The 44054-nt window shown below is 60.3% G+C and carries 41 protein-coding genes and 4 pseudogenes (1 of these 45 running past the window's edge); 20 read left to right on the forward strand and 25 right to left on the reverse strand.

Annotated features, from left to right (window positions below):
- Positions 1 to 1177 carry the 5' portion of an RNA-guided endonuclease TnpB family protein gene (locus tag GRS80_RS04570; protein WP_160046540.1) on the reverse strand. It extends 80 nt beyond the left edge of the window, so only the first 1177 of its 1257 coding nucleotides appear in the window; the start codon lies at positions 1175 to 1177; its stop codon lies beyond the left edge, outside the window.
- Positions 1178 to 1402: 225 nt separating this feature from the next.
- Here GRS80_RS04570 and GRS80_RS04575 point away from each other — a divergent pair, with 225 nt between their 5' ends.
- The 5 genes from GRS80_RS04575 (at position 1403) to GRS80_RS04595 (ending at position 4085) form a co-directional block, all read left to right on the forward strand.
- Complete coding sequence (locus GRS80_RS04575) at positions 1403 to 1762, forward strand: helix-turn-helix domain-containing protein (protein WP_141465452.1); 360 nt, start codon at positions 1403 to 1405, stop codon at positions 1760 to 1762.
- Entirely contained in the window at positions 1762 to 2025 is a 264-nt protein-coding gene (locus GRS80_RS04580) for a hypothetical protein (protein WP_141465453.1), read from the forward strand. Before GRS80_RS04575 ends, GRS80_RS04580 begins: the two co-directional genes overlap by 1 nt.
- 104 nt (positions 2026 to 2129) lie before the next feature.
- Positions 2130 to 2834: an SCO family protein gene (locus GRS80_RS04585; protein WP_160046542.1), complete on the forward strand. Its 705-nt coding sequence runs from the start codon at positions 2130 to 2132 to the stop codon at positions 2832 to 2834.
- Entirely contained in the window at positions 2835 to 3416 is a 582-nt protein-coding gene (locus tag GRS80_RS04590) for a TlpA disulfide reductase family protein (protein WP_160046543.1), read from the forward strand.
- A 3-nt stretch (positions 3417 to 3419) separates the two neighbouring features.
- On the forward strand, positions 3420 to 4085 hold the full coding sequence (locus GRS80_RS04595) for a cytochrome c biogenesis protein CcdA (protein WP_160046544.1): 666 nt from the start codon (positions 3420 to 3422) through the stop codon (positions 4083 to 4085).
- 142 nt (positions 4086 to 4227) lie between these two features.
- Here the strand turns inward: GRS80_RS04595 and GRS80_RS04600 are convergent, their stop codons facing one another.
- The 4 genes from GRS80_RS04600 to GRS80_RS04615 form a co-directional block, all read right to left on the reverse strand.
- Positions 4228 to 4572 (reverse strand): ZIP family metal transporter, encoded by a 345-nt coding sequence (locus GRS80_RS04600; protein ID WP_343161447.1) that lies wholly within the window; start codon positions 4570 to 4572, stop codon positions 4228 to 4230.
- An 80-nt stretch (positions 4573 to 4652) separates the two neighbouring features.
- Positions 4653 to 5945, reverse strand: a complete 1293-nt coding sequence (locus tag GRS80_RS04605) for an RNA-guided endonuclease TnpB family protein (protein ID WP_160046545.1) — start codon at positions 5943 to 5945, stop codon at positions 4653 to 4655.
- Entirely contained in the window at positions 5942 to 6514 is a 573-nt protein-coding gene (locus GRS80_RS04610; protein ID WP_160046546.1) for a hypothetical protein, read from the reverse strand. Before GRS80_RS04610 ends, GRS80_RS04605 begins: the two co-directional genes overlap by 4 nt.
- Complete coding sequence (locus GRS80_RS04615) at positions 6507 to 6662, reverse strand: DUF2080 family transposase-associated protein (RefSeq protein WP_141551690.1); 156 nt, start codon at positions 6660 to 6662, stop codon at positions 6507 to 6509. The genes GRS80_RS04610 and GRS80_RS04615 overlap by 8 nt, the downstream gene beginning before the upstream one ends.
- A 53-nt stretch (positions 6663 to 6715) precedes the next feature.
- Between GRS80_RS04615 and tnpA the strand changes: the two genes are divergently transcribed.
- Positions 6716 to 7114, forward strand: a complete 399-nt coding sequence (gene tnpA / locus GRS80_RS04620; protein ID WP_160046547.1) for an IS200/IS605 family transposase — start codon at positions 6716 to 6718, stop codon at positions 7112 to 7114.
- Between the two features lie 158 nt (positions 7115 to 7272).
- Here the strand turns inward: tnpA and GRS80_RS04625 are convergent, their stop codons facing one another.
- The 3 genes from GRS80_RS04625 to GRS80_RS04635 form a co-directional block, all read right to left on the reverse strand.
- On the reverse strand, positions 7273 to 8757 hold the full coding sequence (locus GRS80_RS04625; RefSeq protein WP_160046548.1) for a dihydrolipoyl dehydrogenase: 1485 nt from the start codon (positions 8755 to 8757) through the stop codon (positions 7273 to 7275).
- A 233-nt stretch (positions 8758 to 8990) separates the two neighbouring features.
- Entirely contained in the window at positions 8991 to 9482 is a 492-nt protein-coding gene (locus GRS80_RS04630; RefSeq protein WP_160046549.1) for a hypothetical protein, read from the reverse strand.
- 413 nt (positions 9483 to 9895) lie between these two features.
- Positions 9896 to 10270 carry an ABC transporter permease gene (locus GRS80_RS04635; protein WP_160046550.1) on the reverse strand — a complete coding sequence of 125 codons (375 nt, stop codon included), beginning with the start codon at positions 10268 to 10270 and terminating at the stop codon, positions 9896 to 9898.
- 434 nt (positions 10271 to 10704) lie between these two features.
- Here GRS80_RS04635 and GRS80_RS04640 point away from each other — a divergent pair, with 434 nt between their 5' ends.
- From GRS80_RS04640 to GRS80_RS20615, 3 genes are all read left to right on the forward strand, one after another.
- On the forward strand, positions 10705 to 12207 hold the full coding sequence (locus GRS80_RS04640; protein ID WP_235019645.1) for a serine hydrolase domain-containing protein: 1503 nt from the start codon (positions 10705 to 10707) through the stop codon (positions 12205 to 12207).
- On the forward strand, positions 12204 to 13121 hold the full coding sequence (locus GRS80_RS21070) for a type II CAAX endopeptidase family protein (protein ID WP_343161448.1): 918 nt from the start codon (positions 12204 to 12206) through the stop codon (positions 13119 to 13121). Before GRS80_RS04640 ends, GRS80_RS21070 begins: the two co-directional genes overlap by 4 nt.
- Before the next feature lie 298 nt (positions 13122 to 13419).
- Positions 13420 to 14772 (forward strand): hypothetical protein, encoded by a 1353-nt coding sequence (locus tag GRS80_RS20615; protein ID WP_235019646.1) that lies wholly within the window; start codon positions 13420 to 13422, stop codon positions 14770 to 14772.
- Between the two features lie 258 nt (positions 14773 to 15030).
- On the opposite strand, the gene GRS80_RS04660 is transcribed toward GRS80_RS20615, so the two are convergent.
- The 3 genes from GRS80_RS04660 to GRS80_RS04670 form a co-directional block, all read right to left on the reverse strand.
- The gene (locus GRS80_RS04660; protein ID WP_160046551.1) at positions 15031 to 15900 is read right to left on the reverse strand and encodes a CPBP family intramembrane glutamic endopeptidase; all 870 of its coding nucleotides are present in this window, start codon (positions 15898 to 15900) and stop codon (positions 15031 to 15033) included.
- A gap of 352 nt (positions 15901 to 16252) precedes the next feature.
- Positions 16253 to 16807, reverse strand: a complete 555-nt coding sequence (locus GRS80_RS04665; RefSeq protein ID WP_160046552.1) for a class I SAM-dependent methyltransferase — start codon at positions 16805 to 16807, stop codon at positions 16253 to 16255.
- Between the two features lie 174 nt (positions 16808 to 16981).
- A complete protein-coding gene (locus GRS80_RS04670; RefSeq protein ID WP_160046553.1) occupies positions 16982 to 19027 on the reverse strand; it encodes a heavy metal translocating P-type ATPase in 2046 nt (681 codons plus the stop codon).
- A gap of 240 nt (positions 19028 to 19267) precedes the next feature.
- Between GRS80_RS04670 and GRS80_RS04675 the strand changes: the two genes are divergently transcribed.
- Positions 19268 to 19705, forward strand: a complete 438-nt coding sequence (locus GRS80_RS04675; RefSeq protein ID WP_160046554.1) for a thioredoxin family protein — start codon at positions 19268 to 19270, stop codon at positions 19703 to 19705.
- Between the two features lie 109 nt (positions 19706 to 19814).
- Here the strand turns inward: GRS80_RS04675 and GRS80_RS04680 are convergent, their stop codons facing one another.
- On the reverse strand, positions 19815 to 20456 hold the full coding sequence (locus GRS80_RS04680; RefSeq protein WP_160046580.1) for a dienelactone hydrolase family protein: 642 nt from the start codon (positions 20454 to 20456) through the stop codon (positions 19815 to 19817).
- 137 nt (positions 20457 to 20593) lie between these two features.
- Positions 20594 to 22072 carry an AMP phosphorylase gene (locus GRS80_RS04685; protein WP_160046555.1) on the reverse strand — a complete coding sequence of 493 codons (1479 nt, stop codon included), beginning with the start codon at positions 22070 to 22072 and terminating at the stop codon, positions 20594 to 20596.
- A 147-nt stretch (positions 22073 to 22219) separates the two neighbouring features.
- Between GRS80_RS04685 and GRS80_RS04690 the strand changes: the two genes are divergently transcribed.
- Both GRS80_RS04690 and GRS80_RS04695 read left to right on the forward strand, forming a co-directional pair.
- Positions 22220 to 22858, forward strand: a complete 639-nt coding sequence (locus GRS80_RS04690; protein WP_160046556.1) for a phosphoribosyltransferase family protein — start codon at positions 22220 to 22222, stop codon at positions 22856 to 22858.
- Between the two features lie 157 nt (positions 22859 to 23015).
- Entirely contained in the window at positions 23016 to 24233 is a 1218-nt protein-coding gene (locus GRS80_RS04695) for a CBS domain-containing protein (RefSeq protein WP_160046557.1), read from the forward strand.
- A gap of 78 nt (positions 24234 to 24311) precedes the next feature.
- Here GRS80_RS04695 and GRS80_RS04700 read toward each other — a convergent pair whose 3' ends face one another.
- Positions 24312 to 24677 (reverse strand): universal stress protein, encoded by a 366-nt coding sequence (locus tag GRS80_RS04700; RefSeq protein WP_343161451.1) that lies wholly within the window; start codon positions 24675 to 24677, stop codon positions 24312 to 24314.
- Between the two features lie 320 nt (positions 24678 to 24997).
- Here GRS80_RS04700 and GRS80_RS04705 point away from each other — a divergent pair.
- Positions 24998 to 25783, forward strand: a pseudogene (locus tag GRS80_RS04705) (IS630 family transposase); the annotation flags it as partial.
- Between the two features lie 458 nt (positions 25784 to 26241).
- On the opposite strand, the gene GRS80_RS04710 reads toward GRS80_RS04705, so the two are convergent.
- The 5 genes and pseudogenes from GRS80_RS04710 to GRS80_RS04730 form a co-directional block, all read right to left on the reverse strand.
- Complete coding sequence (locus tag GRS80_RS04710) at positions 26242 to 27525, reverse strand: tyrosine-type recombinase/integrase (RefSeq protein WP_343161449.1); 1284 nt, start codon at positions 27523 to 27525, stop codon at positions 26242 to 26244.
- A gap of 951 nt (positions 27526 to 28476) precedes the next feature.
- On the reverse strand, positions 28477 to 28890 hold the full coding sequence (locus GRS80_RS04715; RefSeq protein WP_160046559.1) for a hypothetical protein: 414 nt from the start codon (positions 28888 to 28890) through the stop codon (positions 28477 to 28479).
- Positions 28887 to 29774: a ParA family protein gene (locus tag GRS80_RS04720; protein ID WP_160046560.1), complete on the reverse strand. Its 888-nt coding sequence runs from the start codon at positions 29772 to 29774 to the stop codon at positions 28887 to 28889. The genes GRS80_RS04715 and GRS80_RS04720 overlap by 4 nt, the downstream gene beginning before the upstream one ends.
- Before the next feature lie 1109 nt (positions 29775 to 30883).
- A pseudogene (locus tag GRS80_RS04725) lies at positions 30884 to 31345 on the reverse strand (P-loop NTPase); the annotation flags it as partial.
- A gap of 721 nt (positions 31346 to 32066) precedes the next feature.
- On the reverse strand, positions 32067 to 32948 hold the full coding sequence (locus tag GRS80_RS04730; protein ID WP_200840323.1) for a DUF6159 family protein: 882 nt from the start codon (positions 32946 to 32948) through the stop codon (positions 32067 to 32069).
- Between the two features lie 515 nt (positions 32949 to 33463).
- On the opposite strand from GRS80_RS04730, the gene GRS80_RS04735 reads away from it, so the two are divergent.
- Together GRS80_RS04735 and GRS80_RS04740 are read left to right on the forward strand one after the other, a co-directional pair.
- On the forward strand, positions 33464 to 34423 hold the full coding sequence (locus GRS80_RS04735) for a TIGR03885 family FMN-dependent LLM class oxidoreductase (protein ID WP_160046563.1): 960 nt from the start codon (positions 33464 to 33466) through the stop codon (positions 34421 to 34423).
- A 364-nt stretch (positions 34424 to 34787) separates the two neighbouring features.
- On the forward strand, positions 34788 to 35264 hold the full coding sequence (locus GRS80_RS04740) for a DUF6789 family protein (RefSeq protein ID WP_160046564.1): 477 nt from the start codon (positions 34788 to 34790) through the stop codon (positions 35262 to 35264).
- Positions 35265 to 35325: 61 nt separating this feature from the next.
- Here GRS80_RS04740 and GRS80_RS04745 read toward each other — a convergent pair.
- A pseudogene (locus GRS80_RS04745) lies at positions 35326 to 36041 on the reverse strand (Gfo/Idh/MocA family oxidoreductase).
- 150 nt (positions 36042 to 36191) lie between these two features.
- On the opposite strand from GRS80_RS04745, the gene GRS80_RS04750 reads away from it, so the two are divergent.
- Positions 36192 to 36608, forward strand: a complete 417-nt coding sequence (locus GRS80_RS04750) for a DUF4440 domain-containing protein (RefSeq protein ID WP_160046565.1) — start codon at positions 36192 to 36194, stop codon at positions 36606 to 36608.
- Between the two features lie 30 nt (positions 36609 to 36638).
- On the opposite strand, the pseudogene GRS80_RS21075 reads toward GRS80_RS04750, so the two are convergent.
- Positions 36639 to 36764 (reverse strand): annotated as a pseudogene (locus GRS80_RS21075) (RNA-guided endonuclease TnpB family protein); the annotation flags it as partial.
- A 609-nt stretch (positions 36765 to 37373) separates the two neighbouring features.
- Between GRS80_RS21075 and GRS80_RS04765 the strand changes: the two are divergent.
- The gene (locus GRS80_RS04765; protein ID WP_343161450.1) at positions 37374 to 38786 is read left to right on the forward strand and encodes an FAD-dependent oxidoreductase; all 1413 of its coding nucleotides are present in this window, start codon (positions 37374 to 37376) and stop codon (positions 38784 to 38786) included.
- Positions 38787 to 38837: 51 nt separating this feature from the next.
- On the opposite strand, the gene GRS80_RS04770 is transcribed toward GRS80_RS04765, so the two are convergent.
- Together GRS80_RS04770 and GRS80_RS04775 are read right to left on the reverse strand one after the other, a co-directional pair.
- A complete protein-coding gene (locus GRS80_RS04770) occupies positions 38838 to 39368 on the reverse strand; it encodes a MarR family transcriptional regulator (protein WP_160046566.1) in 531 nt (176 codons plus the stop codon).
- A 1-nt stretch (position 39369) separates the two neighbouring features.
- On the reverse strand, positions 39370 to 40008 hold the full coding sequence (locus tag GRS80_RS04775; RefSeq protein ID WP_160046567.1) for a hypothetical protein: 639 nt from the start codon (positions 40006 to 40008) through the stop codon (positions 39370 to 39372).
- A gap of 211 nt (positions 40009 to 40219) precedes the next feature.
- Here GRS80_RS04775 and GRS80_RS04780 point away from each other — a divergent pair, with 211 nt between their 5' ends.
- The 3 genes from GRS80_RS04780 (at position 40220) to GRS80_RS04785 (ending at position 42448) form a co-directional block, all read left to right on the forward strand.
- Positions 40220 to 41134, forward strand: a complete 915-nt coding sequence (locus GRS80_RS04780) for a hypothetical protein (protein ID WP_160046568.1) — start codon at positions 40220 to 40222, stop codon at positions 41132 to 41134.
- 247 nt (positions 41135 to 41381) lie between these two features.
- A complete protein-coding gene (locus GRS80_RS20910; protein ID WP_255455247.1) occupies positions 41382 to 41516 on the forward strand; it encodes a hypothetical protein in 135 nt (44 codons plus the stop codon).
- A gap of 239 nt (positions 41517 to 41755) precedes the next feature.
- Positions 41756 to 42448: a hypothetical protein gene (locus GRS80_RS04785; protein WP_235019648.1), complete on the forward strand. Its 693-nt coding sequence runs from the start codon at positions 41756 to 41758 to the stop codon at positions 42446 to 42448.
- A 728-nt stretch (positions 42449 to 43176) separates the two neighbouring features.
- On the opposite strand, the gene GRS80_RS04790 is transcribed toward GRS80_RS04785, so the two are convergent.
- Both GRS80_RS04790 and GRS80_RS04795 read right to left on the reverse strand, forming a co-directional pair.
- Entirely contained in the window at positions 43177 to 43614 is a 438-nt protein-coding gene (locus tag GRS80_RS04790; RefSeq protein ID WP_160046569.1) for a PIN domain-containing protein, read from the reverse strand.
- The gene (locus GRS80_RS04795) at positions 43611 to 43916 is read right to left on the reverse strand and encodes an AbrB/MazE/SpoVT family DNA-binding domain-containing protein (protein WP_160046570.1); all 306 of its coding nucleotides are present in this window, start codon (positions 43914 to 43916) and stop codon (positions 43611 to 43613) included. Before GRS80_RS04795 ends, GRS80_RS04790 begins: the two co-directional genes overlap by 4 nt.
- Between the last annotated feature and the right edge of the window lie 138 nt (positions 43917 to 44054).

Consider the following 44054-nt stretch of genomic DNA (forward strand, 5'->3'; position numbering starts at 1 on the left):
ACCGGCCGTTACTCATATCCCCCGTCGGGGGACTCTGAGTTATCTTTCGGCGGATGTTCACCGCACCGTTCACGTCTGCGTTCATCGTCGTTCCGCACGACTCACAGACGTACAGACCACGCTCCACGCGGTTGCTATCCCGAATTTGTCCGCAACACGAACACGTCTTGCTCGTGTTCTCCTCGTCCACACGGTCAACGAGGATGCCGTGTTCCTCGGCCTTGTATTCGAGCAGGTTCGTGAACCGGTCGAACTCCCATCCGTGAAGTTTCTTGTTCCCAGACTGACCCCAATTCCGCGAGTCGCCGTTCTCGTCCTCGCGGATGTCGCTGAGGTTGCCAACCGCTATCTTCTCCACGCCTTCTTCGATACACCGTTGCACGATGTGTTTCGAGAGGGTGTGGAGGAAGTGGTCTTTGCGCCGGGAGAGTTTCCGACGGACTTTCCGTGCACGTTTTGACGGCCCGTTCTCACCCTCGGTCTGGTACTCTTCGCGGGTGAAGTAATGCTTGTCTTCTTTCAGCACGTTCCCCGGATACAGCTCACTCGGGCCGTCCTCGTAGGCGATAGCGAGGTAATTACTGATTCCAAGGTCGATACCAGCCGTCTTCTCGCCGGGGGCGTCCTCAACTGGTATTTCCTTCTTGCAGACGAGGTGTAGTTCCCACTCGTCCCCGTCCCAGACGGCACGCACTTGCTGGATGTTCTCAACTTGTACGTCGGGCCGGGTTTCGTATTCGGCAAGGATGAAGTCAGACCGTCCGTCTTTCAAATTCCAGCCTTTTGAGAGGCGAAGCTGGCCGTGCTTATCGTCGTGTTTGATGCCTTTCTGCTTCCACGTGACGGTGGAGCGCGGGTGTCGGTCGCCACGTTTCCGATAGCCGGGTGGGTTGTTGCCGTCGTCGGAGCTGTACCAGCCAGTGAACGCCTCAGCAAGCTCTTCGAGAACTCGCTGACTCGACTGAGAATGTAAGTCACTGTAGCGTTCGTGGTCTTTCAACTCCGATTTCAACTCGGCCTCGTCGGGTATCTCACCGAAATCATCCCACCGGCCTTGGATGTAGTAGCGTCCGACGTTCCACAGTTTCGATGCTGCGATCCCGCACTGGTCAAGATCGTCACAAACCTGACTGTGGTTCGTGATGCGTGCGACATAGGTGCGGGTCGTCTCCAGCATCGTACTGTATCCATAACCAGTTATGGAATAGAACCTATTAAAGATTATGCTTGATGTGGAATATCCAGCCCTGTCAGAGTCCGTGGAACGTGATACCGAGTGACGGCGCGTATCCACGGCCTGAAGGCCGTGGTATTGCGCCTGTTCAGCGTATAAGGCGGTCTCGGTGATTTGCTGAAACAGCAAACCGTGGCCTATTTGACGGTAACTGACGGAATGTATTGCGTGCAACACGGAGGCTCCGGGGATTCGGTAGACATTTTCCAACTTCTCGCCGACGAGTACGCACGGAAGATCCTCCTCGCCGCGGATAGTGGACCGAAGACCGCAAAAACACTGAGCGAGGAGTGTGACGCCTCACTAACGACCATCTACCGCCGCGTCTCGGTGCTACAAGAACACGAACTCGTCGAGGAACACCACACCGTCGATTCCGACGGCTCTCACCGAAGCGAGTTCGAAACGTCACTCGAGGAGCTTCACGTCACGATTAGCGACGGCAAACTCTCGCTGACAGTCGAAACGCGCGACGATCTCGCGGACAACTTCACGTCACTGTGGAGCGATCTTCGGGGAGGTGACTGATGGAAGTCTCGTTCCTCCTCTCGAAGGGAATTACGCTCGTGTTGAGCCTCATCGTCGCATATCTTGCGTACCACGGTTACCGGCGAAGCGGGCAGACGCCGATGCTGTACGTCTCCGGTGGATTCGTCTTCATCGGCGTCGGTGCGATCTGTGAGGGCCTCATCTACCAGCTATTCGGTACGACGATCGCGTCCGCAGCGCTCGTACAGGGGGTCATTGTCTCGAGCGGCATGGTACTCGTCATTCTCTCACTTCGACGATAGTAATACGAATTGCGGCGGCGATAGTTTCTCCCTGAAATGCTGCAATTTTTCCGAACCAGGGAATCGCCGGACGGCGTTTATGAATCGGCTCGAAATACCGAGCTATGAACCGGCGTACGTGCCTCCAAACGATCGTCGCCTCGAGTTTCATCGCCACTGCAGGCTGTCTCGAGTCGCTGTCACCGGGTGACGAGGAGTCAACTCGTTCACGCGCGGATGGCGTCACGCTCGGACCGCCAGAACAGGATTTGAGCGAGGCGTCGCATCCGAGCTATGGTGAGGAGTTTCCAGCGGTCGCGTTTCCGGATCCGCTGACGGGTGAGACTGTCTCGACTGAGCAGTTCGTCGGCGAGCGCACTACACTGATGACGTTCTTTTATACGTCGTGTCCGGACGGCGCGTGTCCCGCGCTTCTCCTGCGGTTGCGACGAGCGCAGGAGGTCGCGGCTGAAGAAGGCTACGGGGACGACGCTGCCTTCCTCGCGATGACGTTCGACCCCGAACGCGACACCGAAGCTGAGTTGCGAGCGTATGCCGACCAGCAGGGCGTCGATCTCGATGCTGGTAACTGGCACTTCTTGCGTCCGAACCGATACGAGGATGCAAAAGCGAGCCTCACTGAACAGTTCGGGCTGCCACTCGAGAAGCGAGATGCTGACGAGTACGAGAATCTCGAGTATATGTTCCCCCACTACAACTATATCTTCCTCGTCAACGAGCAGGGACGCATCGAGCGAGTATACCCGGACGGGGCAACTGTCGACCCGTCACAGATAGTCGACGACTTCGAAACGGTGGTGACGGCGTAGATGCGACGGCGAGACGTCCTCGCTGGGCTCGCCAGTGTCGGGGTCGTCGGTGGTGGTGGCGTACTGGCGGTCCGTGGCGTCCCTTCGTTCGAAACCGAGCGCGACGACCCGGAAGCGACGGATGGAGCGGAGACGACGGCTCCCGATCCGATCGCGATAGAAACGGTCGAGGCGCCTGGCAGCGAAGCTGGCGAGGTTCGGATTCCGGCGCCCGAGCGGGTGACGTTCGTCGATTTCTTCGGAACGTGGTGTCCGCCGTGTATCGAGCAGATGCCCGCACTGGCCGAGGCGAACGATCGCATTGGATCGGACGTGCTGTTTCTCTCGGTTACGAACGAGGCGGTCGGCTCGTCCGTCACCGAAGACGAACTGGTCGACTGGTGGGACGAACACGACGGCGACTGGCTGCTCGGCCTCGATCCGACCGCCGAACTGACCTCGCGGTATCTCGCGGGCGGCTATCCCTCCGCCGTCGCGATCGATACGGATGGACGCGTTCAGTGGTCCGATTCCGGTGTCAAAACCGCAGACGAACTCGTCGCAGGGATCGAACGAGCGCTCGAGGGGGAGGCAGGGACGTAACCGATGCTCGACGCCGCGTTCCTCTCGGCGATCGGATTCGGACTTACCGCTGGTCTTGCAACCTTCTTCAGTCCGTGTGCGTATCCGTTACTGCCGGGGTACGTCGGGTTCTACGTCAGTCAGACGGACGGCGACGACGCCTCGCTCGGTGGTGCACTACTGCGCGGTGGGGTCGCCGGCATCGGTGTGCTGGGGACGCTTACTGTCCTTCTGGGAGTGACGTTCTGGCTCGGCCAGTCGACGGTCTCACAACTCACGTTCTTCGAATCGCTCGTCGGCGGGCTGCTGGTGGGTTTCGGAGTGTTCGTCCTACTGGGCTGGGTCCCATCGCTGTCGATCCCCCTTCCAGCACGCCGCTCGAGCGTGCTCGGATTCGGAGTATTCGGGGCGGGCTACGCGCTCGCCGCGGCTGGATGTGTCGCTCCCGTGTTTCTCGCCGTGGTCGCCCGCGCGCTGTCGCTGCCGGCCGACGTAGCGGCAGTCGTGGTAGCGACGTACGTGGGCAGCGTCGTAGTGTTGATGCTCGGGATGACCGTCGCGACCGGGATGGGACTGGTGGCGAGTGCGGGACGACTCGCAGCGTACACTGGCCATCTGAAGCGACTCGCCGGTGCAGTGATGATCGTCGCCGGAGCCGGCCAGCTCTATCTGGCGCTCGTCGTCTACTGACGACGACCGTCAATGCAGGTGGTATCCGTCGCATCGCATCCGCGAATCGATGTCGGCTCGACGCGTGCAGTCATTCTGTCGGACAGTGTGAGGTTGCCTGAACGACGAGATGTACCGTATGAATCGGACTACGATGGATAGCTCACATCGCCCGTGCGAACACGATGACTAACGCCAGCGCCACGCCGGCCAGGAGGGCGAGCATCGAGTGGTCCGTCTCGTAGGTCCGTGCCTCCGGGAGCAGGTGGGCTGCGGAGACGTAGATCAGTACCCCGGAGACAAACCCGAGCAGGAGACCAAGTTGGCTTTCGCCCAACCGACTCACTAGGGGATAGGCGACGAAGGCACCGATCGGTGTCGTCAACGCCGCAATGAAAAACGCATACACCGCCGCCGTTCGTTCCGCGACGTCTCCTTTCAACAGGACGAGATACGTGATCGCCCCTTCGGCGAATTCGTGGACGACCAGCCCGGTTCCGGCTAACACCCCGGTCAACAGCGAGATGTTGAACGTGACGGTGTGAACCGCCTCGGGGTCAAGCCCCGAGGCTTCTGTCTTCCCGCAGTTTAATCGGACACTCCCACCGTCCTCGACACCACACCCCGAGATGGGTCACGGTCGTCTTGAACGGACGAGTGGGTTGCAGTCGGGGCGTCCACGGCCCCCGATGCCCGCCGTCGCACCTTCCGAACTTGGGGAAGGCTGTTGAGAGCAGGCACATTCCAATCCTGATACTTCTCGATGCCTTTCACGGCGATATTGACGCTTGCACCACGGTCGCTGTGGTCTTGATGCTCACAGTCTTTGCACTTGAACCGCTTCTTGTTGCGGTTCGCACGCTCCGTATGCCCACACATCGGACACCGCTGGCTTGTGTACTCGGGATTAATCCAACCAGTCGGGATTCCCTCGAACGACGCCTTGTACGACGTATAGAACTGTAGGGCGCGGAAGGGAAGGTGATGCAAGCGTCGGTTCATCCGCGTGCCGTAGTCGATACTATCGCGCATCTCTTTGAGGTCTTCAAAGACGATGCACGGTTTCTCGAACTGCTGGCTCCACTCCACGATGTGCCGAGACACCTTGTGGAGCCGGTCGCGGACGAACCGTTCCTCACGCCCTTCGAGCGCGTCGTGGATGCTGTCCTTCCCAGCGTTCTGGACGCGCTTACGCATCGTGAAGTAGCGGTGGCGCTCGAACTTGATCTCGGGAAAGTCGATGACCAGCGTGTCCTCGACGCCATCCTTTGAGAGTGCGGTGAGCGCCACGTTGTCCTCGTTCACATCCACGCCGACGACCGTCCGCGAGTCTTGCTTGTCTCGGACGGTCTGCTCGGTGTTGCGGATGTTGACGTGGAGTTCTGGCTTCCCGTCATTCCACAGCGCCTCCGATATTGAGACCTTCCACTCGTCGTCTTGGAGTGCGGTCTTGAGGAGGTCAAGGTGGGCGTCACTTCCTTCGAGGATGCCCTTGACGTGGTTGTAGGGTTTCGCGCTGATGCGGAACCCCACGTCGCCGTCGTCGGTGAGCGACAGATTGTACCCCTCCGTGAAGTTCGCTCGGAGAGGGTAGGTGCTGTCCTTGGTGTGGCTGGGTTTGCCGTAGTCGTCGTACTCGTAGTAGTTCTCTATCGCCCCGAGTGCTTTGGCGACGATTCGTTGAGTCGTGTTCTTCACGAGGTCGGCGTCGTCTTCGAGGCGTGGGGAAATCGAGTTCCAGTCAACACCTTCCTTGGCGAGTCGGATGGTCTCGTTGTACACTCGGCGGGCTTCGAGCGTGGCGTCGTATAGCAGGCCCTCGTTGCCACTGTGGATGTCGAGTCGAAAGTCCAGCGTCTTGACGAGGGGATTCGTAGTCATTTGATTCGAACGTCAATAAGCGTCCCAATCTCGTGGGTCGGTGGGTCATATTGGATATGGAATCCAGAATCATACGACTTTTTATGGCACTCTAGGGTGCGGTCAACGTTGACCGTAACGGTAGGGAAGCCATCCCACGGCGGGAGAACTTCTTCTTCACGCCCGTTGTTGATTGCTTGTTCTGCTTCCTTTCGCGTCAAATCCTCGTACTCATCAAGCCACCACTGACGGGATGCATTAATGTCCACAACACAGTATTCTGATTGTTCATCAACAGGCTCTGTGTACACGATGGAGGGGTCAATCCCCACTCGGTCTAATTCGTCCAGCCAGATTTTTGCAAAACACATGAGCGTCTCCCCTTCGTCTTCGATGCTGGCACGCGATATAGTTGCGTTTAGGGTTGCCTTGGGGAGTGTGTCGTGGTGGTAAGATAACCCGTCATATTTCGACGTGGGGGCACTCATCGCCTCATCGAACCGAAGAACAACGTCTTTTCCCTCGGCCTCACAGAGTATCTGAACGATGGAAGCGGTTCGAGCAGACTCGATTTTCGTACTACTACTCATCATCTCCACCGTCGGGTTCTGAGGTTCGGACGACTTTCACGTCCGCTCCACGCCAGCGTTTGGGGACGGTGATGTGGGCGCTGTTCCCGAACGGTTTGACTTCACCGTCGAGAACTTCCTCGCCGTCGATTTCAAAGCGATTCACCATTGAAACATATATCCCTCGGATATACTTAGCTGTGTCGGTGGAATGGGTTTGATATGGGCGAAAAGCGGTCAAATCACACGGTATACAACGTCAACTACCACTTCGTGTGGTGTTCAAAATACCGTCACGAGATTCTCGAACCAATCGAGGACTCGCTGGAAACGAGCTTCCGTGACGTGTGCGACGAATACGGCTACCATATACTATCGTTGCACATCTCACCTGACCACGTACATCTATTTCTTTCTGCCCACCCGAAGCACGCTCCGAGCGAGATTGTACGGACAGTCAAGAGCATCACGGCCCGGGAGATGTGGGAACAGCACGAGTCGTTCTTGGAGGAGTATTTGTGGGGCGGTGGATTCTGGGCGCGGTCGTACTACATCGGGACTGCGGGAACGGTCTCAACAGAAACGATTGAACGGTATATCGAACGAACAGAACACGTCTAAGTGTCGGCTTCACCCTCGGGGTCAAGCCCCGAGGCACTCGCCTTGCTTATCTGTAGAACTCCGCTGAAAACGCGATCATCGTCGGTCCCTAAATTCTTCTGATTCATCAAATAATTGTAAGCACTCACGTCGTGTGGAGACGGGGACGCGAACGGTGCTCAGTCGTGATGGTCGTGGTCGTGGTCGTGGTCGTTCTCGTGGTGGTGATGATCGTGCGTGTCGGCCCCGCGACGGACGAACTGTCCCGCAAAGGCCCGATCGACAACCTCTGAGAGCGCGGGATGGACGTGAACCGACTCGCGAATATCCCAGACGGTCCCCGTCCCGGCCTTCATCGCGACGACGACCTCCTCGAGGAGGTTCGACGCCTCGGGACCGAGGATGTGACAGCCGAGAATTTCCCCGCTCGGCTCGATGAGCACTTTCACGAATCCCTCGACCTTCATCGCGCTCCCGCGGGCGGTATCCTCGTACCGGTACGTCCGTGTGGCATACTCGCGGTCGTCCGCTTGCAATTCTTGCTCCGTGACGCCGACGCCAGCCACCTCCGGCGAGCCGAAGACCGCGAAGGGCATCGCCATGTAGTCGACCGCCTCGAGGTCGTCTCCGAACAGATTCCGGACGATGGTTTTGGCCTCGTGGTTCGCATTGTGTTTCAACAGGTACTCGCCGACGATATCGCCGAGCGCCCACACGCCCTCAGCCGTAGTTCGAAGGTACTCGTCAGTCTCGACGAAGCCATTCTCGTCGGTTTCGACGCCCGTGGCCTCGAGGTTCAGCAGATCGGTGTTTGGTCGACGACCAGCCGCGATCAACAGCGTGTCGCCAGTGACGGTCACGTCCTCGTGCCCGGACGGGTCGGGCCAAGCGGACGGATACGGACGCGCTTCGACCGCGACCTCGCCGTTGGACTCGGACGCACTGACGGCTTCGTAGCCCGTGTAGACGTCGAACCGGTCGGCATAGCGCTCGGTGAACGCTGTGGCGACCTCCTCGTCGGCTTGCGGCAGGAGGTGTGGGCGACGACCCACGATCGAGACGTCGCTCCCGAACGTTCCGAAAAAGTGCGCGAGTTCGGCCGCGATGTAGCCGCCGCCGACGATCACGAGGCCGTCGGGTGGCTCCTCGAGTTGTAAGGCGTCCGTGCTGGTGAGATAATCGACCCTCTCGAGGCCGTCGATCGGCGGAATCGTCGGTCGCGTCCCGGCCGCGATGAGGACGGTCTCGGCGGAGGCACGCGCACCGGCGTCGCGGCCGTCGACGATTTCGACCGTCCGATCGTCGACGAACCGGCCTTCGCCCTCGAGGAGCGTGTGCTGGCTCGACGTTCGGAGCCCGTGGTGGATCGACTCGGCGCTCTCGGAGACGTCCTCGGTCACCTCGCGGACGATGTCGGCGAAGTCGACGTCGGTCACGTCGACGTGGATTCCGAACTCGTCGGCGCGCTCGACGGTTTCCATCACCTCGGCGTGATAGAGCAACTTTTTCGAGGGGATACAGCCGCGGTTGAGACAGGTGCCGCCGAGCGGTCCCTTTTCGACGACTGCGACGGACTGATCTCGACGGGCCGCGGCGCTCGCGACGTCGAGCCCCGATCCCGAGCCGATTACGAGAAGGTCGAACTCCGCAGGTCCGGTATCCATACGGCTATCGACGGTCGCGATTCCCATTACCTTTACAGGGTATTCAGGGACGTACGCTAAGCCGGAAACGCCTACTTCCAGCGGGCCGAGTGGGTGCTCCGTCGGTTCCGCTGTCGAACCGACTGGAGATATCAGTGCCTGCTCCCGTCTCACAGCCGACAGCGACGGACAATCTCTCCGACTGTCCGTCGATTCGAGGGACGGATCTCACACGCGACTTTCCTTCTCGAGATTCATTCGTCACGTTCACACGAGTTACAGCATTCTTTCACCGTTCCCACTACGACACTCAGGGTGGCGAGCGGACCGCTGAGGAGCAGTCCTCCCAGGACAGCTACCAGCACGGACGTCACTGGTTCCGTGAGCGGTGGCGCGACCGCGGCACCGATCGGAACGAGAAGCACACTTACGACCGGAGCGGCCGCGCCATACGCCAGCCGCGTTCGTTGCCCTCGAGAGAACCGGATTCCACCGGTACCGTGTTGTGGGATCAACAGTCCGACCGACAGGATGACGAACCCCGCTACCACGTACAGTCCACCCACCACGATCGCCAGTCCCTCCGCAAAGCCGCTGTCGCTCTGGGGCATCGTGACGAAAATCGCGGCAAACCAGACGAGACTCCCGAGTATCACGATCGCTCCGAGTGCGGCAATTCCGACCTGGAGCGACGCTCGTATCGATCGAGGGGCCAGCGTCTCGAGAGCGTCTGGGACGGTCTTCATACGACACATTGGATCGGAATACGGATAATACAGTTATCTGATTCCTCGCTCTCGAGAATGTGAGTTATCGTAGCGACTGCAAGCCACTAGACATCCGCCGGACAGGAGCGCGGTTCCGAACGGGCGCGGTTCCGAACGACCAACGGGAGTGAGAACCGCGACGGGAGCGGGGAGGAACGACCCGTGAGCAGGATCGGCGATCAGTGTGTCACTCGTTGCAGTTGTTACTATAGTTGCTCCGTGGCCGCTGGCACGACCACCGACGGGATGCCGTACTCTCGAGTGGGATCGATCATGGGTCAGCTTCCGCCGGCGGTAGTCATCAGTCTGGCCACGTTGAGAAACAGCGACATCCAGCCGGTGACGAAGACTCCTCGAGAAGGGCAAGAATCGCAAACGTCCACGTTCACCGTTCACAACCGTGGCAACACGAGAAGGCCAGCCAGAATTGCCAGGTTCGCCAGCACGCCCGCGGAGGCGACGGTCCAATCGAGTGCCGTGAGAAGCAGCGACAACACGGTCACTGCGAGCAGCGCAGCTCGCCAATAGCGCCAGCCAGCCACCAACGCGGCGGCTGACACGACGAACCCGGCGCCGGCTACGGCGGTCAATACCGCAAAGACCCGGATTCCGACGTGCCCCACGTCGACGGCACCGCCGAGCAGCGTGGTTTTGTACGGGAGATCAGCCACCTCGAGTAATTCGAAGTAGACGCCGATTCCGAGAAAGTGAATGACTCCGTGGATCGCCAGTGCAATTGCGACGATGTATGTGGGGTAGCCAGCCATTGGAATTCACCACCTGGAGACTGTTGTGCTCGATTTTGCGGCTCCACCAACTGCTACGTAGCCGGATCACGTCGGCAGCGGTAAACCTTCGGGTGATACTATCAGCTGTAAGTCTTTCAAGATTCTCGCCGCACCGGGGTGGCGAGAATCTTGATATAGTTACAGCCGACAGTATGAGACGTTGCATTCGACGCTGTACAGGCACGAATCTCCGGTAATCGGGGCAGTCTCCCTGGAAGTTCACCCTCGAGCAAGAAATTTCATATTTGCAGACTGAATATTTCAATTAGCCCATTAGTGGTTGTGTCTATTCACCGGACTCGACAAACGGCTCATGACTGTCGGTAACTCACTCTTCGGACACGTACTTCCACAGTGTACTTTCTCTCGAGCGAAGCGACGATGTTTATCAATTAGTCCACACAAGTACTATTATGACTATGGAGTCGGATCGCTCGGGGTCGATCACGACCCGCCGCCAATTGCTCGCGGCTCCTCTCGTCGGCGCAGGTGGGGGACTCTCGAGCCGATTCGACACCGTCAGGCTTGCCGCCGACGGATCACTCCCCGCGTCTCTCGACGAGCGCGTTCCGAACCTGCTCGATCGATACGACGTGCCGGGGGCGTCGATCGCCGTGATCGAGAATGGCGAGGTGACGTGGAGCGGTGCCTACGGCAGCGCTGACCCCGCGGACGGACGCCAGATGGCCGAAGACACCCCGTTTCAGGTGCAATCACTTACGAAGTCGATCACTGCGTGGGCAGTGCTGAAGCTCGTCGAGCAAGGCGAACTCGAACTCGACGATCCGGTTGGCCGACACCTCACGAGCTGGGAGCGTCCGGACGCCGCGTATTCGTGGGCGGACGTGACCGTTCGTCGATTGCTCGCCCACAGTGCCGGACTGCCAACGGGTGGATACGAGGGCGTCCCACTGGACGAAGCGCCGCCGCCGCTCCGGAAGGCGCTGTCCGGACACGCGGACGGACCGGCGGCGCGACCGACGAGCGAACCCGGCGAGTTTCGGTACTCGAATATCGGGTACGCGTTACTGGAACTCCTCCTCGAGGACGTTACAGGTCGTGACTTCACAGCGTACGTGGCCGACGAAATCCTCGAGCCGCTCGAGATGGACGGCGCCACCTTCGTCGCCACCGAGGGGCTCCGATCGGAACTGGCCACGGAGCACTTCGTGGATGGGTCCCCGGTCCCCGCGAGACACGGGCCCGCCAGCGCCCACAGCGGGCTGTACGCAACTGCGGCAGACATCGCTCGCTTCGTCGCCGCTGGCATGGAGACCAGCGGGGAACCGGTGGGGCGGGGCGTCCTCGAGCCGGAGCACGTCGCGGCCCTATACGCTCCGACTGTCGAAACGACGGGCTTCTACGGCCTCGCCAGCGACGGCGCGGGGCTCGGACACTTCGTCGAAACGCTCTCCGAGGGGGAGCGGGCGGTGATGAACGGTGGCCAAGGTTCCGGTTCGTGGCACTGGTTTCACGCTGTCCCCGGGACCGGTGACGGAATCGTCATCCTCACGAACAGCGAACGGAGTGTCCAGCTTATCGCCGACGTCATTGAGGCGTGGACGGATCGAAGCGGCCTCCCCAGTCAGTCACTGACGCGCGCGAGGAGCTGGATTCGCCTGCCGGTCTGGATTCTCGTCGGCGTTGCGGCCGGGCTCGCCCTCCGACTCGGATATGGTGCTATCGCGGGAACGCGAACGTTCGCCCCGCTATCCGACCGTGACCGCACCACTCGAGCAGTCCTGGGCACCCTCGCAATCGTAACGTTCGGACTCTGGTGGACCATCGGTCGGGAAACTGTGGCGTTCTTCCTGCCGGTGATCGCCGAGTGGGTCGGACTGGCACTGTCCGCAGTCGTCGCTCTCCTGCTGGTGACGGTCCTGTTTCCCAAAACGAACAGGGGTGAACCGACGTGACTACCGACAGCGCCGGCGACGAAACGGCGAGTGAGCCGTCGACCATCTCGCTCGTCGCGTCTCCGGACGTGGAACCGGAGTTCTTCGAGTACTCGAACCCGTGGCAGTTCTTCGCCATCGCGTTTGGCGTGTCGTACCTCTTCTGGATCCCACTGGTCGTTCTCGAGTACGACCCGTTTGCATTGCCTGGGGTAATTCTGTTCGCCGGCGGTGGACTCGGCGTCCCAGGGGCGGCGATCTTCTTGCTCTTTTGGGATGCCGAAGAGAAACATCGGCGTGACTACTGGCGACGGCTCGTCGACGTCCGGCGGATTGGGCTGCGTTGGTACGCCGTGATCCTCCTGCTCGTACCGGTCCTGAACGGGTTGGCACTACTCTTGGGCATCCTGGCCGGCGACGCGGTTCCGGGGTTCGAGCGAGCTGCCGAGTTCGCTGCCGATCCAGTATCGCTCCTCCCGTACGCGGTTTTCATGCTGATTTTCGGCCCACTGCCCGAAGAACTGGGCTGGCGCGGTTACGCGCTCGACGGACTGCAGGCGCGCTGGAACGCGTTGTGGGCGAGCCTGATCCTCGGATTCGTCTGGGCCGTCTGGCACGTCCCCATGTTCTTCATGATCGGGACCTACCAGGCCGAGCTGGGGGTCCTGACGCTTCCGTTCTGGGAGTTCATGGTCGGGGCAACGCTCGTCTCAGTTCTGTACACCTGGATCTACAATAACACGGGACGCAGTATTCTCGGAGCCGTGCTGTTTCACTTCTCGGGAAACTTCAGCGGCGAACTCATCCCCCACGGTCCCGTTGGACGCCTCTTTCCGGCAGTGTTGGCGCTGCTGGTCGTCGTCGTGGTGGTCTCCGTCTACGGGCCAAAGACACTGACCCGACGTGCTCGCGTACAGTCGTCCGATACGGAGTAATCCCTCGCCATCGGCTCTTCGGAGATCGACAGGCTTTGCCATCACCGACAGCGAGCGACGCAGCCGCTCGAGTCCGCGTGATCTCACCTATCGACGGAGTGACCGACCATTCGCTGATCGATCCGAATCGTGCCGTCTGGCGGGCCAGTATCTGGTTCGAGTCCTCGTCGATCCTGCCGAAACGGAGCGATCATCGCCACTATACGTCAGTTCATACCCGATTACACAGCTATCGTTCGATCGGTGGGCAAACAGTTGCAGTTGGTACTATATTGTGCTCCCTGCTGAAGACGCTGGCATGGGGCTGCAGCTACGAAACCCGTTCCGGTGGCCACTGACCGTCCTCGGCGGGATTTTCGTCCTGCTGGGGGAGACCGTCTTTACCGGCCAGGCGTATCGCCAATGGCCCGCCGAGTTCTCACCACTCACACACTACCACAGCGATCTGGGGATGACCGTTGGCGGTCCGCCAGGGGCGAACACGGCGCTGGGGGCGCAGTACTACAACGCGGGCCAGGTGTTCATCGGCCTCGCGGTGATCCTGTTCATCGGCGGCCTGTACGTCTACTACACGGGGGATCGCCGACGGGACGCGTTGCTCACCATCGGCCAGCTCGCCGGGATATTCATCGGGATCGCACTGATCATGAACGGCGTCTACTCGCTCGATTTCGAAACTGGCCACGCGATATGGGTCATCCCGATGTTTCTGGGAATTACCGTCGGACTCGTTCCGATCAACGCAGCCCTCTATGCCTACCCGGGATTCCCCCGGTGGATCGCCGGCTACGGCGTCCTCGTCGCGATACTCCCGCTGGGCCGGTACCTTCTGATGTACGTCACTGCGGATCCGCTCTTTATTGCCGAATGGATCCTCATCTACGCCGCGTTCGTCTGGATCTTTCTCGTCACCATCGACGCGTTCAGAAGGGGAGTACTGTCGAACAGATTCAAACGAACGTCAGAAGCACACCAGCGGGACTCGACACCTAATCCATTTCGGCGGCCACTAACCGTCCTCGGCGGACTATTCCTCCTCCTCGGTGAAGCGTTCTTCACCGGGATGGCGTACTCCCACTGGCCAGGCGCGTTCTCGCCGTTATCGAACTTTCACAGCGACCTCGGGGGCACAGTGGCCAGCGGTCGCGGTGCGAACACCGCTCTCGGCGCGCAGTTTTACGACGCTGGCCAGGTCTTTCAGGGACTTGCCCTGATACTATTCGTCGGTGGGTTGTACGTCTACTACACCCGGAGTCGTCGACGGAATGCGGTACTCGTGGCCGGGCAACTAGTCGGACTCTTCGTCGGGGTCGCGCTGATCATGAACGGGATCTACTCCGTCGATTTCGACGGACACGCGGCGTGGGTCATCCCATTGTTCTTCGCCCTGAGCGCGACACTCATTCTGCTCAATATCGTGCTGTACGGCCACCCACAATTCCCTCGAGTCGCAGCCGTCTACGGCGGACTCGTCGGACTGATTCCGCCCGTAATGTTGTACGTTACCACTCCGCTGCTCGAGTCTCCGTTCGTCGTGGAGTGGATCCTCATCTACGGCGCGATGCTCTGGATGCTCCTCGTGGTCGTCGACGTGCTTTCGGGCGAGATGCAGCAGTCCAATTACGGGGCCAGCGAGACGGCGGAGGGATAACGGGGAACCGACGTGGCAAGTCACACGTCGACGGCCACGTTGGGATTCGACGCACCCGATCGACAACTAGCGACGCGTCTGCGGATGTGCAACGTTCATACTGTCGGACAGCAGTCACTGACGCGAATTCACAAGACAGGCGCGGCAAATTCACACACTATAGTAACAACTGCAACTATTTACACACTGATCGCACAGCAGTCGTGCGATCAGGTGTGCATTGACGTGCAGTGGCTACTATAGTTCTGTCCGACGGTATCAGTCCGTACCAGCCGTTTCGGTCCGATTTGCCGGAACGCCGCCCGTGTGCTCCGTGCCGGGAATCGTCTCGCGGTTCGTCAGTTTCCCGCCACCGTAGACGACCACGAGCAGTGCCCCAACGGCGAGATAGACGATCGTCATCGATACGTCTACCGCGAGGGGCGTTTCGATCACCTCGATATCGATTTCCCACGGGTACAGCAACATACTCACGTTGTTGGCAGCGTGGAACGCCATCGCCAGCAAGACGCTGCCGCCGGTGCTGTTGTACACCCACGTGATCATCACGGACGTTCCGATCGTCTGCAAGAGATACAACACCGGAGGGATTTGCGAGTAGAAGGTACCCGGGACGAAAAACAGCGGCGCGTGCCAGAGCGCCCACACGACACCGATCACGATGCTTGCAACGAGCGCGGTGTATCGTTCCTGGAGTCGCGGCAGCGCGAACCCGCGCCAGCCGAACTCTTCGAGGCCGCCCTGAAGGAACAGTTGAAAGAAAAAGTAGCCGACGATCAAGCCCGTCCGCTCGGGCAGCAGTTCCGGCCGTGGCGGGTCACCGGTGAGGACCACGATCAGCACCGTCGAGCTGACGACGAGAACGACTGGCAACCCGACGATAGCGATCAGGTACCAGCGCAGTCCGGTCCGCCAGATGAGGACCTGTCCCGCCCACTGCCGGAGGCTTCCGCCGGTCACCCACGTGAGAAGTGCCGCAGCGAGTATCGGTCCTAACACGCCAATCGGAATCAACGGACGGCCGGTGACGATTTCGATACCGTGAGCTGTCCACGTGAACGCGATGGCGAGAACGAAAAAGAGTGTGACTTGGTGAGAACGGGCAACCGCTTGCAGATCAGTATTCATGGACGGTTCCCCCAGCGGCTATTCCGTCTCCCGTGGCCAGCGGCGAGCTCCCTTGTGTCACTCGAGCGGATATCGTGGCACAACGTTCCTCGAGGCCGAGGGCAGTCACAGTGACTGGGCTGACCACGCTCGTGTAGCTCGTGGAAGGAGATGCACGCACTCGCCCGAAGTGCCCGATATCGACGTGTGTCCTCGCCATCACCGGTGGTACAATAGTAGCCACACTGACACGATCAGTGGGTGGAGTAATAAACCCCCAGTCACAGGGAGTGGTATTGGACCCAGACAGCCTCGACACCGCTGTCTCCCGAAGGGCCGAGACAGATCCACGAAGCGGGGTGGCCGCTCGAAATTACCGTCGAGCAACGACTGCCAGCGTCTCCGGCCGGTCGTGAACGCGCTTGAGGGTAAAGCCCGCCTCCTCGAGTTGACTGGCGACTTCGTCGGGACCGAATCGTTCGTCCATCGGCGGTCCCTCGTCGCCAGCCCCCGAAGCGGACCAGTCGACGGTGACGAGACGACCCCCTGGTCGAATGACGCGGGCGAGTTCCGCCATCGTCTCGTCGGTGGCGTACTCGTGATGTGTCATCGTCGAGAACGCGCCATCGAGTTCGTCGTCGTCGAACGGCATCGAGTCGACGCCGGCCGTGACCAGTTCGACGTTTTCGAGGAGCCCCACCTCACGGTGGTACTCGTGCATTTCCTCCTGTACATCGACCGCGTACAGCGTCTCGGCGAACGGTGCGACCTCCCGCGAGTAAAATCCCGTCCCCGAGCCCAGGTCCGCGACGACGAAATCGGAATCGAGATCGAGCATCTCGAGCAGTTCCTCGCGCGAACAGAATCGGTAGCGAGATGGATCCTCGAGTTTGTCGGCGCGGTCGGTCGGGAACGTGTGAAATCCCATGTGTATACGATTGGGCGTCAGTCACAAGAGTGTACGCTTTTGCGTTCGTCCGGTCCGGCCGCGCCGTGACCCTCGAAAGCGCAGTGGCACGTCATACGGACTGCTGTCAGTCAGTGACAGTGCGACCGCGAGCAGTCCTGGGATTCCATCGGAAAATCGTCACATCAGACCGTATCAGCCGTCGAAACGGAGCAAACGTAGCCCGATCAGGCTAACGAGGACGGTCGATCCCTCGTGACCGATCACCGCGACCGGGAGTGGGATCCCGGCAGTGAGAATCGCGATCACCATGATCGCGATCGCCCCGAACGCGATGGCGAAGTTGATATACAGGGTTCGTCGAGTCTCCTTGCTGAGTGCGAACGCGTAGGGGAGCCGATCGAGTTTGTCCGACATGAGCACGATATCGGCCGTCTCGAGGGCCACGTCGGTTCCGGCGCCACCCATGCCGATGCTGATATCGGCCGTCGCGAGTGCGGGGGCGTCGTTGACGCCATCGCCGACCATCGCGACGGCGTCGTAACGCTCCTGAAGCGTCTCGACGTGATCGACTTTCTCCTCGGGGAGTAGTTCCGCGTACACCTCGTCGATTCCGAGTTCGTCGGCGATGTACTGGGCAACTCGTTCGTTGTCGCCCGTCAGCATGACGATCTGTTCGACGCCGCGCTCGCGGAGTTTCGCGATCATCTCGGCCGCGTCGGGTCGGATCGTGTCGGTGAACGCGAGCCAGCCGAGAACGGTCGGACGACCGTCGACCGAAGCGCCATCAGCGGGTTCGCTGACGACGAGGACGCTCGTCCTCCCGTGGGCCTCGAGCTCACGAACGGCCTCGAGTCCAGCCGTTTTGCCGTCTATCGGTCGCCCGTCCAGGACGCTCTCGACGTACCGCGGGTTGCCGATGTGGATCGTCTGCTCACCGACGGTCGCGTGGACGCCTTTGCCGACGACTGCCTCGAACTCGGTCGCGTCGGGCACGTCGAGCGAGCGGTCCTCGGCGGCCTCGACGGTCGCCTCGGCCAGGTGGTGTTCCGACCGGGACTGGACGGCCGCCGCGAGCGTCAGCAGTTGGTCGTCCGTCAGCGTTCCGTCTTCGACCGAACCGTCGAGTACGTCGCTCTCGACGATGCCGCCGTCGGTGGTGGCGCACGCGTTCTCGCGCGCGTTCACGTCTGTGAGTCGAGTGTTCCCTTCGGTCAGCGTCCCCGTCTTGTCGAACGCGATCGCGTCGACGTTCCCTGCCGTCTCGATGTGTTCTCCACCTTTGAACAGGACGCCCTGTCGACCGCCGGCGGAGATCGCCGAGAGAACGGCTGCCGGCGTCGAGATGATGACCGCACACGGCGACGCGGCGACCATCAGCGTCATCGCGCGGTAGAACGTCGGCTCGAACGCGTGATTCAGGACCGCAAGCGGAAACCCGATCGCGATCACGGTCATCGCGAAGACGCCGAGAACGTAGGGTTGCTCGAACCGATCGATGAGTTGCTGGGTCGGCGCTCGCTTCTCCTGGGCTCGCTCGACCATGGCGATGAGCCGGGAGATCGCCGACTCCGTGGCCGCTCGCGTGACCCGGACCTCGAGACTCCCCGTTTCGTTGATCGTCCCGCTGTACACCTCGTCTCCCGGTTCTTTCGTGACGGGGACCGACTCGCCGGTGAGCGAGGACTGATCGACCGTGCTCTCACCAGCCTCCACGATCCCGTCGAGGGGCAGCCGCTCACCGGGGCGAACGACGAACACGTCGCCGACCTCGACCTCCTCGACTTCGATCGTCACTTCCGTTCCATCCCGGAGAACCTGAGCCGACTCCGGTCGCATCTCGACCAGCGACTTGATCGCGGTCCGCGACCGGCCGATGGCGTACTCCTCTAAGACTCCCGACAGCGAGAACAGGAACAGCAACATCGCTCCTTCGAACGGCGCGCCGATGTAGAGCGCACCGAGTGCGGCGACGATCATCAGGAGGTCGATCTCCACTTCGGGTACTCGCAACGCTTCGATGCTCGCTTTGAGACCGTACCAGCCGCCGAAGACGTACGCGGTGCCGTAACAGCCCCAGACGAACCATGGCGGGGCCCCGAGCCAACTGCCGAGAAGCCCACCAACCATTCCGAAAAACGTGAGAACGACGAAGATCCCCTGACGCCTGATCTCCAGACGCTCCGTCAGCGCCGTTGGCTCGTCGACGGCGGCTGGCGCGGGGCCCGATTGCGTCTCCATACGACTCGTTTGAACCCGTCGTGGATAAGCGTTCACGTGATTCGTCTCGGATGGGAATCCAGATCGTACCGGAGTAAACTACCCTACCCTACTTCGCTCGGGGGCAATCGCCCCGCTCGCTCGTTGAGGGTGGGGCCTCCGCCTCGAATTAGGTGAAACAGCAGCGGTCGGTGCACGTCTGCCCGAACAGTATTGTGTAAACCCCACAATTTATTGGTGGCGAGTACGTACAATAGCCTAATGAGTGACTCACTCGAGGAAGAGCGAGAACAGATTCGCGAACAGAAAAAACGAGAGCTCCAGCACCGGCTCGAAAACGGCGGCGAGATGGGTGAAGACGCGGCAGTGACCCCATCCGAACCGATCGCGATCGAGGGACAGGACCACCTCGAGGCGGTCGTCGACGAACACGATGTCGTGCTCGTCGACTGTTACGCCGACTGGTGTGGCCCGTGTCAGATGCTCGAGCCGGCGATCGAGGCGCTGGCCGAGGAGAGCGACGCGGCGGTCGCGAAAGTCGACGTCGACCGTCACCAGCGACTGGCCCAGCAGCTGGGTGCACAGGGCGTGCCGACGCTGATCCTCTATGCCGGTGGCGAGCCAGTCGAGCGGACGGTCGGTGCACAGAGCAAGGGCCAGCTCGAGAAGCTGATCGACCGACATAGCACCTCTGCCTGACGGATTCTTCTCACGGGTTCGCTCGCTGGCGCTCAGGGCGAATCGAGGGCCAGTTCGTTTCAATGTAGAAAACAGCGGCGTCAAGGGACCGTCTCCGCGAACAACGGTGTCAGGGAAGCGTCTCCGCGAACCAGTCGGCGGCGACGTCGGCGACCTCCTCGAGTTCGCCCTCGCCCTCGAAGAGGTGGCCCGCGCCCTCGACGACGTACAGATCGTTCTCGCAGCTCAGCTGCTCGCGGGCCTTGCGGTTGCGTTCGAGAATCTGTGTGTCGGCCCCACCGACGATAAACAGCGTCGGTGCCCGAACGTCGGCGAGCACCGCCGAAGCCATGTCCACGCGCCCGCCGCGGGAGACCACGGCGTCGATGTCGTCCTCGAGACGCGCGGCCCCGCGCAGGGCGGCCGCAGCGCCCGTACTCGAGCCGAAGTAGCCGACGTTCGCGTCCCGCGTCTCCTCACGGTTCCACAGCCACTCGGTGACCGCGACGAGCCGATCGGTCAGCAGCGGGATGTCGAACCGATTCTCGCGATACTGGTCTTCGGCCTCGGTCAGCAGGTCGAACAGTACGGTGGCGAGTCCACGATCGCAGATGACGTCCGCAACGAAGTTGTTGCGCGGGCTCTTCCGACTCGAGCCGCTGCCGTGGGCGAAGACGACGATACCCGACGCGTCCGGCGGCATCTCGAGTACGCCCTCGAGTTCGACGTCGTCGACCGGAATCGAGACGAGGCTGTCAGGGTCCTGGACCATACCGGATCCGACGACGCGAAACGCCTTGATGCCAGGGGGACAGCTGGCGGAACTCACGACGCGACTCACCGCCCTGTGACATCCTCGCCCGGCGTAAACGGCGGGATTCTCTCGCTGCTTAAAGGTAGTTCCGATCGCTACCGGCGTTCGACCAGTGCGTCGGCCTTGCTGCGGACCCGTATCGGCTCGAGCTGGTCGGCGAACGACATCGCTTCCTCGAGTTTGGCGCGGGTCTCGGCGTGGATCGTGTACAGCCGATCGCCGGCTTCGACCTCGTCGCCGACCGTCCGGTGGACGACGAGCCCGGCTCCGCTGTCACGCGGTGCACCGGCGCGCCGGGCGAGATCGGAGAGCTGCCTGTTGTCGACGCGACTCGCGATCCCGGCCCGATCTGCCCGTATCGTCGTCGACTCCTCGCCGGGCTCGAGATCCGCCGACTCGACGTTGGGATCGCCACCCTGTGCGGCGACGATCGACCGGAACCGCTCGAGTGCCCGGCCCGACTCGAGGATCTCGGTCGCGGAGGCATCGACGCCACAGTGCTCGAGGAGCATCTCGGCGAGTCGGAGCGACTTCAGCCGGAGTGACTCGGGGCCGTCGCCTTCGAGTACGGCGAGGACGTCACGAGCCTCGAGGACGGGACCGACACCGCGACCGATCGGATCGGTTCCGTGGGTGATCGCACAGTGGATATCCATCTCGAGGTAGTCGCCGACGCGTTTGAAGTCGTCCGCGAGTTCCCGGGCGGCGACCAGACTCTCGACTTTCGCCCCTTCGCCGTAGGGGATATCGATCACGACGTGACTCGAGCCGGCGCTCCGTTTCTTCGAGAGCACCGACGCCATCAGCAACCCCTCGGGATCGATCGACAGCGGGTTCTCAGCGCGGATAATCTCGTCGTCGACGGGTGAGAGGTCGACGCCGCCACCCCAGACGAGACAGCCGTTGGTCTCGTCGACGATCCGTTCGATCTCCTCGATCGAGAACTCGACGTCGCTGACGACCTCCATCACGTCCGCGGTGCCGGCCGGCGAGGTCACCGCCCGCGAGGAGGACTTCGGCATCGTCACGCCAGCCTCGGCGACGATCGCGACCATGATCGGTGTCACGCAGTTGCCCGCGACGCCGCCGATCGAGTGTTTGTCCGCGACGATGGAGGCGTCCCACTGTAGTCGCTGGCCGACGCCGCTCATCGCCTCCGTCAAGTTTTTCGTCTCCGCCAGCGAGAGCCCGTTCGCGTAGACCGCGGAGACGAACGCACTCAGCTCCACATCCGAGAGGCGGTTCTCGTGGATGTCCCGGACGATCCGCTCGAGTTCGTTCCGCTCGAGTTCGACGTCGTCCAGTTTCTTCCGCACACACCGGACCGAGGGTGGCGTCCCCGCGAGCGTGACCTCGACGTCGCCGTGAACGTGATCGAGCGGTTCGGTTACGCCGACGGTACCCGCCTCGACCAGTTCGTCGGTCCGCTTGACGATCCCGGTCGTCGTCGCCCCGTCCCAGGCGATCCGAACGCGGTCGAGCGGGTGTGCGCCCAGTTCGTCGGCATCGACCGTGTTCAACAGGACCAGCGGCCGACTCGTTCCGATGTCGATCGTAGTGGCCTCGAGTCGCATTCGTTCGTCGAGATTCACCGCGAGGACAAAAGTGGAGCGACCGGTCGCCCTCGAGGTGGCGGGCACGGGCAACCCATCGGACGATTCCGGGTAGTGGTCCGGCCCATCTGTTATATGATCTCTCGTCACGTTGACTCCCTCGAACCGATGGACGGCACTGCTAGATTCGACGACCGAACGGACGCGGGCGAACAGCTCGGCGAGGAACTCCGCGACAGGGGCGTCGACGCGGATCTCGTCCTCGCGATTCCGCGGGGCGGACTGCCCCTCGGACGCGCAGTTGCGGACGCACTCGACGCGTCGCTCGACGTCGTCGTCGCGAAGAAAATCGGCGCTCCCGGAAATCCCGAGTACGCGATCGGGGCCGTCGCAAGCGACGGGAGCGTCTGGCGAAACGAGCAAGCGTTTCGCGTCACCGACGCCGACGAAGCGTACTTCCAGGAGCAACGCGAGGTCGAGGCCGACGCCGCCAGAAAGAAGGCCGAGCGCTACCGAAGCGGGCGGTCTCCGCCGGTCTTCGACGACAAGACGGTCGTCGTCGTCGACGACGGCGTCGCGACAGGATCGACCGCCAGGGCCTGTCTCTCGCGTCTCGAGGCGTCCGACGCCGGTCGGATCGTCCTCGCAGTTCCGGTCGGCCCGCCGGACACGATCGCGGATTTCCAGGCGCAGGTCGACGAAGTCGTCTGTCTCGAGACGCCGGCTGGCTTTCGTGGTGTCGGCCAGTTCTACAGGGACTTCACGCAGGTGTCGGACGAAGAGGCAATGGAGTACCTCGAGCGATGACGATCGCCACCACGTCGGCCCGACACGGAGACGTCGGCCGGGACGTTCCGCAGGTGGAAAACCCCACTGACTACGTGATGGCCGGTCTCGAACGATCGAGTATCGACGCGCGGCCGCGGCCGTACAGTCTGGACGACCAAACCGACCGATCAAACCCATGAACATCGAAGATATCGTTTCGACTGAGTTCGTCGAATTTACACCAGACACAACTGTATCGAAGCTCGTTGGCACGTTCGCCGACGCCGACGTCGAAGGCGTCGTCGTTCGCGGAGATACCGTCGAGGGCGTCGTCACCCGGCGACAACTCGCGAGCTCGCACCGCCAGCCAACGGAGAAACTCGGCTCGTTGGTGTGGCACGTCCCCCGACTGGCACCCGACGAGGACATCCGAGAGGTGGCACGGTTGATGATCGACAGCGACTCGCAGTTGCTTCCCGTCTTCGAGGGGCGTGACCTGATCGGCGTCGTCACCGCCGACGCCATCCTCGAGAAGGTGACGCCGTACCTCGACGCGGCGACGGTTGCCGAGGCCCAGTCGGCGGATCTGGTCACGCTCGACCCGGACTCGACGATCGGGTCGGCGCTGAATCGGTTCCGCGAGCATCGCATCACGCACCTGCCTGTCGTCGAGAACGATTCGGCGATCGGGATCCTCAGTCTGTACGACGTGACCACGATGACGGTCCGCGCGGAGGTCCAGAGTCAGGGCGGCGACGCTGGCGGAACCGACCCCTTCGGCGGCGAGATTTCCTCGAGCATGGCCCGGTCCCGTCGCGGCGGGTACGGCTCCCGCGAGGGCGAGTCCGCCCGGATGCTCGACCTCCCGATCCGGGACGTGATGTCGACGCCCGTCAGGACGATCCAGCCCGAGGAGAGCCTCGACGTCGCCGTCGAGGAGATGCAGGCGGTCGGCGGGTCGTCGCTGGTCGTGACCCAAAACGGTTCACCACACGGAATCGTCACTAAGACGGACGTCCTCGACTCGCTGACGTGGGAAGCCGGTGGCAACCGCGGCGTGCAAGTGTACGGAACCAACCTGATCGAGGACGTTACCTACGAGGAGATCGTCTCGATGGTCGAGACGTTCGACGACCGGAACGGCAAGATGAACGTCCTCGACGCGAAAGTTCACCTCCACGAACACGACGAGAAGCGCCGCGGCACGCCGCTGTTGCTCGCCCGCATTCGTCTTCACACCGACCAGGGGCTGTTCGTCGCTTCCGGTGAGGGCTACGGCGCGAGCCACGCGATAAACGAGGCCCGCGACGTCCTCGAACGACAGATCCGCGACGAGAAGACCTATGGCCGAACGAAAAAACCGCCCAGCGAGGAGTTCTGGGAGAAGCGGTTCGGCTGGCTGCTCGAGGAGTGACGCTCGGGCAACCGCGAGCGTTCGCTGTGGTCGTGGGTGAACGATCGAGCCGTGTCGGTTTCACATCCGACAGTCGGATCACCTGACGACCGTCACCGGAACGGTCGCCCGTTCGACCAGTGACTTCGCGACGCTGCCGATCATCGCGTCGATCCGTTCCGAGCGGCCGCGGTGGCTGACGAAGATCGCGTCGAACCCCTTCTCGTCGGCGTAGTCGGCGATTTCGGTCACCGGATCGCCATAGAGGAGTTCGGTCTCGACGTCACGTCCGTGTTCGGCGGCGACGTCGGCTGTGTCCTCAAGCAAGTCGAGACCTCGCCGTTCGACGTCGTCGATGCTCTCGAGGGTCAGCCGCTGGTCTGCATCCCACAGCGAGACGCTTGCAGACTCCGCTCGCGTATCGCCATCTCGAGTTCGGTCGTCTCGAGCACTCTTCGACCGGATCAAGTTCTGGTGAACGCGCTGGCAACCTCACGACGGCGAGTTTGTCACGGACCGCGAGATTCGTGACGACCGACACCCAAAAATACGGTCCTGCTTAGTACAACAACCAATATATGTTTTCTCGCTTAGCATAGTATGAAAACTATATATTTGCGTATTCAGCGGTTAGATACTGTTCGGACCGCACCTGACAGACACGTCCAGTCGCGTCGTCTAGACAATCCAACGAACAGCCACATTCCGCGCGGAAACCACGCGACTCGACGTGCACAAGGTTCGAGGTTCGATCGATAGAGAGTACTGTGGGGTCCATCTGCCGCCGCATATTTGACCCCCTCGAAGAACGTTTCTGGACACAGGGCTCGATTCAGCACCTCCTGAACGAAGAATTTGGCCTCGAATTCCATCCAAACTACCTCCCGCGACTGCTGGATGATCTTGGCCTCTCGTACGCGATTCCGCGTACGGAGGGGCCAGACCGCCCAGAGAATGCTGACAAAATCCTCGACGAACGCGTTTCCGACGCGTTCGCCGAGGATGAGACAGATGAGCCTCATAACAAGCAGCCTGAGGACGACGGTGATGAGGAAGGGACGGTCGACGACGATATTCGAACGGACGGTGGAACAACCATCGGGTTCTTCGATATCTCGCATCCACAACCATGGGATAATTCACAGCGACTCTACACGGTGAGCGAGCCGACAATCACCCGGCCGCTGGTGAAAATCGATACACCAGCGGCTGGGTTCTATGCGCTCAACGGTGAGAGCGTCCTCCAGTTTCCTCCGAATCAAGAGAAAGAACGGATCTGCGCGTGTTTCGAGGGGATCCGCGAGCAGAATCCGAGCCAGCGGATTCTGCTCGTCTTGGGCAACTTCTCGTCACACATTTGTGCGCACACGCGGAAACGCGCCCACGAACTTGGGATCGACCTCATCTTTCTTCCCGTCGGCTCACCGCATCTCAATCCAATCGAGCCGGTCTGGAAGAGTCTCAAATGGGAATCATCGCCCCTGATCGTGGAGGGCGCGGACGAGTACCGCGCCCTCCTCGATAGAATCTTCACGAACCTCACTGACCGACTAAGCTTCGCAGGTTCCTGAATAGAAAACCATCTTAGCAAATTCATCAAGAAGTTACGTTAACCACTACGGCGGAACGCCGACTCGTGAGAGATATCTCTACGCAACGCCTCTATTTTCTAGAGATTTTCCTCCAGAATATATGGTGGGTATTTTCACTGACTGAACTGAACTGCTCCCGCCATTATTTCTCACCTAGTATCTGTGGTATCAATACGCCCTTTCCAGTTCCTGATGCACATTCCGAACACCTGACTATGCCGTGCGAGCGCTGGGCTGGTGTCGACAGTTCCGTGAAATTGCCTCATGTTCGCCATCATCAACATACAAAAGCTCTGTGAGCCACTCTAACCATCGTTCAGCAGCTATTCAACAAAGCAGACGAGACATAGTTCCATATTGGCGGTGATCTCGTGCACAGATATGGGAGCATTCGCAACATCCAGGACCCCCGGTTTTATATAGCGTTGTAGGATTTATCATCCCGTCTTGCGGGAGCTCTCTTCGGAGTTCACAGATCCGCCAAATGCGTCAGTTAATGCCTCTCTCATCACCGTTCGTCGTCGTTTTCGGGCCTGTTCTTCCCCCAGGTAGTTCTCTACGACGACTCGCGGATCAGCGCTCCCCTGCTCTTCGGCGACGTGTTCGACCTGGGCAGCGAGCGCCTGGACCGCATCGAGATACGTTCGATACCAGAATCGACGGCCGTGCTGAGGCGTAGGAATTTCACCGCGAACGACCACGCCAGCCTCTCGAGCCAGACGCTTGAACCGATTCGTGACGGTATCCGGGGAAATGTGACCGGTTCGAGATGCCCTCGAAGGGAAGAGGTATCCACCCCAGCTATCCCGCTCGCTCAGGGACCGAAGTCGACACTCGAGATCTGTAACGCCGTACTGGAGGGTCACCGAGCCCGGGCCGTTCTTGCGGCCGTCGCCGAAGACGACCCGCGGATCGTCATCGGAGAGGACGAACTGGTCGTGATGGAGTGAAGCGACTTCGCCGCGTCGAAGCCCCCACGCACACGTTGCCAGGACGAGCAATCGGTCTTCGAGGTCCTCACAGGTACTGACGATCGACCGAACCTGGGCGGTCTCGAGCGCCGGTGGATCCCGGTTAGCCCGCTCAGGAGTTGCTCTCGTCCACTTTTCGTACACCGAGTCGCGAAAGTTCGCGACCGGGTTGTAAACTGCGACGTTTCGGACCGTCCGTAAGTACGTATAAAAGTCGTTGACGTCGCTGAGGTGGTGGAGTTTCGACTCCGGGCTATCGAGTTGCCGATCGAGTTCGTCGAAGACGGCCATCGTTCGTCCGTTCTCCTCCGGTGCCGTATCACGGGTTCGCGTGCGGTCAACGAACTCCGCACGTTCGTGTAATCGTCGGTACAACCGGGCAAAACGAGCGAGACGCGTTCGCTTCGAGCGAACCGTGTGTTCGCTGAGCCCCCGTCGTCGACGAGCGGTTCGGAGAAAGCCCTCGAGTTCGTCGATCGTCGTGGCGTCCTCGATTTCCCACTGATACCCATCGATGGACCCTGTATCGGGGTATCCGACGCCCTCGAGAAACTCACTGAGAGTCATCCCGTGGTGTCGACGAAGTGCGTCCTGAATCCCGCCGTAGCCGACCTCGAGGAGGTCCTGGTAGCCCGGACGCTCCTCGAGATCGTGGCCGTTTCGCCGAAGCGCTGGTTCGATTTCAACGTTCCAGAACGTTCGGAGCTCCTCGAGGGACTTGTGTGACCATCGAATTCGGTCGGAGCTCACGGTCTCACCTGCTCGAGGGCGGTGACAGTCGTTCGACTGAGTGCGAATACGCTCGTTTTCACGAGTTTCAGTATTCGTGACAGTGACTAAAACCTATCGTGTATTCGGTTGTCCCACGCAGACAACGGAAATACACCGGTGAGACACGTCTTGACCCACAACAGAAATAAACGATATAACGCTATATCAAATTCGGTACCCCTACTGGAAACACTCCAACAACGAGGACAACTTCGTTCCACTAGCAAAACCCCAAAGCGACTGAATAGATCCCTCTCGCAGCCGGTCCTAAGCCCAGACGGTCTCGCCACGAAGCGTGAGCGGATCACGACCACCGCGGGCTCGAGATGTCGGTCAACGTACTCCCCGCTGGGCGAGCCCCTCGAACAGGCCACAGTAGTGCGCCCCGCTATCAGCTCGCCGGGAACACGAGAATGTCGTATTCGGCGAGACGTGACGACTTCTAAGAGGGACATCCCCGGTTCTCGACCGCGCTCTGGACCTCGGTCCGATTGCAATTGCAACACGGATTCGACGACCGAAAGGGGAAGTATACGTCCCACGTCCGCGTGGGCTCTTCGGCTCGATTTCGGCCGAGTGCCGTTATCGTCGACCCTCGAGCGCCACACGTGGTCCCTGGGGGGCTCCCAGTGAAACGATCCGGCGATCAATTCCTGTCGGTCACCAACCTCGGCTCGGACGTCCCCACGACGGCCGGTCCGAAACCGCGGTGGGCCGAGTCGTGTACCTTCGGCCGATGTCCTTCGGCCCCGATCGCTACGGAGCACCGTGTGTCCGCCAGGGACAGGGCGTGGACCCACGAGAGACTACGAACATATTATATCTAAAATTTTCGGATCGAATAGAACAGACAGCTCGTGTTCGGCTCGTTACGGTTGCTTCCAATCGAGGTTCGCCGAAACCGTTCGACAAGTACGCCTCCAATCTCGGTTACTCCGCGCGTTTTCGCGTCTCATAAATCTGGTCGGCTACTTCGTCGATATGGTCGAGAGCCACCTTCAAAATCGCGTCGTGGACTTCACGGGTTTCGTCGTCTCGAATCCCCATCCGTCGAAGCTCCGGCGTGACGGTAATTCCCAACTCGTCCTCGAGTTGATCCCACGTTTCACCGCGCGCGTAGAGAGGTTTTTGTCGAACGTCATCGTACTCGAACGCTGGTCCGGATTCTGACGGCGGTTCGGGTTCCGGCTCCGTCTGTGGTTCGGGATCGGCGTTGGCTGGTACCGAACCCGCAGGTTCCGACGCCGGCCGACCGGTATCGGCCCCGTTTCGGTCGCCCTCCAGGCCAGATTCAGTTGCCGTCTCACCGTCGTCGCCGAGGTCGTCGAACGGATTATCGCTCATCGGCTGATCCCCCCATTCGAGACGATCTCCGCGAGTTCGCGGTAACAGTCGATCTGGTCGCTCTCCGGTGCGTAGTCCTGTAACGGTTGGTTGTGCTGGAGCGACCGGGAGAGTGCGGATCGGTGGCGAATCCCCGGCTTCGGTGCCTGCATCTCACCGTCGTCGATCCGATCGAACTCCTCGCCCGTGATGCGTGCGAACTCGGGAACGACCTCCTGGAGCGGCTGACCGTCGTTTACCTCGTAGGTCGCCGTATTGAGATTCTCGAGGAGTTCGCGGTCTTCGGTCCGGTGGTCGATCCGATCGGAGAGTTTGTTCGGCACCACCGCGAGAACGTCGACATCGATGTACTCGCGTGCGGGTTCGATCAGCCGTTCCATCGTTCGTTTGTATCCGCCGATCGCACTCGAGCCGGGTTCGATCGGGATGATGACGTTCCCGGTGGCGACGAGTGCGTTGTTGTTGAGCATCCCCGGATACGCCGGGCAGTCGAACACGATGTAGTCGTAGCGATCTCCCAACAGCGGGTCGACGATGTTCGATTTGACGCGAGCCGACCCCTGCATGGCCCCCGCGAGATCCTTCTCGACGTCCTCGAGCGTATCGGACGACGGGAGGAGATCGAATTCGTACTTGGTCTCTCGAATGAGATCCCCCGGCGTCGCGTCACCGTCGAGGAGTACGTCACCGAGGTTGATGTCACTCTGGTATGCGTCCTGATAGCCGAGTCCGTTCGTCGCGTGACCGTTCGGGTCGAGGTCCGCAAACAGGGTCCTCCCTCGCTCGGCGAGCTGGCGCGCGAGGTTCATCGACGTTGTTGACTTCCCGACTCCGCCTTTCAGAATGACCACGCTTACGGCCCGTGGTGCGTTCGTCGTTCCCATTGTATCACGTTGTCCGCTACACCTCAGGTACCTATTGTACCCTGAGTTTCTGTTTCGACGGACATTCTCCACACGTATCGTCTCGCACTTAATTCTACCGTAGGTAGCTCCCACAGGTGGACCAAGTCCCCTAGATGAAATAGTGGTAATAGGTGGCTAAGGCTAAATAGGTGCACCACCTGAGCCAGGTTTCTCACCTAAGTCAGAAATTTTACCTGAGTCGAATTGTTCAGCTGGTTCAGTTGGCCTACCTGACCCATGCTATTTACCTGGTTCGGGTAACTTATCCAAGCTAGCTAAACCACCCTGGACAGTTAGAGTCGGCACATCAGGTGAGCGAGATCGGTAGTGTGAGGTGGCTACAGTGCTGGAATCTGCTGAGTTGGACAGCGGAGATGCGTTAGACACCGGAGGTATCTCACCCACCGAAGCTAATTGATCTGCTAAATCTCTCGTCTCTCGAGTAGCCGGTGCAGGTAGCGACCTCACTTCGGTTAGTTGCAGTCGACCGGCTCGCCCAGTGAAGTCAACGTAGTGAAAAACAGAACACGTCCTGACCCATCAGATCTCGAAGGTGTCAGGAATCGAAATTCAATCTCGTTCAACGACCTTCGGCGAACCAACTGAAATCTGTCGTATGGACCAGCCGTTGACGTTAATTGTAAATTGAGTGTCCAGACACCATTCAAGAACTACTCAAGCCGCAGTTCGACTCTATGACGAGAGCACCGAAAGGGCCTCAAGAGCGACTCGGTTGTCAGGTGGAACTGGAACGTCGGGTCTCTCCATGCACAGGGTCGGAAGAGAGACGATATATTCTTACCGTCTATCGGACACGTCGAGGCCGCCGAACGAACGCGTTTCCTCCTCCTCATCGCCATCTCGTTCGTCCGCGTCAGCGGTCACGCGCTCGTCGCCGTCATCAAGCGGTTCGTCGTCGTCTTCGACCGCGTCAGGTGTCGCCTCGAGAGAGTCTGCAGCGGACGGTTTGTCGTGGTCGGTCGCCGACGGCGTTTCGTCCCCGTTCTCGAGGCCGCCGTACGCTGTCGGTGTCGTCAGCTCGTCCCGCGATGGATCGTCGGGATCGATTCCGGCGACGTCGGCGCGGTTGATCGCACCGACTCGACGAGGTCCTCGAACGACTCCGAGGCATCGGTCTCCCAGAGTACGACCGGCGCGCCATCGTCGCTGCGTGTTCTGATCTCGGGGTTCATCGGGATCTCCTCGAGCAGTGGGACGTCGTACGTTTCGGCGACCTCCCGGCCGCCACCGGTGCCGAACAGCGCGTGTTCGCACCCACAGTCGGGGCAGTGATACGCGCTCATGTTCTCGGCGATCCCGAGCACTGGGGTGTCGTGGTTTCGGAACATCTCGATACCTTTTCGAACGTCGTCGGTAGCGACCTCTTCGGGCGTCGTCACAACGACGGAACCGGTGACCGGGAGCGTCTGGAGCAGCGTCAGCTGGGCGTCACCTGTTCCAGGGGGGAGGTCGACCACGAGATAGTCGAGGTTCCCCCATTCGACCTCCTCGATGAGCTGGATGAGGATCTTGTCGACCATCGGCCCTCGCAACACGGCCGTTGGTCCTTGAAGGCGAGAAGCGCGTCCTCGAGGAGACCCCAGACAGGCAGTAGCCGGTAGTTGATCGGCATTGCCTACCGCTCGACACCCGCCTGAAGGCGAGGGCATGTGCTTTATTTTGTGTTATCGTGTTCGTGCAACGAATCGACAGACAGCCACGACGAACGGGAGGCCGAGGCCGTCGGGTGGGGGCGGTACTCCCTGTCAATTCTCGACGACGGTATCGAGGTACTCCCGTGGTCGTCCAGTCAACGCTATCGATCGCGAAACGGATCCCAACAGTTTCGCCACCAGGAGCGTGACCAGCGACGGTTAGAATACTCCCGCCCCCTACTCGTCGGCAACGATGATATCGTCTGGCTCCGCCTCTTGCTCGAGTTCGTGAATAGCTTCTTCCACGTCCTCTTGGGTTGCTTCGTCCACTCCCATCCTCGCTTTGAAACACAGTCACTCTCGTCGACCCTAAAACACACCGAGTAGCTTCTGTCTGAGAGAACACCCCACCACCGATACTCGAGGATTTGTTGTTGACGAACCGTGTGAAAATATCCAATAATATTGGACAGGTACTCTCGATCGGCTCACCGAAAGAAAAACAGGACCTCGAGAAGCGGCGTTTCTCGTCGTCCTGGGACTGTCCGCGACGAATTGAGCAGTCAACTCACCGACAGCGAGTGACGACGGAACCAGACAGGACCGACAGCCCCGATCAGTCGTCAGCCCACGGTTCGGACGTGCGCTTCGAGTCGGGCGAGGCGGACCGTTCCGCTCGACCCCCGAGCGTCTCGAAGTCGAAGTTCTCGAACTCCTCGGGAGTTACGCCTTCGGCGGCGTAGACGTAGAGTGCGGTCTTGGCGATTCCCCAGATCGTCTGGCTGAGCAAGTACGTAAAGACCATCACACCACCGACCAAGACCACGGCGAGAAAGATGCCGGGACCGGGGAAGACGGCCGCAACAGGTACCGACACCACGAGTGCGAGGACGGCAAGGACGATGCCGAGTACCGTCACGATCAGCGTGATGCCGAATCCGGCACCGAGGGTCTCCCCCCAGGTCTCTTTGAACGTCACGCCACTGCGCTTGAACATCGACGTCACCGAGACGTCCTCGAAGACGATCACCGGAACAATAAAGAAGGTCATGATCGACCAGCCGACCGCGAACAGCGAGGCGAGGATCGATGCGACCGGGTTGTCGGATTCCTCGAGGGATTTCAGGATGACGCTTACGGTCGCCGAAATGAGCGACCAGACGACGATCGGCCCGATCCGATCACTGACGCCTTTCAGGCAGTCGACGACGCCGGGTTCGCGACCGTGAAACGCCTCGTTAGCGCCGTAGACGAGCGCTGCCGAAAAGTACGTGCTGAAAAACGTCGTGATGAAGTAGAGGACGAACAGCACGGCGTACTCGAGGCCGCTTCCGACGAGATTCGCGATCAGCAGCGGAAAGAAAAAGAGGACGAAAAACGCGGCGCTCGTGATCCCGGCAAGCAGCGGGAACACGAGCAGCTGTGGATGATTGCGGATGACGCCGGCACTGTCTTTCGTGAGCGTCCAGCCAGTCTTGAGACGGTCAAAAAACCCCATGCGACTAGAGCCTAGTTGTGGTGACATGAAGCGTCCTCCGAACCGCACATTCTTAAGTGCTGTTGTTTCCGCGTTCCAAAGCCGGTATTCATCGATCTCTGACGACCGTCGAAACGGAAGGTGAAGCGTCGTCAATTCGTCGTGTCATATTAAAATCATAATGCCATCCAACTCGAGAATCAATGTTAACTAACCCAAGACACACACCGGTCGTAACTACCCCTGGAGACCGGTCGAATTGGCCGTCAGCAGGTAGTTACTCCCGGTCGAGGATGGAAGAACGTTCAATGACTCCGACAATTTGTCCATCAGTTGTCGGAACGTTACCGAACGACCATGGTTCGAATCCGAGCGGAGACGGGTCATCAGGCATGTGCTTGCTGTGAACCTAAGTGAGTATTTCGGGAGTAATACATCGTGTCACCACCAAACGTACGAACACTCGAGACGACGGCCGGATCTCGAAGCGAAGCGCGATCGAATTTCGGGACGGAGAGTATGGAGTTGGTTCGTCGATGACAGCAATTGGCTACCACGCCTCACACGAACAGTTCGCGCCGAGTGACCTCCTCGAGTGGGTCCAACTCGCCGACGGCCACGGGTTCGAACACGCACTCGCCTCCGATCACTTTCATCCCTGGAGCGAACAACAGGGCGAGTCGGGGTTCGTCTGGTCCTGGCTCGGGTCGGCGATGGAGGCGACCGACCTGACGTTTGGGACGGTCAACGCACCGGGCTATCGCTACCACCCCGCGATCGTCGCCCAGGCCGCCGCGACGCTGCGTGAGATGTATCCCGAACGGTTCTGGCTCAGCGTCGGAAGCGGCCAGCTACTCAACGAGGGAGTCACGGGCGTCGACTGGCCGGTCAAATCGGAGCGAAACGCACGACTCGAGGAGTGTACGGACGTAATGCGGCGGCTATGGGAAGGCCAAGAGGTGACCCACCACGGACGCATCGACGTCGAGCAAGCGACGCTGTACTCACGCCCGGAGACGCCGCCGCCAGTGATCGGTGCAGCGCTCTCCGAGGAGACGGCAGCGTGGCTCGCTGGGTGGGCCGACGGCATGATCACCATCGCGACGCCAGACCACGAGGCCGACGCGGACCGCGTCGAGGCGTTCCGCGAGAACGCCCCGGAGAAGCCGGTCTACCTCAAGGCACAACACTCCTACGACGAAAGCGACGACGCCGCACTCGAGGGGGCGTACGAACAGTGGCGTACCCAGTGCGTGCCGGGGACGGTGACCCAGGAGCTAAGGACCCCCGACGAGTACGACGAACTCGGCGAACAGATCACGACGGATCACGTCGAGGAGAACGTCCGCATGTCGGCGACGCTCGAAGATCACGTCGACTGGCTCGAGACAGACCGCGAACTCGACGTCGACAGGATCTTCGTCCACAACGTCAACACGAATCAACGGGCGTTCATCGAGACGTTCGGAGAAACGGTGCTTCCCGCACTCGAGTGACAATCCCAATAAAAATCGTTGTTAATATACTCCATTACATAGCTCGAGTGGAGTCCGTCTGACTCGCCGCCGTCCCTTCGATTTCACGGATACAGCCAGACGAAAGAGATTCGGCAATTCGGGGACTCCGACTGAACCGAGTAACGGACTGGCTCTCGAAGCTGTTCGAATATTGGTAGCCACTACGTCATTGCACACCCACTCGTGATAGTCCACCTGGAGACCGACCCGGGGGCGGTCTCCGGGCGATGGCTGCGAGCGGTGTGTGAATCGTTTCAGTCGTTACTCATACGTCCCAGGTGGTTGTGCAAGCCGTATACCAAACCGAGATACCGTTACCTCCAACAGTGCCCCATGATATCGTATGGCATCTGGAACAGCCACACCGACGGACACGCGAACACAGACGGGACTGGAACCGTGGCAAGCCGGCCTCGCCGGTGGCTTAGCCGGCGGTCTCACATTCGGCGTGATGATGACGATGCAGATGGAGATGATCGTGGAGATGGCGATCCCGGGGATGTACGGCCTCGGTCCGTCGCTCGCCGTCGGGTGGGCGATCCACATGTTCCACTCGGTCGTTCTCGGCGTCGTCTTCGCGCTCGTGTTACAGACGACGGGAGTTGGGGACCGACTCGGTAGCAACCTCACCATCGCCGTTGCGGGGCTGGCCTACGGAGTCGTGCTCTGGGTCGTCCTGGCGTCGTTCGTCATGCCGGCGTGGGTCGGTGCGATGACGGAGATGGCCCCGCCCGTGCCCGACTGGAACGGTCAGAGCCTGATGGGACACGCCGTCTACGGCGTCATCCTGGGACTGCTGTACGCGCTGCTCGCGCGATGAACTGGTAATCGATTGCGGTTTAATTCAGTCCAGGTGACGGCCGTCGGTCAACGTCCTGGGATCACTCGATCTTCGGACTTTCGACGGCTCCGCCGGACTCGGCCGCTTCGTAGGTCGCACCGACAGTGGCGATATCTCGAAGACTCGACGCCGTCCGTTCCGTATCAGTTCCGGTGAGGACACAGTATCCGAAGTAGTCGAACTCTCCGACGACCTCGTCGCCCGGTGCACCTCTGTACTCCATTCCGGCGTCGCCGATAACGCCGTCGACGATCAGTTCGCGCGTGTGTCGAATGGACGGCTCGAGCTGGAGTCGGTACGCGGCCATCAACGTGACGCTCGCCACCTCGCAGGCATCGATTACCTCTCGTGCGTCCTGGACGGTCATCTCGAGGGGGTTCTCGTAGATGACGTGCTTTCCAAACTCGGCTGCAGCAGTGGCGTACTGGCCGTGGGTCGCGTCGGGTCTCGCAGTGTACACTGCCCATAGGCGTCCGTTTTCCGACCATCGAGGAACTCCTCGTAGCTGAGAAGCGTGTCGATGTCGAACTCGTCAGCGGGTTCAGCGGACGAATCGGGAGATCCGGTTACGGGGACGGTTGTTTCGCAGTAATCGGCCGTGTCGATGCCGGGAAGGACACGGTTCCGAGAGAAGCCCCCGATTCCGACGATTGCCATTCGAACGGTTCCGTCCAGATCGGATGTCTGCCAGTCGGCACGTGAAAAATATTCGAATATGATTCGGACCGATACTGTGCGGACGCGTTCCAGCGGCATGATGCGTGTTCACGCTGTACTGAACGTCCGTATCGAGACGCTTTGATTTGGAGTGCAACGGTACTCGGTCCGATCACACTGGGTCGTCTGTACTGGTCGTGTACAGTAGTCGAAGAACACGTCTATACCACTGCCAGCCAAAGTACTGCTGTGCCATCCCATTCGACCTATCGGGCCGAAATCGAGGCGCTACACGAGTTTTTCGTCGACTGGTACAGCGGAGCGCTGGACCGTGATGCGTTCACCAGACTCGAAAGAACACTCGCACCCGATTTCGAACTGGTGACTCCTGACGGTAATCGCCGCGACCGGGCAGCCGTCGTGTCCGGAATCCGCGAGGATTACGGCCGAGACGACGAAGGGACGTTTTCGATCGATATTCGAAACGTCGAGGTCGTCGAACAGATGGACGGCTTCGCGGTGGTGCGGTACGAGGAGTTCCAGGAGACGACTGACGGAACGACCGGCCGAATCAGTACGGCGCTCTTCCGAGACGATCCGTCGGCTCCAGGCGGCGTTGTCTGGGTCGACCTGCACGATACCTGGCTCGACGACGGCTCTGAATGAGAGACGAGATCGACATCGAAAGCCATCGGTGTTATCCCGGCAGAACTCGGCAGCACGGTTCGCACAGTAGAGGATTTGCTCGGCGGGTTCGTGGAGATCATCGCGTCGCTCATCAGGAACGACGAGTTTGACCGGCGCGGTTCGACGCACCTCCATATTTCAGATTACGTCCCGAGGGAACTCATACTCTCGGTGGTCAGATAGCTACCGTCGTTCGGTTTCGTCGTCCTTCGGCTGTTTCTTCTCACGGGCCACAGACCCGTCGAACGGCCCGAGGAATCCCCGATCCCTCGCTGTCTCTCCGACCTACTCGCTCGCTCCGTTAGGTCGGCGCCTCCACCTCGAGTTGTGCTGGACGACATAATTTATACAGAGCTGCTTTTTATACTTCATATGGAACGCTTTCAGAACACGAGGCAACCGGACTGGGACTGGTGGGGGAAACTGTTGCCAACTCCCGGTGAGACACTCCGCCAGCTTGGTCTCTCGACAGAGGATATCCTCGTTGAAATCGGAAGCGGCAACGGGTATTTTAGTCGAAGAACAACTCTTTGCGTCCGGCTGTGACTCGGTTTGTCCACCAGTATGAGTTGGCACCAGGGCGGTCGCGGGGTTTCGACGGGCAATCCGATAGTAACAACTGAAACAATGTCCACACCAATCGCCGATCCGTCTGGCGATCGGGTGTGCAAGACCTGCAGTGGCTACTATAGATGACACACACAGCCGACTCGGCTTTATTACGTCAGACGACAATTTTGACCCGTGACTACGTTCGTCGTCGTCGGTGGAGACGCCGCCGGCATGTCCGCTGCGAGTAAAGCGAAACGCGAGGACCCCGACCTCGAGGTGGTCGTCTTCGAGAAGGGACAGTGGGTATCCTACGGTGCCTGCGGGCTGCCGTACTACATCAAAGGTGAGATTCAGTCACTCGAGGACCTCGTCTCGGTGACGCCGGAGGAGTTCCGCGAGGAACGGGACATCGATCTACGGACGGGCCACGAGGTCGTCGCGATCGATCCCGACGAGAACACGGTCACGGCCGAACACGATGGCAGCGAGACGGTCCAGTCGTACGACCAGTTGCTGATTGCGACGGGATCAGAATCGGTTGTGCCGCCGATCGACGGCACGGATCTCGAGGGGGTCTACACGCTCGGATCGATGAGCGACGGGAAGGAACTCCGCGAGTACGTCGCGAGAGCACGAGACGGGGGCACGCTCCAGCAGCCCGACAGGGGTCCCGCATGCCGATACCTCGAAGACTGCGCCGGCCCCGTCGGCATCGTCGGCGGTGGCTACATTGGCGTCGAGATGGCCGAAGCACTGGCCGCAAACGGGTTCGAGGTCAACTTATTCCAGCGCGGCGATCGTGTGTTGAAGGGGTTCAGCGATGCGACGAGTGACGCAGTTGCGGACCATCTTCGAGAGCAGGACGTCGTGGTACACCTCGGAGCCGACGTGCAGACGCTTTCGGGCGATGAACGCGTCGAAGCCGTCGTCACCGGGGACAACCGAATCGACGTCGAGATGGTCCTGCTCGGAACCGGCGTTCGACCACGAACGGCGCTCGCCGAAGACGCTGGCATCGAACTCGGTGAGACCGGCGCAATCGAGACGGATTCATACCGGGAGACGAGCGTTCCCGACGTCTACGCGGCGGGCGACTGCGCCGAATCGACCCGCGTCGTCACGGGCGATCCGGCGTACGTCCCACTCGCGCTGACCGCCAACCGCCACGGTCGGGCGATCGGCCAGACCGTTACCGGACGACCGACCGAAGGAGGGAAGATAGCTGGTACGGCGGCCGTCAAAGCGTTCGACATCGAGGCAGCACGGACCGGCATACTCGACCACGAGGAGGCTCGAGCAGCCGGCTTCGATCCGGTGAGCGAAACTGTCACGGCGAAATCCCGCGCCGGTTACTATCCGGAAGGCGGGACGGTTACGATCACGCTGACCGCAGATCGTGAGACGGGACGCGTCCTCGGAGCGAGCCTCGTCAGCGAGTATGGTGAGGGGGCCGTCCACCGCAGCCACGCGATCGTCGGGGCACTCACGGAAGCAGCGACCGTCTCCGACCTCGAGAACTACGATCTCGCGTACGCGCCGCCGTTCAACACCACGTGGGATCCCGTTCTCGTCGCCGCGAAGGTACTCTCCGGAAAATTACGCTAACACGATACTTACTCTTATTTGAACGCCGCCGTCGTCCAGACAGAAGTCGTACTACTGAAGCACGACGACGTTGCCCATCCCGCGCCGCTCGCGGTCGAGCAGCCCGCGGGACTCGAGGCTGCTAAGCGTTCGGCTCACCGTCGCCTTCGAGAGGTCGGTTCGCTCGACGATATCGCGCTGGGGAATCTCGCCCCCAGCCTCCAGTGCCGTCTCGTACACGACCCGCTCGGTGTCAGCCAGCCCCGCTGCAGTCTCCTCCCAACTCTCCCGTCGACGCTCTTTGTCGACGGCGTCGGTCCCGTCGTCGCCGGCTTCGGGATCGCTGTGTGTCGCGCCGTCAGAACGGCGGGCATCGAGCGCGAGAAACGTCGCCGACGCACTGAGCACAGCCGCGAAGACGGCGACGACGGCGACGTCCCGATAAGCGAAGTAGTAGCCGACCGTCTCGACGGCGGTGTCATCGCCGCCGGCAGCAACGACGAGTTCGGGCGGATTCAACAGCTGTACCCCGAGGGCGAACGTGGAAGCGACAAGCACAACGGCAGCGATCAGTCTGCCGTTTCGGAGGGCGTTTAGGAACATGTTAGCTGAGGACTTCGAGCTGGAAGATTCGGTCGACGACCTCCGCATCAAGGTCGACGACGACACGATATTCGGCATCGGCATCAACGGGTTCGACGACGACGAGCGCACGGTGCTCGTGGAACTGCGGCCCGACCCGCTCCAGCGTGATTGCGCTGTCAGCGACCGCAGCCGGACGGAACTCAGAGGTCGTACTGGCAGCGCTGTCGGCTGAGGGATTCGGACGGCGAAGCTGGCTGTCGACGGGGTCGTCGGTCCGCAACGGCACGACGTCGACGGTCACTCCGTCGGCTGTTCGAAGCATCTCCGCGAGGGCCGGATTCGAGACGGCGACCCGGGCGGCGGTCTCGCGTTGGGATTCAGTCAGCGCTTCAGTCTCGTTCGGCTGGGTCGTAACCGCCAGTAGGCCGCCCTTATCGGCGACGGTAAGCTGTTCTGCATCGCCGACATCGGCTATCGGCGTCCGGTGGCCGTCGGCGTCAACGAACGCGACAGCCCCGTCCTCGACGGTGACTTCGCCAGCCGTCGCTGTCGAGAGATTATCCGCGAGACCGGCGACGGTGGCAAACCCGGCGAGGCTGACGCCAAGGACGACAAGCGAAGCCACGAGCGCGAGCCGGGGGAGGGAAGCCGGCACCATCGTGTTGATATGGTCTCCAGCGCCGATATGAAAACACCGGTTCGAGGCGGGATGAAACGCCTGAAACGTCAGCAAAACGCGTTTCGAACGCGTTTCACACCACTTTCCAACGGGAATTAAAGAGGTGTTTCAGCCAAAGTCCGGATGCGGCGGTTTGCCCGGTCGTCGACGCGAGGCGACGGGTGGACTGCTGCCCTGAACTAGTCTACCCATGCACCGAGACTATCGATACACCGTCTACGTGCTCGCCCTCACGGCGCTCGTGACCCTCGCAACGGTGGGGCTCGCAGCCGCCGGAAGCGCGAACACGTCCGTTTCCGCTGACGCATCGCTTTCGAACGCCGACATCGAGGTCGTCGACCACGACGACGCGCTCGACGACGAGGAGACCGACGATCTCCTCGAACTCGTCCGTGATATCGAAGCCCTCCAGGAACACTTCGAGGGCGTCGACGCCCTCCAGGCAGACGTCTATCAGGCACAGGCACTCGACGACGGCGAGTTCGTCGCCATCGAAGACGAATACGATGTCCGCCTCGCGCCGTCCGATGACAACCGCCTCCCGCGTGCGTCGCTGTCTATCGACCTCGGTGAACGCGCGCTTGTCATCGACGATACGGTCGCGCCGCTTGGTGATGTGACCACGACCGTCGAGGACGACGGCCTGCTGACCGACGAGGAAGCCGAACAGCTCACGGAGACGCTACTCGACGACGATGAGATCTCCTACAACGTCCAGACGCAGCTTGACAAACCCGAATCCGTCGAGGTAGCAGTCACCGACCGCGACGGCGACGAAGTCGGGGCCGAACTGACCGCCGGCGAGAACGGCACCACAATCTTCGCCACCGTGGCTCTCGAAGAGGAGACGGTTCGCAGCCATCACGTCGAGATGGAATTCGAGATAGACAATGACAACGCAGCCGACTCCGACGAGGAAGCGTTCGCAATCGAAATCAAAAACGGAGATAACGACGGTGAGCGCAGTGACGAAGGCGACGAGACGCAAGTGACGGCTGAAAAAGTTGAGTCAGTGGACTTTGACGTCATCGAGAGGGACGACGACTTCGGCGGCAACGGCGAGTTCTACATCGAAATCACAGACGACGAAGAAAATGCGGACTGAACGCTCCCGCTGACGCAATTCACCCTGAAAGCACCTCTTATGGAATCGCCCTCCATTCAGTCCTCCCAAGACTGTCGGGCGCCACGCCGAACACCAGCCGTTTGAGGACGGTTAGTTGCGCCAAGCGCGGCCGAGATCCCCTACGTCGCGTTCGTTACGAACCGCGGGAGAGAGCCGTTTTCAGAGTGAGAATACAGTGGTCGCGTTTTACCATCGTCAGGTGTGAAACGGCGTTTCAGGGGGTTGGATGGACGAAGCCACGCAAGAAGATATCGAAAAAGCTATTCAGAACCTCGAGAGCGGAGACAACGATACAGACGAGGAGTCAGACGATATTATCGTCGCTGACGATCACGAGCAGGCGAGCGGCCGAGATCGATGACGGCAGATAGGGATTATCATAGCCAACTGGAGGTTTCGAAGCTCATCCTTTGACGCTGTGTCTTGGATCTTCCTGTGAAAACTATGAACTCCTACGATAATCCCTAAGAGTTGTCGGCGGCGCTGTTTTGACGAGCTATGTCCCTCGGGTACACTGGGAGACGGCGTTTCGGTGACATCCTCGCCCGGCGTAAACAGTAGACGCCGAACCTAATTTGCGACGTCGCTGGTAGGGTGGCTATGGTCGAGACGACCGAAGCAAAACAGGTCTGTCGCGCCGCTTCTACCGTCGTGTATCCAGCGCTCGACTTTGGCATCAAATCCTGTGGGAGCTATACGAGAGAGGACTTCGAGAAGCTCCTCTCTCGTGTCGCCTTCGAACAGGAGTTTGCCAACATAGCTGGGAAAACGTGCCAACTCGATGACGGCGAGCCCGTCGACATTACGTCGACGGCTCGCAACGGGCTCGCAAAATCGCTCCTCTACCATCTCCGAAACTTGGAGGCGGACGCCATCGATGGCCAGTTCGATGGCGTCCGCGACGACCTCTTCGAGATCCTCCGGAAACAACGGCTGTTACCCGAGTGTGTCGATGTTGCGATCGATCTCCACGAGTGGCGGTTTTACGGCGATGCAGACACTGATCACGTCTTACTCACCTATCCCGACCAGGGGACCAATCGAACGTACTGTTTTGCGACAATCTGTATCGTCGCACCAGGAATGCGGTTTACGCTCGACGTGCTGGCACTGGAGGCGAACGGCTTTCGCGAAAAAGCGGAGCCGTTCGCTCGCTGCTCGAAACCGCACAAGAGTACGTCTCGATCAGACACGTCTTCCTCGATAGAGGGTTCTACCAGGTTCACGTCGTTGCGGAACTCGAACAGCACGACGTCGACTATATCGTCCGTGCACGTCCGAGCAAAGGGATGAAAGCCCGTCTCAGCGCCGACGTTCTCGGTGCGACTGTTCTCCTTTCTGTTCGCAGTTGCGCTGTACAATCTCTGGGTTCTGGCGAACGTTCTCGTCACAGAGGGGACGATTCCTGGAAAACCACCGATCTCGACGAAGATATTCCGTGAATTCGTGCCCTTGACTGACTACGGATAGACCGCTCTCTGCACCGACCGAGAAGATCGGTCAAGAAGAAGCAAAGTGAGTGACAACGCTTCGGAGCGCCGCTGTACGGCGCTCCTTCGCTTCCTTGATCGTGCCGCTTCAGCTATCGTACGCTATTGCCACCAACTACTGTAATGAATCAAAGAGTTTCAGGTAGTTTGGTCCGTTGTTTCGGCAACTACTGTAAACGACGGGATTCTCTCGCTGCTTAAAGATAGTTCGGCGAAACCCCAGGCAGGATGTACCCTGCACAAGGGCTGATGCTAGCAAGGGGCGGGGATTTGTCGTGGAACACCCGGTATGGCAGATGTGACACGAACCCGCCACACAAATCCTTGATCCCAAGAAGTGAGTGTTTGTTGGTTGATTCAATTATTGAATATAGTTCCCTATGATCATTTTGATCGGAAACAGACTCGAAGTGGCTTCGTCGATTGTGTCATACAAGAAAACAATATTACGATGTGAGAACGACGAGATAACGTGTTCCCCCACTCGGCAACGACAGGTGCTACCTCACCCAAGTGGGTGTACATAGTGGGTTAGACGCTGTTCTCGCGAAATCGGACGACGTCGACATCGACCGGAAGCGTCTCGAAGTCGTCATCAGCACCGGTGATGAGTGTCGCATCGCTCTCGTGGGCGAGTGCAACGCCATGTGCGTCCGCAAACGAAATGTGACCGTCCGCCTTCACCTCAGCGGCAAGCCGCCAGTCAGCTCGTTCAATGTTAATTCCCCACCGCTCGAGCGCACGGAGATCTCGATCAGCAGTGCGAAGCGAGTCTGTCGTTGGTTTGTCGTCAATTCCTTCGAAGCGTGCAACGAGATAGAGTACTTCACCAGCGTTAGTTTCTGCCAGCAGCCCTTCGACAACCCCATCACGAACGTCTCGAAGATACTCTTCGACGACGCTTCGACCAGGCTCGTCGTAGAGGTACGCGATGATCGCTTCAGTGTCAAAGACGTACCGGTCGCTCATTCATCCTCCGAGTCAGCCGGTCGGAGTCGGTCAGCACGGACCTCTTCACGCCGGCGTTCCTCATGTTGCAGTTCGCGAACCCGGTCGAGCACGTCGCCACGCTTGTGGTCGGTGTCGGCGTGAATCCCGCCTAACTCTTCGAGTGACGGAATTGATTCGACGATGATTCGGTCGTCGTCCTCGTAAATGAACACCTCTCCAGGGGTGTCGATCCCGAACTTCTCTCGGAGCGTCTTCGGGATCGTTGTCTGTCCCTTCTGCGAGACACGTACAACCTCTGGGTCTCGAGTACTACCCGACATATTATGTTGTACTATGAACTCAGAGTACTACTAACTGTCGGTTACCCTGTTGCACGTTCAATCTTAGTTCGCCAGAGGGGAGCAGATTCCTGTCAGACTCCACCCTTCTCGGCTGAACTGGTTCAATGAGGGACGGAT

Origin of the sequence: Natrialba sp. INN-245 (assembly GCF_009807105.1) — an archaeon.
Classification (GTDB): Archaea; Halobacteriota; Halobacteria; order Halobacteriales; family Natrialbaceae; genus Natrarchaeobius; species Natrarchaeobius swarupiae.

Coding starts and splice junctions, on each gene's coding strand:
- GRS80_RS04715 (WP_160046559.1), bottom strand. CDS start 28,890: ATGAGCGATAATCCGTTCGACGACCTCGGCGACGACGGTGAGACGGCA.
- GRS80_RS04630 (WP_160046549.1), bottom strand. CDS start 9,482: ATGAAGACCGTCCCAGACGCTCTCGAGACGCTGGCCCCTCGATCGATA.
- GRS80_RS20910 (WP_255455247.1), top strand. CDS start 41,382: ATGGACGAAGCCACGCAAGAAGATATCGAAAAAGCTATTCAGAACCTC.
- GRS80_RS04735 (WP_160046563.1), top strand. CDS start 33,464: ATGACAGCAATTGGCTACCACGCCTCACACGAACAGTTCGCGCCGAGT.
- GRS80_RS04665 (WP_160046552.1), bottom strand. CDS start 16,807: ATGGGATTTCACACGTTCCCGACCGACCGCGCCGACAAACTCGAGGAT.
- GRS80_RS04685 (WP_160046555.1), bottom strand. CDS start 22,072: ATGCGACTCGAGGCCACTACGATCGACATCGGAACGAGTCGGCCGCTG.
- GRS80_RS04690 (WP_160046556.1), top strand. CDS start 22,220: ATGGACGGCACTGCTAGATTCGACGACCGAACGGACGCGGGCGAACAG.
- GRS80_RS04790 (WP_160046569.1), bottom strand. CDS start 43,614: ATGAGCGACCGGTACGTCTTTGACACTGAAGCGATCATCGCGTACCTC.
- GRS80_RS04610 (WP_160046546.1), bottom strand. CDS start 6,514: ATGAGTAGTAGTACGAAAATCGAGTCTGCTCGAACCGCTTCCATCGTT.
- GRS80_RS04770 (WP_160046566.1), bottom strand. CDS start 39,368: ATGTTCCTAAACGCCCTCCGAAACGGCAGACTGATCGCTGCCGTTGTG.
- GRS80_RS04675 (WP_160046554.1), top strand. CDS start 19,268: ATGAGTGACTCACTCGAGGAAGAGCGAGAACAGATTCGCGAACAGAAA.
- tnpA (WP_160046547.1), top strand. CDS start 6,716: ATGGGCGAAAAGCGGTCAAATCACACGGTATACAACGTCAACTACCAC.
- GRS80_RS04635 (WP_160046550.1), bottom strand. CDS start 10,270: ATGGCTGGCTACCCCACATACATCGTCGCAATTGCACTGGCGATCCAC.
- GRS80_RS04780 (WP_160046568.1), top strand. CDS start 40,220: ATGCACCGAGACTATCGATACACCGTCTACGTGCTCGCCCTCACGGCG.
- GRS80_RS04740 (WP_160046564.1), top strand. CDS start 34,788: ATGGCATCTGGAACAGCCACACCGACGGACACGCGAACACAGACGGGA.
- GRS80_RS04730 (WP_200840323.1), bottom strand. CDS start 32,948: ATGGGGTTTTTTGACCGTCTCAAGACTGGCTGGACGCTCACGAAAGAC.
- GRS80_RS04680 (WP_160046580.1), bottom strand. CDS start 20,456: ATGGTCCAGGACCCTGACAGCCTCGTCTCGATTCCGGTCGACGACGTC.
- GRS80_RS20615 (WP_235019646.1), top strand. CDS start 13,420: ATGGGGCTGCAGCTACGAAACCCGTTCCGGTGGCCACTGACCGTCCTC.
- GRS80_RS04785 (WP_235019648.1), top strand. CDS start 41,756: ATGGTCGAGACGACCGAAGCAAAACAGGTCTGTCGCGCCGCTTCTACC.
- GRS80_RS04640 (WP_235019645.1), top strand. CDS start 10,705: ATGACTATGGAGTCGGATCGCTCGGGGTCGATCACGACCCGCCGCCAA.
- GRS80_RS04695 (WP_160046557.1), top strand. CDS start 23,016: ATGAACATCGAAGATATCGTTTCGACTGAGTTCGTCGAATTTACACCA.
- GRS80_RS04595 (WP_160046544.1), top strand. CDS start 3,420: ATGCTCGACGCCGCGTTCCTCTCGGCGATCGGATTCGGACTTACCGCT.
- GRS80_RS04585 (WP_160046542.1), top strand. CDS start 2,130: ATGAACCGGCGTACGTGCCTCCAAACGATCGTCGCCTCGAGTTTCATC.
- GRS80_RS04670 (WP_160046553.1), bottom strand. CDS start 19,027: ATGGAGACGCAATCGGGCCCCGCGCCAGCCGCCGTCGACGAGCCAACG.
- GRS80_RS04775 (WP_160046567.1), bottom strand. CDS start 40,008: ATGGTGCCGGCTTCCCTCCCCCGGCTCGCGCTCGTGGCTTCGCTTGTC.
- GRS80_RS04605 (WP_160046545.1), bottom strand. CDS start 5,945: ATGACTACGAATCCCCTCGTCAAGACGCTGGACTTTCGACTCGACATC.
- GRS80_RS04580 (WP_141465453.1), top strand. CDS start 1,762: ATGGAAGTCTCGTTCCTCCTCTCGAAGGGAATTACGCTCGTGTTGAGC.
- GRS80_RS04590 (WP_160046543.1), top strand. CDS start 2,835: ATGCGACGGCGAGACGTCCTCGCTGGGCTCGCCAGTGTCGGGGTCGTC.
- GRS80_RS04615 (WP_141551690.1), bottom strand. CDS start 6,662: ATGGTGAATCGCTTTGAAATCGACGGCGAGGAAGTTCTCGACGGTGAA.
- GRS80_RS04720 (WP_160046560.1), bottom strand. CDS start 29,774: ATGGGAACGACGAACGCACCACGGGCCGTAAGCGTGGTCATTCTGAAA.
- GRS80_RS04660 (WP_160046551.1), bottom strand. CDS start 15,900: ATGAATACTGATCTGCAAGCGGTTGCCCGTTCTCACCAAGTCACACTC.
- GRS80_RS04795 (WP_160046570.1), bottom strand. CDS start 43,916: ATGTCGGGTAGTACTCGAGACCCAGAGGTTGTACGTGTCTCGCAGAAG.
- GRS80_RS04625 (WP_160046548.1), bottom strand. CDS start 8,757: ATGGATACCGGACCTGCGGAGTTCGACCTTCTCGTAATCGGCTCGGGA.